The 57156-nt window shown below is 72.1% G+C and carries 45 protein-coding genes and 3 pseudogenes (2 of these 48 cut by a window edge); 22 read left to right on the top strand and 26 right to left on the bottom strand.

The features are described from left to right. From D0Y53_RS04340 to D0Y53_RS04325, 4 genes are all read left to right on the top strand, one after another. Nucleotides 1–845, top strand: partial view of a DNA topoisomerase I gene (locus tag D0Y53_RS04340; RefSeq protein ID WP_117201973.1) — the end only. The gene continues 1744 nt to the left of window position 1, outside the view; the window shows 845 of its 2589 coding nt (coding positions 1745–2589); the start codon falls outside the window, past its left edge; it ends in the stop codon at nt 843–845. A 159-nt stretch (nt 846–1004) separates the two neighbouring features. After that, the gene (gene tsaC, locus D0Y53_RS04335; RefSeq protein ID WP_117201972.1) at nt 1005–1568 is read left to right on the top strand and encodes an L-threonylcarbamoyladenylate synthase type 1 TsaC; all 564 of its coding nucleotides are present in this window, start codon (nt 1005–1007) and stop codon (nt 1566–1568) included. 73 nt (nt 1569–1641) lie between these two features. After that, nucleotides 1642–2337 carry a DUF4124 domain-containing protein gene (locus tag D0Y53_RS04330; protein WP_117201971.1) on the top strand — a complete coding sequence of 232 codons (696 nt, stop codon included), beginning with the start codon at nt 1642–1644 and terminating at the stop codon, nt 2335–2337. Next, entirely contained in the window at nt 2337–2960 is a 624-nt protein-coding gene (locus tag D0Y53_RS04325) for a hypothetical protein (protein WP_117201970.1), read from the top strand. Before D0Y53_RS04330 ends, D0Y53_RS04325 begins: the two co-directional genes overlap by 1 nt. Before the next feature lie 34 nt (nt 2961–2994). Here the strand turns inward: D0Y53_RS04325 and D0Y53_RS04320 are convergent, their stop codons facing one another. Then, nucleotides 2995–3771, bottom strand: coding sequence for an SDR family oxidoreductase (locus D0Y53_RS04320; RefSeq protein WP_117201969.1), 777 nt, complete (start codon nt 3769–3771; stop codon nt 2995–2997). 93 nt (nt 3772–3864) lie between these two features. On the opposite strand from D0Y53_RS04320, the gene D0Y53_RS04315 reads away from it, so the two are divergent. Beyond that, complete coding sequence (locus D0Y53_RS04315) at nt 3865–4104, top strand: hypothetical protein (RefSeq protein WP_117201968.1); 240 nt, start codon at nt 3865–3867, stop codon at nt 4102–4104. Between the two features lie 117 nt (nt 4105–4221). Here the strand turns inward: D0Y53_RS04315 and D0Y53_RS04310 are convergent, their stop codons facing one another. From D0Y53_RS04310 to coaBC, 3 genes and pseudogenes are all read right to left on the bottom strand, one after another. Continuing rightward, a complete protein-coding gene (locus D0Y53_RS04310) occupies nt 4222–6543 on the bottom strand; it encodes a phosphomannomutase/phosphoglucomutase (RefSeq protein WP_117201967.1) in 2322 nt (773 codons plus the stop codon). A gap of 14 nt (nt 6544–6557) precedes the next feature. After that, nucleotides 6558–7055: a dUTP diphosphatase gene (gene dut, locus D0Y53_RS04305; RefSeq protein WP_117201966.1), complete on the bottom strand. Its 498-nt coding sequence runs from the start codon at nt 7053–7055 to the stop codon at nt 6558–6560. Beyond that, nucleotides 7052–8280: pseudogene (gene coaBC, locus D0Y53_RS04300) on the bottom strand (bifunctional phosphopantothenoylcysteine decarboxylase/phosphopantothenate--cysteine ligase CoaBC). Before coaBC ends, dut begins: the two are co-directional and overlap by 4 nt. Nucleotides 8281–8396: 116 nt before the next feature. On the opposite strand from coaBC, the gene radC reads away from it, so the two are divergent. The 7 genes from radC (at nt 8397) to D0Y53_RS04265 (ending at nt 14721) form a co-directional block, all read left to right on the top strand. Then, nucleotides 8397–9071, top strand: a complete 675-nt coding sequence (gene radC, locus D0Y53_RS04295; protein ID WP_117201965.1) for a RadC family protein — start codon at nt 8397–8399, stop codon at nt 9069–9071. 659 nt (nt 9072–9730) lie between these two features. Continuing rightward, nucleotides 9731–11431 (top strand): arginine--tRNA ligase, encoded by a 1701-nt coding sequence (argS, locus tag D0Y53_RS04290; protein WP_386724508.1) that lies wholly within the window; start codon nt 9731–9733, stop codon nt 11429–11431. Further along, nucleotides 11432–12160 carry an SPOR domain-containing protein gene (locus D0Y53_RS04285; protein WP_117201963.1) on the top strand — a complete coding sequence of 243 codons (729 nt, stop codon included), beginning with the start codon at nt 11432–11434 and terminating at the stop codon, nt 12158–12160. Nucleotides 12161–12198: 38 nt separating this feature from the next. After that, nucleotides 12199–12990, top strand: a complete 792-nt coding sequence (locus tag D0Y53_RS04280; protein ID WP_117201962.1) for an SGNH/GDSL hydrolase family protein — start codon at nt 12199–12201, stop codon at nt 12988–12990. Nucleotides 12991–13046: 56 nt separating this feature from the next. Beyond that, nucleotides 13047–13427 carry a hypothetical protein gene (locus D0Y53_RS04275; RefSeq protein WP_117201961.1) on the top strand — a complete coding sequence of 127 codons (381 nt, stop codon included), beginning with the start codon at nt 13047–13049 and terminating at the stop codon, nt 13425–13427. A gap of 108 nt (nt 13428–13535) precedes the next feature. Beyond that, the gene (locus tag D0Y53_RS04270) at nt 13536–13919 is read left to right on the top strand and encodes a hypothetical protein (RefSeq protein ID WP_117201960.1); all 384 of its coding nucleotides are present in this window, start codon (nt 13536–13538) and stop codon (nt 13917–13919) included. Between the two features lie 49 nt (nt 13920–13968). Further along, nucleotides 13969–14721 (top strand): SDR family NAD(P)-dependent oxidoreductase, encoded by a 753-nt coding sequence (locus D0Y53_RS04265; protein WP_117201959.1) that lies wholly within the window; start codon nt 13969–13971, stop codon nt 14719–14721. A 29-nt stretch (nt 14722–14750) separates the two neighbouring features. Here the strand turns inward: D0Y53_RS04265 and speA are convergent, their stop codons facing one another. Then, a complete protein-coding gene (speA, locus tag D0Y53_RS04260; protein ID WP_117201958.1) occupies nt 14751–16640 on the bottom strand; it encodes an arginine decarboxylase in 1890 nt (629 codons plus the stop codon). Between the two features lie 151 nt (nt 16641–16791). Here speA and speE point away from each other — a divergent pair, with 151 nt between their 5' ends. Further along, nucleotides 16792–17637 carry a polyamine aminopropyltransferase gene (gene speE, locus D0Y53_RS04255; RefSeq protein ID WP_117201957.1) on the top strand — a complete coding sequence of 282 codons (846 nt, stop codon included), beginning with the start codon at nt 16792–16794 and terminating at the stop codon, nt 17635–17637. A 192-nt stretch (nt 17638–17829) separates the two neighbouring features. Beyond that, a complete protein-coding gene (locus D0Y53_RS04250; protein ID WP_147319000.1) occupies nt 17830–19731 on the top strand; it encodes a GGDEF domain-containing protein in 1902 nt (633 codons plus the stop codon). Between the two features lie 84 nt (nt 19732–19815). Here the strand turns inward: D0Y53_RS04250 and D0Y53_RS04245 are convergent, their stop codons facing one another. Next, nucleotides 19816–20154, bottom strand: a complete 339-nt coding sequence (locus D0Y53_RS04245; RefSeq protein WP_117201955.1) for a P-II family nitrogen regulator — start codon at nt 20152–20154, stop codon at nt 19816–19818. 254 nt (nt 20155–20408) lie between these two features. On the opposite strand from D0Y53_RS04245, the gene ubiK reads away from it, so the two are divergent. From ubiK to D0Y53_RS04230, 3 genes are all read left to right on the top strand, one after another. Beyond that, nucleotides 20409–20690 (top strand): ubiquinone biosynthesis accessory factor UbiK, encoded by a 282-nt coding sequence (gene ubiK / locus D0Y53_RS04240; RefSeq protein WP_117202069.1) that lies wholly within the window; start codon nt 20409–20411, stop codon nt 20688–20690. Between the two features lie 10 nt (nt 20691–20700). Beyond that, nucleotides 20701–22233, top strand: a complete 1533-nt coding sequence (locus D0Y53_RS04235) for a YifB family Mg chelatase-like AAA ATPase (protein WP_117201954.1) — start codon at nt 20701–20703, stop codon at nt 22231–22233. Nucleotides 22234–22373: 140 nt separating this feature from the next. Next, the gene (locus D0Y53_RS04230) at nt 22374–24131 is read left to right on the top strand and encodes a potassium/proton antiporter (protein ID WP_117201953.1); all 1758 of its coding nucleotides are present in this window, start codon (nt 22374–22376) and stop codon (nt 24129–24131) included. 34 nt (nt 24132–24165) lie between these two features. Here the strand turns inward: D0Y53_RS04230 and D0Y53_RS04225 are convergent, their stop codons facing one another. Then, nucleotides 24166–25404 carry a putative peptide maturation dehydrogenase gene (locus D0Y53_RS04225; protein ID WP_117201952.1) on the bottom strand — a complete coding sequence of 413 codons (1239 nt, stop codon included), beginning with the start codon at nt 25402–25404 and terminating at the stop codon, nt 24166–24168. A 64-nt stretch (nt 25405–25468) separates the two neighbouring features. Between D0Y53_RS04225 and D0Y53_RS04220 the strand changes: the two genes are divergently transcribed. Further along, a complete protein-coding gene (locus tag D0Y53_RS04220; RefSeq protein WP_158550569.1) occupies nt 25469–25756 on the top strand; it encodes an NHLP-related RiPP peptide in 288 nt (95 codons plus the stop codon). Nucleotides 25757–25842: 86 nt separating this feature from the next. Here the strand turns inward: D0Y53_RS04220 and D0Y53_RS04215 are convergent, their stop codons facing one another. The 4 genes from D0Y53_RS04215 to aceB all read right to left on the bottom strand — a co-directional run bounded on the left by D0Y53_RS04215 (nt 25843) and on the right by aceB (nt 33169). Beyond that, a complete protein-coding gene (locus tag D0Y53_RS04215) occupies nt 25843–28347 on the bottom strand; it encodes a putative peptide modification system cyclase (protein WP_425477029.1) in 2505 nt (834 codons plus the stop codon). An 84-nt stretch (nt 28348–28431) separates the two neighbouring features. Further along, on the bottom strand, nt 28432–29412 hold the full coding sequence (locus tag D0Y53_RS04210) for a GGDEF domain-containing protein (RefSeq protein ID WP_233511640.1): 981 nt from the start codon (nt 29410–29412) through the stop codon (nt 28432–28434). A gap of 686 nt (nt 29413–30098) precedes the next feature. After that, a complete protein-coding gene (gene aceA, locus D0Y53_RS04205; RefSeq protein WP_117201948.1) occupies nt 30099–31406 on the bottom strand; it encodes an isocitrate lyase in 1308 nt (435 codons plus the stop codon). Between the two features lie 122 nt (nt 31407–31528). After that, the gene (gene aceB, locus D0Y53_RS04200) at nt 31529–33169 is read right to left on the bottom strand and encodes a malate synthase A (RefSeq protein ID WP_117202068.1); all 1641 of its coding nucleotides are present in this window, start codon (nt 33167–33169) and stop codon (nt 31529–31531) included. 111 nt (nt 33170–33280) lie between these two features. On the opposite strand from aceB, the gene D0Y53_RS04195 reads away from it, so the two are divergent. Continuing rightward, entirely contained in the window at nt 33281–34249 is a 969-nt protein-coding gene (locus D0Y53_RS04195) for a LysR family transcriptional regulator (RefSeq protein WP_117201947.1), read from the top strand. Between the two features lie 198 nt (nt 34250–34447). Here the strand turns inward: D0Y53_RS04195 and D0Y53_RS13030 are convergent, their stop codons facing one another. Together D0Y53_RS13030 and D0Y53_RS13025 are read right to left on the bottom strand one after the other, a co-directional pair. After that, complete coding sequence (locus D0Y53_RS13030) at nt 34448–35392, bottom strand: isoaspartyl peptidase/L-asparaginase family protein (RefSeq protein ID WP_233511652.1); 945 nt, start codon at nt 35390–35392, stop codon at nt 34448–34450. A 480-nt stretch (nt 35393–35872) separates the two neighbouring features. Beyond that, nucleotides 35873–36193 (bottom strand): annotated as a pseudogene (locus D0Y53_RS13025) (Type 1 glutamine amidotransferase-like domain-containing protein); the annotation flags it as partial. Nucleotides 36194–36557: 364 nt separating this feature from the next. Between D0Y53_RS13025 and D0Y53_RS04185 the strand changes: the two are divergent. From D0Y53_RS04185 to D0Y53_RS04175, 3 genes are all read left to right on the top strand, one after another. Continuing rightward, on the top strand, nt 36558–37142 hold the full coding sequence (locus tag D0Y53_RS04185; protein WP_117202067.1) for an RNA polymerase sigma factor: 585 nt from the start codon (nt 36558–36560) through the stop codon (nt 37140–37142). Continuing rightward, nucleotides 37120–38205: a FecR family protein gene (locus D0Y53_RS04180; RefSeq protein WP_117201945.1), complete on the top strand. Its 1086-nt coding sequence runs from the start codon at nt 37120–37122 to the stop codon at nt 38203–38205. Before D0Y53_RS04185 ends, D0Y53_RS04180 begins: the two co-directional genes overlap by 23 nt. A gap of 92 nt (nt 38206–38297) precedes the next feature. Then, entirely contained in the window at nt 38298–41348 is a 3051-nt protein-coding gene (locus D0Y53_RS04175) for a TonB-dependent receptor (RefSeq protein ID WP_117201944.1), read from the top strand. A gap of 61 nt (nt 41349–41409) precedes the next feature. Here the strand turns inward: D0Y53_RS04175 and D0Y53_RS04170 are convergent, their stop codons facing one another. The 13 genes and pseudogenes from D0Y53_RS04170 to D0Y53_RS04105 all read right to left on the bottom strand — a co-directional run. Continuing rightward, on the bottom strand, nt 41410–43359 hold the full coding sequence (locus D0Y53_RS04170; RefSeq protein WP_158550568.1) for an acyltransferase family protein: 1950 nt from the start codon (nt 43357–43359) through the stop codon (nt 41410–41412). 34 nt (nt 43360–43393) lie between these two features. Then, a complete protein-coding gene (locus D0Y53_RS04165) occupies nt 43394–44800 on the bottom strand; it encodes a tetratricopeptide repeat protein (RefSeq protein WP_117201942.1) in 1407 nt (468 codons plus the stop codon). Beyond that, nucleotides 44797–46176 (bottom strand): glycosyltransferase family 2 protein, encoded by a 1380-nt coding sequence (locus tag D0Y53_RS04160; protein WP_117201941.1) that lies wholly within the window; start codon nt 46174–46176, stop codon nt 44797–44799. The genes D0Y53_RS04165 and D0Y53_RS04160 overlap by 4 nt, the downstream gene beginning before the upstream one ends. Continuing rightward, on the bottom strand, nt 46130–47158 hold the full coding sequence (locus tag D0Y53_RS04155; RefSeq protein WP_117201940.1) for an NAD-dependent epimerase/dehydratase family protein: 1029 nt from the start codon (nt 47156–47158) through the stop codon (nt 46130–46132). Before D0Y53_RS04155 ends, D0Y53_RS04160 begins: the two co-directional genes overlap by 47 nt. Before the next feature lie 118 nt (nt 47159–47276). Further along, nucleotides 47277–47882 (bottom strand): lysophospholipid acyltransferase family protein, encoded by a 606-nt coding sequence (locus D0Y53_RS04150; RefSeq protein WP_117201939.1) that lies wholly within the window; start codon nt 47880–47882, stop codon nt 47277–47279. Nucleotides 47883–47893: 11 nt separating this feature from the next. Further along, on the bottom strand, nt 47894–48307 hold the full coding sequence (arfB, locus tag D0Y53_RS04145; protein ID WP_117201938.1) for an alternative ribosome rescue aminoacyl-tRNA hydrolase ArfB: 414 nt from the start codon (nt 48305–48307) through the stop codon (nt 47894–47896). Nucleotides 48308–48433: 126 nt separating this feature from the next. Further along, a complete protein-coding gene (gene ubiB, locus D0Y53_RS04140) occupies nt 48434–50110 on the bottom strand; it encodes a ubiquinone biosynthesis regulatory protein kinase UbiB (RefSeq protein ID WP_117201937.1) in 1677 nt (558 codons plus the stop codon). Next, nucleotides 50107–50769 (bottom strand): ubiquinone biosynthesis accessory factor UbiJ, encoded by a 663-nt coding sequence (locus tag D0Y53_RS04135; RefSeq protein WP_117201936.1) that lies wholly within the window; start codon nt 50767–50769, stop codon nt 50107–50109. Before D0Y53_RS04135 ends, ubiB begins: the two co-directional genes overlap by 4 nt. A 318-nt stretch (nt 50770–51087) precedes the next feature. Next, nucleotides 51088–52077 carry a 2-alkyl-3-oxoalkanoate reductase gene (gene oleD / locus D0Y53_RS04130; protein ID WP_117201935.1) on the bottom strand — a complete coding sequence of 330 codons (990 nt, stop codon included), beginning with the start codon at nt 52075–52077 and terminating at the stop codon, nt 51088–51090. Next, the gene (locus D0Y53_RS04125; protein WP_117201934.1) at nt 52074–52460 is read right to left on the bottom strand and encodes an endonuclease domain-containing protein; all 387 of its coding nucleotides are present in this window, start codon (nt 52458–52460) and stop codon (nt 52074–52076) included. Before D0Y53_RS04125 ends, oleD begins: the two co-directional genes overlap by 4 nt. A gap of 271 nt (nt 52461–52731) precedes the next feature. Beyond that, nucleotides 52732–54408: pseudogene (locus tag D0Y53_RS13020) on the bottom strand (fatty acid CoA ligase family protein); the annotation flags it as partial. A 103-nt stretch (nt 54409–54511) separates the two neighbouring features. Further along, nucleotides 54512–55474, bottom strand: coding sequence for an alpha/beta fold hydrolase (locus tag D0Y53_RS04110; protein ID WP_117201933.1), 963 nt, complete (start codon nt 55472–55474; stop codon nt 54512–54514). After that, nucleotides 55471–57156 carry the 3' portion of a DEAD/DEAH box helicase gene (locus tag D0Y53_RS04105; protein ID WP_117201932.1) on the bottom strand. The gene runs 816 nt beyond the window's last position, so the window shows 1686 of its 2502 coding nt (coding positions 817–2502); its start codon lies off the right edge, out of view; the stop codon is at nt 55471–55473. Before D0Y53_RS04105 ends, D0Y53_RS04110 begins: the two co-directional genes overlap by 4 nt.

Raw genomic sequence — 57156 nt, 5'->3', positions numbered from 1 at the left:
GCTCCGAGGCCACCGGCGCGCGCGAGCTGGGCACCGACCCCAAGAGCGGCAAGCCGGTCAGCGTGCGCCTGGGCCGCTACGGGCCGTACGCGCAGATCGGCACCGCCGAGGACGCGGACAAGCCGACCTTCGCCTCGCTGCGCCCGGGCCAGAGCATGCACACGATCGCGCTGGCCGATGCGCTGGAGCTGTTCCGCCTGCCGCGCAAGCTGGGCGAATCCGGCGGCGAACAGGTCAGCGTCGGCATCGGCCGCTTCGGCCCGTTCGCCAAACGCGGCAGCGTCTACGCCTCGCTGAAGAAGGAGGACGATCCCTACACCATCGACCTGGCGCGCGCGGTGGCGCTGATCGAGGAAAAGGAAGAGATCGCGCGCAACCGCATCATCAAGGAATTCCCGGGCAGCGACATCCAGGTGCTCAACGGCCGCTACGGGCCGTACATCAGCGACGGCAAGCTCAACGGCCGCATCCCCAAGGACCGCGAACCGGCGTCGCTGACGCTGGAGGAAGTGACGCAGTTGCTGGAGGAAACCGGCAAGCCGATGCGCGGCCGTTTCGGCAAGAAGGCGGTGGCGAAAAAGGCGCCGGCGAAGGCGGTGAAGAAAACCGCGGCGAAGAAGGCACCCGCCACAAAGGTCGCGAAGAAGACGGCGAAGAAGGCCGCGAAAAAGACCACCCGCAAAGCGGCCGGCAAGGCCGCGACGAAAGCGCGGCGAGCCGCCGTCCGCAAACCGGTCGCGGCGCCGGCCGAGGCCGCCGGTTCGCTGTCGACGCCGGCCAAGGGCGTGCGCGGCAGAAAGCGCGTGGTGAAGAAAGCGCCCACCGGCGACGACGCGCCGTTCTGAGGCGGCGCGCCGGTGGCGGGCATGCCCGCACCCACGCCGCCGTTGCACGTGGCGCGACCCGATGACTGCGCATCCGGCCACCGCGGCGTGCGGACATCCGCACCACGCCCACCACCGGACCACGCCTGCAACCGGTGCGACGGCGTTAAGCTGGCGGCCATGTCGACTGAACTCACGCCCCTCGCCGCCGCCGCCCTGCTGCGCCGCGGCGGGGTTCTCGCCTATCCGACCGAGGCCGTCTGGGGCCTGGGCTGCGACCCGTTCGACGAGGCTGCGGTGCGGCGCCTGCTGGCACTCAAGCAGCGCGCGGTCGACAAGGGCCTGATCCTGATCGCGGCCGCGGCCGGGCAGTTCGACGGCCTGCTCGACTGGGACGCATTGCCGCCCGAGCGCCGCGCCGCGGTGCACGCCAGCTGGCCCGGCCCGCACACATGGATCGTGCCGGCGACGGCGCGGGTGCCGCGCTGGATCACCGGCGCCCACGCCGGCGTCGCGGTGCGGGTCAGCGCGCACCCGGACGTGGTCGCGCTGTGCACCGCCTTCGGCGCGCCGCTGGTGTCCACCAGCGCCAATCCGGCCGGCGCGCCGCCGCCCCGGCGCCTGGCCGAGCTGGATCCGGCGCTGCGCGCCGCACTCGACGGCGTCGTTGCCGGCGAAACCGGCGAGCGCACCCGCCCCAGCACCATCCGCGACGCGCGCAGCGGCGCCACCCTGCGCGGTTGAGGGCTGAATCCGCGCAAACCTCGCTCCCGGGTGCCGGCTTGGCGCGGCTGCGGGGGCAGCGCAAGATGCGCGCATGCGTGGCATCCCGCTCCGGTTCGTGTTCGCCCTGCCGTGGCTGCTGGCGCTGCCGTCGCTGACGGCGGGCGAGGTCACGATCTACCGCTGCACCGATGCCCGTGGCCACCTGACCCTGCGCGACACGCCGTGCGCGCCGGGCGAGCGCCAGGAAACCCGGGCGATGGTCCGCCCCCGCGACGCCGTGCCGGCCGCCGCACCGATCGCCACCACGCCGCCCCCGCCGCCCGCCGCCGCCGCACCGGCGCCGATCCTGGTGCTGCGCGCGCCACAGCCGCTGTACGAATGCATCACCCCCGACGGCGAGCGCTACACCAACGACAGCGCCGAGGGCCGCCCGCGCTGGGTACCGCTGTGGACGCTGGGCTACCCGGTGGCGCGCGCGCCGCACCACCACGCGCACGCCGGTGCCGACCTCGCCATCACCGGCGGCAACGTCAGCCTGCACGCCGGCGGCAGCGTGCTGACGCGGCCGGCGCATTCCGGCCACCCGTGGTATCCGGCCCTCGCCGGCACCTGGATCCGCGACGCCTGCCATGCGCTTCCGCAGCCGGAAGTCTGCGCCCGCCTGCGCGACCGCCGCGACGAGATTCGGCGCCGGTTCTTCAATGCGCAGCCGTCCGAGCGCGACCTGCTGCGGGTCGAGGAGCGCGGCATCAACGCCCGCCTCGACAGCGACTGCGGAGCCCGCTGATGCGGCGCGCCTGGCTGGCCGCGGCGCTGTGTTGCGCGCTGCCCTCCGCCGCGGTGACGGCGCAGCAACGGCAGGTGGTGATCTACCGTTGCACCGACGCCAGCGGCCAGGTCACCGTGCAGAACGACGTCGCCTGTCCCCCGGGCACGCGGCAACGCAAGCAGGTCATCGACGTGCCGCCGCCGCTGCCGAGCTACCAGCCGCGCGACGTGCGCATGCCTGCGGTCGTGGCCGAGGAGCGGGCGCAGGCCGACGCGGCGATCGCCGCCGCGCTGCCGCCGCCGGTGCCGGCCGCCGCACGCCAACCGCCGCCGCCGCTGTTCCAGTGCAGCACCTGGGACCAGCAGCAGTACCTCACCGAGGAGGCAACGCCGCAGGAACGCTGCGCCCCGCTGCAGGTCGTGGGACTGGACGGCGTCTCCCCCCAAGGCGCCGCGCGCGCCTGCCAGACCGTGGTCGACGCATGCCAGCCGGTGGCCGCCGAGGCCTTGTGCCAGGCCTGGCAGCGGCGCGTGGACGAAGCCGAATTCCGCTGGAAGTTCGCCGGCGCCGGCGCCGGCGACGCGCGCCGGCTCGAATACGAACAACTGGCCGCGACGCTGGCCAACAGCGCCTGCCCCTGACGCGTGCCCCGCGGTGCCCTGGACGCCGGTGACGCTAGAACCCGTAGCGCAGGAAGCCGCCGTCCACCGCGATGCATTCCCCGGTGACGTAGCTGGCCGCCGGCAGGCACAGGAACGCGACCGCCGCGGCGACCTCTTCCGGCTCGCCGACGCGGCCCATCGGCGTGCGCAGCAGGACCTCGTCCAGGTAGTCCGGATCGGCCAGCTTGGCCGAGGTGCGGCGGGTGCGGATGTACCACGGCGCGACCGCGTTGACGCGGACGCCGTCCTCGGCCCATTCCACCGCCAGGTTGCGGGTCATCTGGTGCAGCGCGGCCTTGGCCATGCCGTAGGGCGCGCCGCTGCGCACGTGGGTCAGCCCGGACACGCTGCCGACGTTGACGATGCTGGAGGTCGCGTGCCGGGTGAGCAGCGGGTAGGCGTAGCGCGCCAGTTCGAAGGCACTGAACAGGTTGAGTTCGAAAATCTGCCGCCACTCGTCCTCGGTGTAGTCGCTGGTGGCGCGGGTGAGGTTGCCGCCGGCGTTGTTGACCAGGATGTCCAGGCCCTCGCCGCGGTCCTCGACCCAGTCCAGGATCTCGCGCCGCTGCTCCTCGTCGGCGACATCGGCGGCCAGCGCGTGCACCTGGTCGTGGCCGAACTCGTCGGCCAGGTCCGCGCGCGCGTGCTCCAGCGCGGCCGGGTCGCGGGCGACGATCAGCACCTGCGCGCCGAAGCCGAGCAGCTCGCGCGCGATCGCATGGCCGATGCCGGCGCTGCCGCCGGTGACCAGGGCCAGTTGTCCGTCCAGACGCCAGCGGTTGCTGTCCATCGGCCTCGTCCCGTCGTCGGCGGCGGCCGCCGCGTCGGCGTAGCATAGCCTGCGTGGCTTGGGTCCTCACCCGGCTATCCGGAGCGCGCCGCCATGACCGTCATCGCCCGTGCGTTCGCGTTATCCACGCTGCTGCTGGGCGCCGCCGCCTGCAGCCGGCCCGAGCCGCCGCCGACCGACCGGCCGCCGGAACCGCAGGCCACCCCGCCACGGGCGACGCAACTGCGCGATGCGATCCAGCGGCCGCTCGACCGCGCCAAGGCGGTCGAGCCGCAGGTGCTGGACGCGGCCAGGCAGCAGCGGGCGCAGATCGACGCGCAAACCGGCGGCTGAGCGCCGCGCGCGTCCTTGCCCGCATCGGCCCCGGAAAAAGCCGGATAGTCGTCGGGATTCGTCGGCGCCGCCGCTCGCCCCGGCTTGCGCTGGGGGAGAGCGGCGACTCGGTCTCGCCTAGAACGGCAGCGCCAGGTCCGGCTTGAGCGCGAGCAGTTGCTCGCGGAACGTCGCCTGGATCCGCTCCAGCGCGGCCTGCGTATCGGCGTCGAAGCGCAGCACCAGCACCGGCGTGGTGTTGGACGCGCGCACCAGGCCCCAGCCGTCGGGCCAGTCCACGCGCAGGCCGTCGATGGTGGAACTGCGCGCACCCTCGAACCGGGCCGCGTGGCGGAACCGCTCGACGAAAGCGTGCGGATCGCCGTCGGGCGCGTCGACCTTGAGTTCGGGCGTGGACACGCCGTTGGGCAACGCATTGAGCTGCTCGCTCGGCGCCTGCGGATGCGCGGCGAGGATCTCCAGCAGCCGCGCGGCGGCGTAGATGCCGTCGTCGAAACCGTACCAGCGCTCGGCGAAGAAGAAGTGGCCGCTCATCTCGCCGGCCAGCTCGGCCTCGACCTCGCGCATCTTCGCCTTCATCAGCGAGTGTCCGGTCTTCCACATCAGCGGGCTGCCGCCGTGGCGCAGGATGTGCCCGGGCAGGCGCCCGGTGCACTTGACGTCGTACACGATCACCGCGCCGGGATTGCGCTCCAGCACGTCGGCCGCGAACAGCATCAGCACGCGGTCGGGGTAGATGATCGCGCCGTCGCGGGTGACCACACCGAGGCGGTCGCCGTCGCCGTCGAAGGCGATGCCCAGGTCCGCATCCAGGCGCTCGACCATCCGGATCAGGTCGGCGAGGTTGTGCGGCTCGCTCGGGTCGGGATGGTGGTTGGGGAAGTTGCCGTCGATCTCGCAGTACAGCGGTGTGACCTCGGCGCCGATCGCCTCCAGCACGCGCGGGCCGAGCCCGCCGGCGACGCCGTTGCCGGCATCGACCACGACCTTGAGCCGGCGGTCGATCTGCACGTCGGCGGCGATCCGCGCGACGTAGTCGTCGCCGATCTCGCGCTGGGCGAGGGTGCCGGGGGCGTCGGCGGTATGCAGGCGGTCCTCGGCGATGCGCGCGTACAGGTCGACGATGGCGTCGCCCGACAGCGTGGTGCCGCCGACCACGATCTTGAAGCCGTTGTAGTCGGGCGGGTTGTGGCTGCCGGTGACGGCGATGCCGCAGCCGGTGCGCAACTGGAAGCCGGCGAAGTACACCACCGGGGTCGGCACCATGCCGATGTCGATGACGTTGCGGCCGGCCTTGCGCAGGCCTTCGACGAGGCCGGCGACCAGGTCCGGGCCGGACAGGCGGCCGTCGCGGCCGACCACGATGTCGTTCAGGCCCTGCTCGAACATCAGCGTGCCCACGGCATGGCCGATCAGTTCGGCCACGCCGATGTCCAGCGTTTTGCCGACGATGCCGCGGATGTCGTAGGCGCGGAAGATGTCGCGCTCGATCCGTACCGGTCCCGGCTTGGCGGCGTCGGCGGCCGCGACGGCCACCGGCGCCGCTGGTGCGGGCGCCGGCGCCTGCTGCAGCGCCTGTGCCAGCGTCGGCTCGGCGGACGCGGAATCCGCGGCAACGACGGGACCCGCGCCCACGCCGCGGCGCAGCGCCAGCCACGCCGCCAGCGCCAGTCCCAGCAGCACCAGGGCGACGACCAGCGACGCGATCGCGCCGAGGCCGAACGCCCCGACGGTTTCGTCCGGCAGGGCCGCGGCCACGCGCAGGGCGGTGCCCGGGACCTTGGCCGCCAGCGCCTCGGCACTGGTGGCCAGCGCCGGGTCGCCGCGCTCGAGCACGGTGTAGTTGCCCTGGCGCAGCGCCAGGTAGCTGTCGTCGGCAACCGCGGCGCCCTGCAGCGGCTGCGTCGCCAGCGCCAATGGCAGTCGCACGTAGGCGACGCCCGCGACGCGGTCGCCGGCGCGCGCCGGCGCGGCCAGCACCAGCCGCACTCCGTCGTCCTTGACGATGCGCGCCACCGGCGCATTGGCTTCCAGCGCCGCCTCGGCGGCCGCCAGCCGACCGAAGCCGGTCTGCGGCAGGCCGGTGTAGGCGGCGTCCAGGTCCGGCGGCAGGATCTCGACCTGCTCCACGCGCGGCCAGCCGGCTTTCAGCTGCGCCGCGGCGCCGGCGACGTCGCCGGTCGCCAGGGTCGCCTGCAACGCCGAGGCGCCGAGGCGGTCGCCGAGACGGTCGAGCTGCTGCTGCAACGCATGCGCGGTGCCCTGCACCGCGAGGTCGCGCGCCTGCTGCAGCGCCTGGCTGCGGTGGGCATCGCGCAGCTGCTGCCAGCCGCTCCAGGCCAGCCACAGCGCCAGCAGCACGCAGAGCGCGGCCAGCAGCGGCAGCAGGCGACGCAGTTGTGCGGCGGGCAGCCGCAGGCGCAGTTTGGACTCGGTCATCGTCTTGCTCCCCGTCAGCGCACGCCGGTATGGCCGAAACCGCCATCGCCGCGCGCACTGTGCTGGAAAGTATCCACCACCTGCAGCGCCGCACGCACGATCGGCAGCAGCAGCAGCTGCGCGATGCGGTCCCCGGGCTGGATGGTGAAGGTTTCGACGCCGCGGTTCCAGACGCTGATCAGCAACGGGCCCTGATAGTCGGCATCGATCAGGCCGGTGCCGTTGCCGAGCACGATCCCGTGCTTGTGGCCCAGCCCCGAGCGCGGCAGTACCAGCGCGCACAGGCCCGGGTCGGCGAGGTGGATCGCCAGGCCCGAGGGCACCAGCGCGGCATCGCCGGGGGCCAGCGCCAGCGGCGCGTCCAGCGCCGCGCGCAGGTCCAGCGCGGCGCTGGCGGCGGTGGCGTAGTCGGGCAGCGGCCAGTCGCGGCCGTAGCGCGGGTCCAGCAGCTTGACTTGCAGCGGCTGCACGGCGGGCGGCGGGGTGTCGGACGGGGCGCAAGGATCGGTCATGGGCGGGCCAGGCGGGTGGCGAGGAGGTCGAGCAGGGCGTCGGCCAGCTGCGTCTTCGGCGCCGGCCCGAGGGCCCGGGCGAAGCCGTCGCGGCCGTACACGGTAAGCGCGTTGTCGTCGCTCTCGAAGCCGCTGCCGGCGACGCCGACGCGGTTGGCGGCGATCAGGTCCAGGCGCTTGGCGAGGAGCTTGGCGCGGGCGTTGGCCTCCAGCTCGTCGGTCTCGGCGGCGAAACCCAGCACCAGCGGCGGCCGCTGCGGATGCGCGGCGACGGCAGCCAGCACGTCGGCGGTGCGCACCAGCTCCAGGGTCAGGGTGTCGACCCCGGCGCGCTTCTTCAGCTTGTGCGCGGCGACCGTGCGCGGGGTCCAGTCGGCAACCGCGGCGGCGCCGAGATAGGCATCGGCCGGCAGCGCGGCCAGCACCGCCGCGTGCAGTTGCGCGGCCGAGCGCACGTCGATCCGATGCACGCCGGCAGGCGTTTGCAGGTGCACCGGCCCGGCGACGAGCACCACCTCGGCGCCGCGGCGCGCGGCGGCGGCGGCCAACGCGAAGCCCATCTTGCCGCTGCTGCGGTTGCCGATGAAGCGGACCGGGTCGATGTCCTCGTAGGTCGGGCCGGCGCTGATCAGCAGGCGTTGGCCCGCCAGGGTGGCGGCACTCACGCAGCCGCGCCCGCGGCGAGGTCGGCGACGATCGCCGCCGGCTCGCGCAGCCGCCCGGGGCCGGATTCGCCTTCGGCCAGCGGGCCGTCGTCGGGGCCGATCACCTGCACGCCGCGCGCGCGCAAGGTGGCGAGGTTGGCTTGCGTGGCCGGATGCAGCCACATGCGATGGTTCATCGCCGGCGCCACTGCCAGCGGCGCGGTGGTCGCCAGGCACAGGGTGCTGACCAGGTCGTCGGCGAAGCCGTGCGCGAGCTTGGCCAGCAGGTTGGCGCTGGCCGGCGCGATCAGCACCTGCTGCGCCCAGCGCGCCAGTTCCAGATGCCCCATCGCCGCCTCGGCGGCGGGGTCCCACAGCGAGGTGCGCACCGGCTGGTGCGAGACCGCCTGGAAACTCTGCGCGCCGACGAAGCGCTGCGCGTTGTCGGTCATCGCCACCCGCACCGTGGCGCCGGCCTCGCGCAGCCGCCGCACCAGTTCGACCGCCTTGTAGGCGGCGATGCCGCCGCTGACGCACAGCAGCACCCGCCGCTCCGCCAGGGCCTGCGATGCGCCGGCCAGGGTCGATACCTCGGTCATCGGTAGGAAATTTCCTACGTGCAAGCGAGCCGTTAGCTTACCCGAAGCCCCGCCGGGGGCCGATGCCGCGCGGCTGCGCCGGGCGGGATGCTGCGGCCATGCAGATCCGCGACTGGCCCGCCGCCGAACGTCCCCGCGAAAAGCTCGTCGCCCGCGGCGCCGCGGCGCTGTCGGACGCCGAGTTGCTGGCGCTGTTCCTGGGCTCCGGCCTGCGCGGGCAGGACGCGGTGACGACCGCGCGCGGGCTGCTCGCCGCCCACGGTCCGCTGCGCACGCTGCTGGAGCGCAGCCCGGCCGAACTGGCCGGCCTGCCCGGGCTCGGCCTGGCTCGTGCCTGCCAGCTGAATGCCGCACTGGAGTTGTGCAATCGCTACCTCGCCGCCGGGCTGGAGCGCGGCGAGGCGCTGACCGACCCCGGCGCCGCCGGCCGCTACTTCGCCCAGCGCCTGCGCGGGCATCCGCACGAGGTGTTCGCGGTGCTGTTCCTGGACACCCGCCATCGCGCACTGGCGTTCGAGGAGCTGTTCCGCGGCACCGTCGACGGCGCTGAGGTGCACCCGCGCGAAGTGGTGCGGCGCGCGCTCGCGCACAACGCCGCGGCGGCGATCGTCGGCCACAACCATCCCAGCGGCAGCAGCGAGCCCAGCGCCGCCGACCGCGCCGTCACCGCACGACTGAAGCAGGCGCTGGCATTGGTCGACATCCGCCTGCTCGACCATTTCGTGGTCGGCGACGGCGCGCCCGCCTCCCTCGCCGCCCGCGGCTGGGTCTGACGCGGAAGATCGGCTTCGGAAGGAGTCGCCGCCCGGCGGGCTGGGGGTGCTGCGCCCTCCTGACGACCTCCTGTCTTTAAGTCGGGTCGTGGACCCTCCATGGTCCACTCTCCGCACCCCCAGCCCGCCGGCCGGCGACTTCGTGAGCTTGGAGTCCATCGCTTCGGGCGGCTTTTTTCTGCAGGCGCCGACTCACTGTGCAGAAGCCGGTGGCCCGGCCTGTGCGGGACCGTCGGCGGCATGGATGCCGCCGAGGAGCCTACAGGGACGTATTCACGGCGTGTCCCGCACAGGCCGGGCCGCCGGCTTCCCTCGCAGATGTTTCCGCACTTGCGGGATGGATTCAAGGTGTGTCCGCACAGGCCGGGCCACTGGCCTCAGCCGAAGAGGTTCCCGCATGGCGAGGCTGGGCAACGCAAACGTCAGGATCGAAGGCGCGGTCTCGCCCCCACGTCCGCGCCGGTCCAAGAAAGCCGTTGCCCGTCGCAAGGGCACCCGTCACCGCCGCCAGGCATGTGCGGTTACGGTCTGCGGCCGACAGGAGCGGGGGCGATGATGTCGGCATCGGTGGCTGTCGCGGCGAGCGCACGGGCATGTCGCCCGCGAAAGCGGGGGCGCTCGCGTACAATGCGGGGCCGTTGAGAACGTCGCCGATCCCCGTGAAAACCCCGCTTCGCGCCCTGGTCCGCACCCTCGTCGAGCAGACCATCGCCACGCTGCGCGCGCAAGGCGCCCTGCCCGCCGACCTCGCCGTCCCGGCGTTCGTGATCGAACGCCCCAAGGACCGCAGCCACGGCGACTTCTCCAGCAACGCGGCGCTGCTGCTGGCCAAGCCGGCGAAGTCGAATCCGCGCGCCATCGCCCAGGCGCTGGTCGCGGCGCTGCCGCCCAGCGACGCGATCGCCGCGGTCGAGATCGCCGGCCCGGGTTTCCTCAATTTCCGCCTCGCCGCACACGCCTGGCAGGGCGAGCTGCGCGCGATCCTCGACGCGGGCGCCGGCTACGGCCGCAACGACTCCGGACAGGGCCGCTGCGCCGGGGTCGAGTACGTCAGCGCCAACCCGACCGGCCCGCTGCACGTCGGCCACGGCCGCGCGGCGGTGATCGGCGACTGCATCGCCCGCGTGCTCGCCGCCAACGGCTGGAACGTCAAGCGCGAGTTCTACTACAACGACGCCGGCGCGCAGATCGACAACCTGGCCCGCTCGGTGCAGGCGCGTGCGCTGGGCAAGACGCCCGACGATCCGTCCTGGCCCGAGGACGGCTATCGCGGCGACTACATCGTCGAGGTCGCCCAGGCCTACCTGCGCGGCGACAGCGTCGAGGCCGAAGGCCACGCGGTGGCCGGCGCCAAGGATCCGCAGGACCTGGACGCGATCCGCCGCTTCGCCGTCGCCTACCTGCGCCGCGAGCAGAACGCGGACCTGGCCGCCTATGGCGTGGCCTTCGACGTGTACTTCCTGGAGTCCTCGCTGTACGCCGACGGCAAGGTGGAGGAGACCGTGGACGCGCTGGTCGCCCACGGCCACACCTACGAGGAAGGCGGCGCGCTGTGGCTGCGCACCACCGAGTTCGGCGACGACAAGGACCGGGTGATGCGCAAGTCCGACGGCAGCTACACCTACTTCCTGCCGGACGTCGCCTATCACCTGTCGAAGTGGCAGCGCGGCTACGTGCGCGCGATCACCGAGCTCGGCGCCGACCACCACGGTTCGCTGGCGCGGGTGCGCGCGGGACTGCAGGCGCTGGACTGCGGCATCCCGCAAGGCTGGCCGGAGTACGTGCTGCACCAGATGGTGACGGTGATGCGCGGCGGCGAGGAGGTGAAGCTCTCCAAGCGCGCCGGCAGCTACCTGACCCTGCGCGACCTGATCGACGAGGCCGGCCGCGACGCCACCCGCTGGTTCCTGCTGGCGCGCAAGCCCGATTCGCAACTGACCTTCGACATCGACTTGGCGCGCAGCCAGTCGCTGGACAACCCGGTGTACTACGTGCAGCTCTCGCACGCGCGCATCTGCGGGCTGTTCCGGCAGGCGCGCGAACGCGGCCTGGCCTGGGACGCGGACCGCGGCCTGGCGCAGGCGCCGGACCCGGGCGACGCCGCCACGCACGCGCTGCTGACCGAGCTGGCGCGCTACCCCGACGTGGTCGCCGCCGCCGGCGAACACCTGGAGCCGCACCTGCTCACCGCCTACCTGCACGAGCTGGCGCAGGCGTTCCAGTCGTACTACAACGACCATCAGTTCCTGGTCGAGGACGCCGCGCTGCGCGACGCGCGCCTGGCCCTGGCGCAGGCCACCCGGCAGGTGCTGGCCAACGGCCTCGACCTGATCGGCGTGAACGCACCGGAGAGCATGTAAGTGGCAGCACGACGCGGCAAGTCGCAGGCGCGACGCAACAACGGCAACGGCGCGGGCCTGCCCGGCTGGGCGTGGATGGTGCTGGGCATCGTGCTCACGGTGGTGGCGGTGCTGGCAGCGCCGAAGCTGCTGAAGTCCGACCAGGGCGACGGCTTCTTCCGCCCCCGCCCCAACCCCGACGCGCAACCGGCGGTGGCCAGCGCCGAGGCCGAGGACGCGATCGTGCCCGAAGGCAGCGCCGGCAGCGGCGATCCGCCGGCCGCGACCGCCGACAAGCCCAAGGGCACCCAGTACGACTTCTACACCCTGCTGCCGGCCGACGAGGTCGCGATGAGCGACGCCGAACTCGCCGCCACCGCACGCGCGGAAGCCGCGCGCCAGGCGCAGCAGGCCGCAGCCGTCGCGGCCGACCCCGCCGCCGCGCCGGCCGCCGCCGACGCCGACGCGGCCGCTCCCGCCGACGCCGCGCCGACAGCGACCGCCGCGAGCGGCAACGACACTCCCTACCTGCTGCAGGCCGGCGCATTCGGCGCCTCCGGCGACGCCGAGGCGGTCAAGGCGCGGATCGCCCTGCTCGGGCTGGGCGCGCGCGTGGAGTCGGCGAGCATCGGCGGCAAGACCGTCTATCGCGTGCGCATGGGCCCCTACGGCAGCGCCTCCGAACTGGCCGAAGCCAAGCGCAAGCTCGCCAGCGGCGGCCTGCCGGCGCTGGCGATCAAGGCGAAGTGACCGGCCTGCGCTCCGGCAGCGCCGTCAGGCGATGCCTGATGACGCTGTCGCTGTGCGCACTGGCGCTGATGGCCGGCAGCTGCCAGCCCACCCGGTCCAGCCCGCCCTTGCGGGTGCTGTTCGTCGGCAACAGCCTGGTCTATTACAACGATCTGCCGGCCAGGTTTGCGACGCTGCATGCCGTTGCGCATCCGGGCCAGTCGGCCGATGTCGACATGCTCGTCGTCGGCGGTGGCCGCCTGCGCCAGCGTCTCGATGACGGGGTCCTTGCATCGATCCTCTCCGCGCAGCGGTTCGACGTGGTCGTCCTGCAGGACGTGGGGGGCTGGCCGTTGTGCCCGCCGCACCATGCCGAATGCGAAGACGCGCCGCGCGCGTTGAGGGACGCTTCGATGCTGGTGCGGGCCCATCGGGCGCGACCGGTGTGGTATGCGACCTGGCAGACGGTTCCGGCGGCGCAGGCCGCCCTGAGCGCGGCAGTCCACGAAGTCGCTTCGGCCCAGGGCATCGACACCGCCGACGTCGGCGCCGCCCTGCAGGCGCTGGACGTCACGACGACCGGCGCCGCCCTGCGCGCGGACGGTCATCCGACGCAGATCGGGACCTGGCTCGCGGCAGCCAGCGTGCTGGCGACGCTGGACCACGCGTCGCTGCCGGCCTCTGCACCGCCACGCAGCTGCGGATTCGCTTGGGAAGGCAGCGGCATCCATGCCGATCGTCTGGCCTCGCAGTACCCCAGGCCACCGGCCGATTGCCAGACACTGGGCGCCACGCAGTGGGCGGCGATCCGCGCCGCGGTGCTGGAAGCCCCGCCGCGCGCGGGCGGTTAGGTCGCGGCGCCTGAGACCCCGGTCCGGCAGCATGGGCCGCTGCAGGAGGACCGCCCATGCCGATCGAAGCCGCCCTGGTCAAACCCGTGGTCGACGCCCTGCTGGGGCTGTTCCGCCAGGGCCGCGACCTGCAACTCAAGCACGACGCCGAAGCCGCGCTGCGCGAGGCGATCCGCGAGCTGCTGCTGGCCAATCCCGACGAAAACAAGGCCGCCGCGCGCATCGCCATCGCCCGCGCCGCCGGCATCCTCTCCGAGGACGTGGTGCTGGCCGAGGACATGCTGCGCAAGCACCGGGCGACCAGGGCGCGCACCCGCGGCAAGGGCGGCGGCGGCAAGCCGCGCAAGTCCGCCGCCACCGCGCCGCCCGCCGCCGCGAAACCGCCGCGCCCGGTCAAAACGCCGGCACGCACCGGAGCCGGCAAGCGGCGCAAGTGAAGACTGTCGTCACCCGGCGTGACCCGACCTGAGCACCGGTGCCGCCACGGGTTGGCGAATGCGCGCGCGTTCTGCACAATCGCCCATTCCCAACGTCGCGGGCAGGGCATGTCCTTCACGGTTACCGTCGAACCGCAGCATCGACTCGTCCGCGTCGTCTACCGCGGCACCATCACCATCGCCGAGCGTCACGCCGCCGTGCAGGAAGCCATGCGCGTGCTGGCGCCGGTGCAGTACCGGCGCCTGCTGATCGACCTCAGCGCCGCCAGCCCCGTGGCCGAGGCGCTGGGCCTGAGCAATTCCTTCGCCACCGTGCTCGCGACCACGCCGCAGATCCGGGACAGCCGCCTGGCCTACGTGGTGAACCCGCACGACCACGGCAACCGCCTGATCGAGAACCTGGCCTCTGCCCGCCACGTCGCCGTGCAGCGTTTCCACGACAGCCAGTCGGCGCTGGACTGGCTGCTCGCCGACGAGGACGCGGCCGACTGACCGACTGACCCGGCGCCCGGGCGCGCGCCGGCGCCGGTAGAATCGGCGCATGACCAAGACCGCCTTCATCACCGGCGCGACCTCGGGCTTCGGCCGCGCCGCCGTGGACCGCTTCGCCGCCGCCGGCTGGCGCGTGGTCGCCTGCGGCCGCCGCGCGCAACGCCTGCAGGCGCTGGTCGACGCGCACGGCGCCGAGCGGGTGCACGCGGCCGCGTTCGACCTGCGCGACGCCGCGGCGCTGGAGGCCGCGCTGCAGGCGCTGCCGGCGCCGTTCCGCGGCGTCGACCTGCTGCTCAACAACGCCGGCCTGGCGCTGGGCACGCGGCCGGCGCAGCACGCCAGCCTCGAGGACTGGCGCACGATGATCGACACCAATGTCGTCGCGCTGGTGACCCTGACCCGCGCCCTGCTGCCGACCCTGGTCGAGCGCCGCGGCGCGATCGTCAACGTCAGCTCCACCGCCGCCAAGTACCCGTACACCGGCGGCAACGTCTACGGCGGCACCAAGGCCTTCGTGTCGCAGTTCTCGCTCAACCTGCGCGCCGACCTGCACGGCACCGGGGTGCGGGTGACCACGCTGGAGCCGGGCATGGCCGAAACCGAGTTCACCGTGGTGCGCACCCACGGCGACCAGGCCGCCTCGGACGCGCTGTACGCGGGCGCACAGCCGATGACCGCGCAGGACATCGCCGAGACGATCTACTGGATCGCGACCCTGCCGCCGCACCTGAACATCAACCGCCTGGAACTGATGCCGACCAGCCAGTCGTTCGCCGGCTTCCAGGTCGCGCGCGACGCCTAGCGCCGCGCGCGGGAGCCCTGCGCCGGGCGTCAGCCCTGCGGTTCGTCGCTGAGGTAGGTGTAGGCGGTCAGGCCGGCCTCGAGCGCGGCGTTCATGCGTGCGGCCTCGGCGGCGGGCAGGCCGGCGGCGGCGACCTTCGCGCGGTACTCGGCGCGCAGCGCGTCGAGCGTGTAGCCGACGTAGTCCAGCATCACGTCGGTGGTGTCGCCGCGGCGCTGCTGGGTCACGGCATAGCCGTCGCCGGTCAGCCGCACCTGGACCGCATCGGTGTCGCCGAACAGGTTGTGGATGTCGCCCAGGATCTCCTGGTAGGCGCCGATCAGGAAGAAGCCCAACCGGTAGCTCTCGCCCGGTCGCAGCGGGTGCAGCGGCAGCGAGGAGTCCAGGTCCTCGTTCTCGACGTAGGTGTCGATCTTGCCGTCGGAATCGCAGGTCAGGTCGGCGACCACGCCGCGCCGGGTCGGCGCCTCGTCCAGGCGCTCGATCGGCACGATCGGGAACACCTGGTCGATCGCCCACACGTCGGGCATCGACTCGAACACGCTGAAGTTGACGAAATATTTGTCCACCAGGCGCTCGTTGAGCTCGTCGAGCAGCTCGCGATGGCTCTTTTCGGCGAAAGTCAGGCGCGCCCGCACCGCGTGCGCGATGGCGTAGAACAGGTCGTCGATGCGCGCGCGGTGGACCAGGTCGAGCTGGCCCAGCGCGTACAGCGACAAGCCTTCGCTGTGGTGGTGCTGGGCTTCGTGGAACAGTTCCACCGGCGGCCGCACGTCGAGTTCGCCATGGACCTCGCGCAGGCGCCGGATCACCGCCGGCTCGTCGTCGTGCGCCGGCGGCACCCGGCCTTCCGGCGCCTCCTCGACCTCGGCGACGTTGGCCACCAGCAGCGCGTGGTGCGCGGTCATCGCCCGCCCGCACTCGGTGACGATTCGCGGCGGCGCCAGGCCGGCGGCTGCGCAGGCCTCCGCCAGCGGCTGCACGATGCTGGAGGCGTACTGCGCCAGGCCGTAGTTGATCGAGCACTCGCTGCGCGAGCGCGTGCCTTCGTAATCGATGCCCAGGCCGCCGCCGACGTCCATGTAGCGCACTGCGGCGCCGAGTTTCGACAGTTCGACCAGGTAGCGCGTGGCCTCGCGCATGCCGCGGGCGATGTCGCGCACGTTGGAGATCTGCGAGCCCATGTGGAAGTGCAGCAGCTGCAGACAGTCGCCCATGCCGCTGTCGCGCAGCGCCTTCCACAGGTCCAGCAGCTGGCGCGGGCTGAGTCCGAACTTGGCCTTGTCGCCGCCGCTGTTCTGCCACTTGCCCGCGCCCAGCGACGCCAGCCGCATGCGCACGCCCAGGCCCGGGCGCACGCCCAGCGCGGCGGCTTCCTCCAGCGCCAGCCGCAGCTCGGAGGGCTTCTCGATGACGATGTAGGTCTGCAGCCCGAGCTTGCGCCCGATCAGCGCCAGGCGGATGTATTCGCGATCCTTGTAGCCGTTGCAGACGATCAGCCCGCCGGGGCGCGACAGCGCCAGCACCGCCATCAGCTCGGGCTTGCTGCCCGCCTCCAGGCCGAAGCCCTCGCCGGCGTGCGCGGCCAGGGTGCCGGCCACGGCCTGGTGCTGGTTGACCTTGATCGGATACACCGCGGTGTAGCCGCCGCGGTAGTCGCAGTCGGCCTGTGCCTGTGCGAACGCCGCCTGCAGCTTGCCCAGGCGGTCGCCGAGGATGTCGGGGAAGCGCAGCAGCAGCGGCAGCTTGGCGCCGCCGGCGCGCGCGGCATCGACCACCTCCGGCAGCGCGATTGCCGGGCCGTCGGCGCCGCGCGGGCGCACGACCATGCGGCCCGCGGCGTCGACGTCGAAATAGCCGTCCGCCCAGTGCGGGATCGAATAGGTCTTGCGGGCTTGCTCGAGCGACCAGACGCGCATCGGCGGATCCTTGCGAACAGGCACGCAGTTTAGCGGTTCGCTCCGGCGGCGGCGGCAATCCGGGCCGACGCCGCGCGGCGACGCAGCGTGCCGGCGGCGGCTCCGGCGCGGTCGGCTACAATCGGCGGCCCGCGCGCGCCGAGACCACGCCATGCCCGAAACCGCCTGGAAACACGAGAACTGCGAGTTCACCGGCTCGGCCATCGGCTTCCGCATCGCCGCCAAGCTCGACGAGGTGCTGTCGCCGTTCCAGAAGATCGAGATCTTCGAAACCACCGACTGGGGCAACCTGATGCTGATCGACGGCGCGGTGATGCTCACCGGCCGCGACAACTTCCTGTACCACGAGATGATGGCGCACCCGGCGCTGTTCACCCATCCCGATCCCAGGCGCGTGGTGATCATCGGCGGCGGCGACTGCGGCACCCTGCGCGAGGTGCTGCGACACCCGGGCGTGCAGCAGGTCGTGCAATGCGACATCGACGAGCAAGTCACGCGCATGGCCGAGAAGTGGTTCCCGGAGCTGTGCGAATCCAACGCCGATCCGCGCGCGCAGCTGCTGTTCGACGACGGCATCGCCTACATGGCCGGCTGCGCACCCGGCAGCGTCGACATCGTGATCGTCGACTCCACCGATCCGGTCGGCCCGGCCGAAGGCCTGTTCAACCAGGCCTTCTACGCCAGCTGCTTCCGCGCGCTGCGCGCGGACGGCATCCTGGTGCAGCAGTCCGAGTCGCCGCTGGCGCTGCTCGACCTGATCCGCAAGATGCGCGCGGAAATGGGCAAGGCCGGGTTCGCCGCATTCGCGACGCTGCCGTTCCCGCAGCCGTGCTATCCGACCGGCTGGTGGAGCTGCACCCTGGCGCGCAAGGCCGGCGGCTTCGACTTCCGCGAGGACGACGCCCGCGGCAAGCGTTTCGCCACCCGCTACTACAGCGCCGAGATCCATCGCGGCGCGCTGACGCTGCCGCCGTTCGTGGCCGCCGCGCTGGGCTGACGCGGCCGCCGCGGGCCGCGGCACGCTCGGCCGGCAGCCCACACCCCCGCCGCCGCGCCCGGGCGCGGCAACCGCCGGGCGGCGATTGTGTGCCTTGCGTCACAATTCGTCGCCCCATGGCAGACAACCGCCGCCGCATGCAGAACAATCGCCCGACCGGCGCCGGGGGGGTCCGCCGGTCAAGGGGATCGCTTGCGTCGTCTGCTGTTGGGAACATGGCTGGTCGCATTCGCGCTGTGCGCAGGGCAGGGCGCCGCCGTGGCATCGCCGACCCCCGCTTCCGCGAGCACCGCGTTCGACGCCCTGCTGCAGCGGCTGGAAGACGGCGAGATCGCCACCCTGTCGCCGGCGCAGGTACAACAACGACTGGACCGCCTGGCGCAGCTGCTGCCGCGCGGCGACGCCGCCCGCGAACTGCACTATCTTGCGCTGCGTTGCGGCTGGGGCTACGACGGCAATCTGCACGCGCAGCTGGCCGCGGCCGAGGACGGCCTGGCGCGCGCCGCCGCCGCGGACGACGCCGCGGCGCTGGCGCGATTCCACTACTGCCGCGCCGCAGTGCGCGAGCAGCGCGGCAGCCCCGCGCAGGTGATGGCCGACTACGAAGCCGGCATGGCCGCGGCGCGGCGCGCGGAGGACCGGCGCCTGCTCGCCGACGGCCTGGCCTCGCGCGGCGGCATGCACTCGCTGCTGGGCGAACAGGCGCGCGCGGTGCTCGACCTGCTGGCGGCGCAGCGCCTGTACGCCAGCGCCGGCTTCCGCACCGACGCGGAGTCGATGCTGCTGGACCTGGCCATCACCTACCGGCGCATGGGCGAACAGGACCAGGCGCTGGACTACCTGCGCCAGAGCGAAGCCTTCGCCAGCCAGCGCGGCGACTGGAACCTGCTGATCGGCAGCCTGCTGCAGCAAGGCTACCTGGCCGAGGACCAGAACCGCACCGACGATGCGCTGAACCTCTACGGCCGGGTGCTGGCGCTGGGGCGCAAGCACGCCAGCCGCTATGACATCGCCAGCGCCCATCTGGCGATGGCGTGGCCGCGGATCCTGCGCGGCGAGCATCGGCGCGCACTGCAGTTGCTGGACGCCGCGCAAGCCGGATTCGACACGCTCGGCGACCGCTCCAACCAGGGCATGATCGCCCTGCGCCGCGGCCAGGCGCACGCCGGCCTGGGCGAGCACGCGCAGGCGCTGGCCGACTATCAGCGCGCGGCGGCCGCGTTGCAGCACGGCGACAACCCGCGCTACCTGGCGATGCTGTACCGCGCGCGTGCGCGCAGCCTGCAGGCGCTGGGCCGCGCCGACGCCGCGCTCGCCGACCTGGAACGCTACATCGACACCCACGAGCGCCTGGCCGCCGCCGAGCGCAGCCAGCAGGGGCAACTGCTGCGCTACCAGTTCGACAGCGACCGGCGCGACCTGGAGAACAAACGCCTGGCCAGCGAGACGGCGCTGCGCGAGCGCCAGCTGCAGGCGCTGCTGCAGGCGCGCCGCTGGCAGTGGGCCGCGATGGGCCTGGGCGGTGCGCTGCTGCTGCTGCTGGGCGCGCTGATCATGCGCCAGCTGGTGCGCATGCAGCGCCTGCACGAGATGGCCTCGACCGACCCGCTGACCGGGGTCGCCAACCGGCGCAGCATCGAACAGCTCGGCGCGGCCGCGCTCGCGCGCGCGCGCGCGCTGCAGCAGCCGCTGTGCGTGCTGGTGCTGGACGTGGACCACTTCAAGCAGGTCAACGATCGCCACGGCCACCTCAGCGGCGACCAGGTGCTGGCGCGGATCACCCGCGCCTGCCGCGACGCGCTGCGCCACTTCGACCTGCTCGGCCGCACCGGTGGCGAGGAGTTCCTGGTGCTGCTGCCCAACACCCGGCGGGCGCAGGCGCAGCCGATCGCCGAGCGCCTGCGCGCGGCGATCGCCGCGATCGACCTGACCGACATCGCTGCCGGGCTGACGGTCACCGCCAGCATCGGCCTGGCCGAGCTGCAGCCCGCCGACGCCGACCTGCGCGACCTGGTCGCGCGCGCCGACGCCGCGCTGTACCGCGCCAAGGGCCAGGGCCGCGACCGGGTGGAAGCCGACGCCGTGCCGGCCTGAGCCGGCCGCAGGCGTTGTCGCTCGCGTCGACGGGCCACAACCGCAGGCAGCGGCGCACCGCGTTTCGCGGCGACGGCGCGTGCGCTACAGCGCGTCGCCGTCGAGCTCGCCGGTGCGGATCCGCACCACCTTGTCCAGGTCCCAGACGAAGATCTTGCCGTCGCCGATCTTGCCGGTGCCGGCCGCGCGCATGATCGCCTCGACCACGACCTCGGCCTGCTCGTCGACCACCGCGACCTCGAGCTTGATCTTGGGCAGGAAGTCGACCACGTACTCGGCGCCGCGATAGAGCTCGGTGTGGCCTTTCTGCCGGCCGAAGCCCTTGACCTCGGTGGCGGTGATGCCGGCGACGCCGGCATCGGCCAGCGCCTCGCGCACGTCGTCGAGCTTGAACGGCTTGATGATCGCCATGACCATCTTCATCACGCGGTCTCCCGGTCGGCAGGCGTCAGGATAACGCCGGTTGCGCCGGTTGCGCCGGTTGCGCCGATCGCGGCGCGCGTGCTGTAGTGCCGGCCGGCGCCCGCGTCGCGGCTGCGGAGTTTTCCGACACGCCGCCGCGGTCGCCGCCGACGGTGCCGCTCCGCGGGTCCGGCCATGCTGGCCGCGCCAACGGAGAACCCGCCGCCATGAACGCCCGCACCGCCCGCACCACGCCCCTGTTCGCCCATACCCGCATGATCGATCTCGCCCACATCGACGAACTCGCCCGCCGCCTCAGCAGCCTGGTGCCGCCGGCCATGCGCGAGGGCCGCGAGGAACTGCAGCAGAACTTCAAGGCGGTGCTGCAGGCCGGGCTGGGCAAGCTCGACCTGGTCACGCGCGAGGAGTTCGAGGTGCAGCGCGCGGTTCTGCTGCGCACCCGCGAGCAGCTGGACGCGCTGCAGCACACGGTCGCGCAGCTGGAAGCCGACGCCCGCGCCGCGGCGACGCCGGCGTCGACCCCGGACCCGCGCTGAGTCCGCCGCCATGGGCCTTGCGCTGGTGCACAGCCGTGCACGCGCCGGCGTGCGCGCGCCCGCGGTCCGGGTCGAGGTGCACCTGGCCGGCGGGCTGCCGTCGATGTCGATCGTCGGCCTGCCGGAAGCGGCGGTGCGCGAAGCCAAGGACCGGGTACGCGCGGCGATCCAGTGCGCGCAGTTCGAGTTCCCGCCGCGACGCATCACCGTCAACCTGGCGCCGGCGGACCTGCCCAAGGGCGGCGGCCGCTTCGACCTGCCGATCGCGCTGGGCATCCTCGCCGCCAGCGACCAGGTGCCGCTGGAAGCGTTGCGCGACATCGAATTCCTCGGCGAGCTCGGCCTCACCGGCGAGCTGCGCGCGATCGACGGCGTGCTGCCGGCGGCGCTGGCCGCGGCCGCGGCCGGGCACCGGCTGATCGTGCCCGCCGGCAACGGCGCCGAAGCCGCGCTGGTGCGCGACATCGATGCCAGCACCGCGCGCACGCTGCTGGAAGTCTGCGCCGCGCTCGAAGGCCGCAAGACCCTGCCGCCGGCGGTCGCGCCGCCGAGCGTGCGCAGCCGCGGCGCCGACCTGGCCGACGTGCGCGGCCAGGCGCAGGCGCGGCGCGCGCTGGAAGTCGCCGCGGCCGGCAACCACCACCTGCTGCTGATCGGGCCGCCGGGCTGCGGCAAGACCCTGCTGGCCTCGCGCCTGCCCGGATTGCTGCCGGACGCCAGCGAGGCCGAAGCGCTGGAAAGCGCCGCGATCGCCTCGGTGAGCGGCGCCGCGGGCGGCGGTCGCGGCCTGGACCCGGCGCGCTGGCGCGAGCGCCCGTATCGCAGCCCGCACCACACCGCCAGCGCGGTGGCGCTGGCCGGCGGCGGCGCCGAGCCGCGGCCGGGCGAGATCTCGCTGGCGCACAACGGCGTGCTGTTCCTGGACGAGCTGCCCGAATGGGACCGGCGCGCGCTGGAAGTGCTGCGCGAGCCGCTGGAGTCGGGCGTGGTCACCATTTCGCGCGCCGCGCGGCACAGCGAGTTCCCGGCGCGCTTCCAGCTGGTGGCGGCGATGAACCCCTGCCCTTGCGGCTGGGCCGGCGATCCGTCGGCGCGCTGCCGTTGCAGCCCCGATGTCATCGCCCGCTACCGCGCGCGGATTTCCGGGCCGCTGCTGGACCGCATCGACCTGCATATCGAGGTGCCGCGGCTGCCGCCGGCGCAACTGCGCCCCGACGCCCCCGACGGCGAAGCCAGCGCCGCGGTGCGTGCGCGCGTGGAAGCCGCGCGTGCGCTGCAGCAGGCGCGCGCCGGCAAGCCCAACGCGCAGCTCACCCAGGCCGAGACCATGGCCGTCTGCCGCCTGGCCGCGGCCGACCAGGCGCTGCTGGAACGCGCCATCGACCGCCTGCAGCTGTCGGCGCGCTCCATGCACCGGATCCTGCGCGTGGCCCGCACCATCGCCGACCTCGCCGGCAGCGCCGAGATCGCCAGCGCGCATCTGGCCGAGGCGCTGGGGTATCGCCGCATCGACCGCCAACCGGGGCCCGCAGCAGCGACGTAAGTCGCCAGACGAACACTGGACGCATGCTCGCGCTTCACGGCGTCCTGCAGCGTTCCTCGCAGTGTTCTCGCAGGCCGTCGTGCTGCGGTTTGCGCAACACCGTCATCGGACCGCCGCCGGGCGCGCGCTAGACTGGCGCGATCCCCCGCCGGAGCCCGCGCCTGGAGAGCCTGCACGCCATCGACCTGCGCCTGCTGGGGTTCGCGCTGCTGATCCTGGCGGGGATCGCGTCGTCGCTGCTGGCGCGGCGCTTCGGCACGCCGTTGCTGCTGGTGTTCCTGCTGCTGGGCGTGGCGCTGGGGGTCGACGGCCCCGGCGGCATCCGCTATTCCGACACCCGCTTCACCTACCTGATCGGCTCGCTGTCGCTGGCGGTGATCCTGTTCGACGGCGGCCTGCGCACGCGCGCGGCGCAGGTGCGCGGCAGCGTGGCGCCGGCGCTGGTGCTGGCCAGCGCCGGGGTGGTGCTGACCGCCGCCCTGACCGCGCTCGCCGCCCACTGGCTGCTCGCCCTGTCGCCGCTGCAGGCGCTGCTGCTGGGCGCGATCGTCTCCTCCACCGACGCGGCCGCGGTGTTCTTCCTGCTGCGCGCCGGCGGCTTGCACCTGGAGCGCCGCACCGGCGCGACCCTGGAGGTCGAGTCCGGCAGCAACGACCCGGTCGCGGTGTTCCTGACCATCGCCCTGACCACCTGGCTGAGCGGCGACATGCAGGGCGGCATCGGCGGCATCGCGCTGCACATCCTCTGGGGCGCGGTGGCCGGCGTGGCGATGGGCTACGGCGGCGGCCGCGCGATCGTCGCCGTCCTCAACCGCCTCGACCTGCCCGCGGGCCTGCACCCGTGGCTGACCCTGGCCGGCGCGCTCGCGCTGTTCGCCAGCACCGGGCTGATCGGCGGCAGCGGCTACCTGGCGGTGTACCTGGCCGGGATCGTGGTCGCCAACCGTCCGCTGCGCGCGCGCAACCAGGTGCTGTCGCTGCAGGACGCGATGACCTGGTTCGCGCAACTGACCATGTTCCTGCTGCTGGGCCTGCTGTCGGCGCCGCACGCGCTGCTGCCGATCCTGTGGCCGGCGCTGGGCGTGGCCGCGTTCCTGATGCTGGTGGCGCGGCCGCTCGCGGTAGTGCTGTGCCTGCTGCCGTTCCGTTACCGACCGGCCGAGGTCGCCTTCATTTCCTGGACCGGGCTGCGCGGGGCGGTCGGCATCTTTCTGGCCTCGATCCCGCTGCTGGCCGGACTGCCCAACGCCTGGCTGTATTTCAACGTCGCCTTCGTGGTGGTGCTGACCTCGCTGCTGGTGCAGGGCTGGTCGCTGGCGCGGGTCGCGCACTGGCTGGGCGTCGCGGTGCCGCGCGCGGACCCCAACACCCGCCGCATCCAGCTCGACCTGCCGGGTCAGCTGGAATACGACATGATCGGCTACCGCATCGCCCCCGGCAGCGCGGTGCTGCGCGGCGCGCAACTGCCCGGGCGGGTGCGGCTGGCGATGGTGGTGCGCGGCGGCCAGGTGCTGCTGCCGGACGAATGCGGCGCCTTCGCCGCGCACGACTACGCCTACTTCGTCGCCCCCGGCGGCCAGGTGCCGCGGCTGGACTGGCTGTTCGCCGACGGCCGCGACGCGCGCGAGGCCGAGCAGGACACCTTCGGCAGCTTCATCCTGCCCGGCGACGTGCCGCTGGGCGAACTGGCGGACTTCTACGGCCTGCCGCTGCCCGCGCGCATCGCCCGCGCCACCGCGGCGCAGCTGTTCGACGAGCGTTTCGACGCGCAGCCGCAGGTCGGCGACCGGCTGGCGATCGGTCGCGCGGTGCTGGTGGTGCGCGAAGTCCGCGACGACCGCGTCGCCAGGATCGGGCTGAAGTTCACCGGCGTCGGCGAGCGCTGGATCAGCGGTTGAGCGCGGCGAGACGGGTGTCGGCCGCGCAAACCCGTCAATCGCGCGGCCAGACCCTGCGGTCGGGGTCGAACTCCGAGGTCACCAGCGCCTGCGCGCGCTGGCCGAAACCGCACACCACCAGCGGGCTTTCCGCGTAGCCGGTGAAGCCGAACGCGCGCTCGATGTCGATCTCGTTGATCGCGCCGGTGACAAACGGTCCCAGACCGGCCTGCGTCGCGCACAGCTGCAGCGTCTGCGACAGATGGCCGACGTCGAGCACGCAGACGCGATAAGCCTTGGCGTGGTTGCGGTACTTCCAGAAATTGCGGTGGAAGCGCGGCACCAGCACGCACAGCACCGGCGCGTCGGCAAAGAAGTCCTGCCCGGCGACCATGATCCGGGCGAAGGCGCGCAGTTCGTCTGCATTCCACGGCCGCGGCGCGGCATCACCCAGCGCCCGGGTGCCGCGGTCGCCGGGTTGCGGCGGCATGATCCGCGGCACCACCGGCTCCAGCGCGTGGCGGTCGACGCGATAGCGGTACAGGCCGGGGGCGATGCCCTCCACGCGCTGCAGCAGCAGCCAGCATTCGGTGGGATGCAGCGCGCCGCCGGACGGGCTGGTGCGCTTGAACACGTCGAAGCCCGGCGCGGGATGGCCGATGCCGCGCGCGCCGAACACCCGCGCCAGCAGCTGCGAAAGCGTCGCCAGCGGCACGCTGGCGGCGGTGTCGTAATTGCGGCAGGTGGCGCGGGTGTCGAGCAGCGCGTCGAAGTCGTCGCGCTCGATTCGCGGCAAGGCCACGTCGGCCGTCGGGTCCGCCGGCGGCCGCGCAGGCGGCGGCGGCGCGCCGTGCTGGCGCAGCAGGCCGGCGTTGGTGTCGAGGTCCTGTTCGGCCATGCCCTTCGGCCCGTCGATGCCTTCCCAGCGCGCGGCCATGTGCGCGACCGCTGCCGGTGCGTGCCAGCCCTGGGCGCGGAAATCGGCGTCGGCCGGCGCGCCCGCGTCGTCCTGCGGACGAGCCAGCAGCAGGCCGGCCGCGAGCAGCGCATCCACCGCCTCCGCGCCGAAGCGCGCGTCGAAGCCCTCGCGTTCGATCCAGTCCACCGCGCCGAGCGCGCCGAGCAACGGCACGTGTGCCGCATCAACCTCCACCGGCGCCGGCAGGTGCGGGGCGTGCGCGAACCAGCACAGCCGGCCGACCACGCCGGTGCCGCCCGACAACAGGTCGTCCAGCTGGAAGTTCGCCACCTCGCGCGGCTCTAGCCACGCCACCGCGCAGCGCCTGATCTGCATGCCGCTCCCCGTGTCCCGATGCGGTGCTATTGTCCGGCTTCCATCCACCAAGGGGGGACACCAGATGGCACAGGAAGACAAGATCCCGCCGGCCGGCCTGCATCCTCGGCTGGTCAGAAAGCTGTTGGACAACCTTGAAGGCAACGAGGAGTTCCGCGCGTTGTTCCAGGAGTCGCCGGAGAAAGCCCTGCGTTCCCTGGGCTACACCGATCCGTGGGCCTGCATGACGCTCGCCTCGGGTGCGAAGTTGGCGTCGCCGGAGCAGATCAAGGCACAACGCAACAAGCTGGAAGACGCCATGGTGGGTATCCAGGGTTATCTGTGCCCCCTGGAGTCCCAAGAAGGATTCTGAGATGAAGCATCCGGGGTAGCCCGGCTTGGCGGTAGAGCCGCCGAGCCGGGCTTCTAACGGAATCGCTGTGGGAAGGCGCTTACGCCTTATCGGCTTCCGTTTGTTCCCAGCGCGACTTGCACTTTTGCGCTTTGCTGCATGGCTTCGGCGGATACCGCGGCGTTGAAGAAGCGCAGCACCTCGGCGGTGGTCATTTCGACGAAGACACGACCACGATGCGTCGCCAGCCACTTTGCCTGAACCTGCGCACCCGCGGCATTGCCGGCCGCCTGTTCGGCGCGCATCAGTGCCCAGTGCGTCGCCACCAGGGCCGTGGCCTGCGCCACCAGCGGCCGCAGCCTCGCCACCGCCGCCTGTGGCTTGCCGGCCAATTGCTCCTGTTCAGCCAGCAGCACCTGTTGCAGTTGTGCCACGGTCGGATAATCGCGAATCGCCAGGCTGTCCTGAGTGCGGCGCAGGGCGTCGGCTACACCCGTCGCATCGCCCATGTGCGCCGCCAACAGGCCAGCGTATAGCCGTACCTCCGTCGCAATCGGCGGGTAGAGCGCATCCACAGCCACTGCTTTCGCATCCACGGCCGCCAGCAACTCCTGCACGCGGCGCTTGGCACTGGTCTCCCCCGCCAACACCGCCAGGCTGGCAATTGCGGCGCGCGCGCGCAGGCTTTCGAGTACATCGCCGGCGCCGGCGGCCTGCTGCAACCAGGCTTGTGCAGCTTGGGCTGCGCGCGTCCATTGGCCGCGGTCGATCCCGGTGACCACCGCCGCCTCGCCCTGCCAGCCGTCGCGCCCGCTCGTACTGGCCAGATAGACCTTGTCCGCCTGTGCATGCTGGCCGCGCGCGTCATAGGCTCGGGCATACATTTCGCCGGGGCCGGTGTTGCCTGTCTCACGCGCACGTCTGAACTGTGCAAGCGCTTCGTCATAGCGCTCCTGGCCCAGCAGCATCATGCCCAGGCTGTAGCGCACCGCTTCAATGCCTTCATACTGCGGTTTCATCGCTCGTCGGAACGTCGCTTCCGCCAAACGGAAATCGTTGAGCTGGTGCCACTGGTTGGTGCCCAGCCGGCCGATAACCCGGTAGTCGTCCGGATACAGCGTCAGATATTCCTGCGCCTTGCGGAAATAAGGTCCAGGCCCACTGTTCTGCTGTTGCAACAACTCGATGCGCGCGCGCTCCTGCGGCGACAGCCGCTGCGGAAGCGCCAAGGCCTTGCTACGTTCCTCCGCGGCCAACGCGACCTCGTCCAAACCAGCATACAAATCAGCCAGGTCCGCGTGCGCCAGCGCGAACTGCGGATCCAGTTGCAGGGCGCGCTGGTACAGGCCCACTGCCGTTGCCCGGTCGCGCGTGGTGTTCACCACGTTGCGCGCCACCGCGAACGCCTTCAGCGCATCCAGGCTGGGCGTGGCGACATTGGGTAGCGCCACCGAGGTCTTCTGCACGTTCTCCAGTGCCTCGCCGAGTTTGGCGCGCAGCTGGTCGGTGACCTCGTCGATCGAGGCCAGCGCCGATCCGATACCGCGGCCGTCGGCGGAAACCGCGTACACCGTGGTTTGGGTGCGCGGGTCGATGACTTCCGCGCTGACCCGCAGGCGGCCGCCGACTTCGGCCACGGTCGGCAGCAGCAGCGCGCGGGCGCCGTCGCGCAGGGCGATTTCCGAGCCGATGGCGCGGTCCACCGGCGCGTCCGGCTTGCGCTGCATGTTGCCCAGGGTCTCGCGCACCTTGAGGTCGCTGAGCACGTTGACGTAGCGCGACTGCTCCAGGCTGAGGCGGAACGCCTGCTCCAGCGAATCGTCCAGCAGCTTGTCGCCGGTGAGATTGCGCAGGTCGGCGACCACCACCCAGTCGCGTTCGCCGAAGGCGAGCGCCGGCTGCGGCCGGGTCAGGAACCAGCCGCCGCCGACCAGGCCCGCCACCAGCAGCAGTTCCGCCGCCAGCGCCGCCGGCCGCCGCCACAGCGGGATGTCGCGCCAGGCCTTGGCGCGGTTCTGCCGCGGCGCGCGCAGCGGGGCGAGGCCGGGCTCGCCGACTTCGTAGATCTCCTGCGCCTGCGGCACGCCCTTGAAGCGCCAGCGGCCCCAGTGCTTCCACACCAGGTGCTCGCCGCGGGCTTCGAGTTCGCCGGTGGCGCGGCGCGCCATCGGTTCGGCGGTGGCCGAGAGCAGGATCTGTCCGGGCCGCGCCAGCGTCATCAACCGCCCGGCCATCGGCTTGGCCAGGCCTTCGACCTCCAGCGGCTTGGCGCCGACGCTGACCGCGGCCTCGCTGTTGCGCCAGGTCAGCACCTCGCCCACGTGCAGGCCGGCGCGCGCCTGCAGCGTCATGCCGTGCCGGCGCAGCTGGTTGCGCTCGCCCAGCTCGCGCAGGCCGCGGGCGTAGTCCAGGGCGAAGCCGAGACCATCGATGGGGCGCTCGAACAGCAGCAGCAGGCCGTCGGAGCGGTCGATCAGGCGCCCGTGCCAGCGCTGCTGCAGCGCCAGCACCAGGCGGTCGTGGGCGCGGAACAATTCCGCAGCGGCGGTGTCGCCGAGGCGCTCGACCAGGGTGGTGGAATCGCACAGGTCGGTCAGCAGCAGGGTGCGCACCTGCGGCGTGGCCAGCGGCGCGGACCCGGTGCCGGGTGCGGGATCGGCGGGGTTGGGGCTGGCGTCGACGGCGGACATCGCGGGCTAGACCGGCGCGAGCGCGTCGTCCTGCCACTCGACGCGGTTGCCGCCCAGGCGCTTGGCGCGGTACAGCGCGGCGTCGGCACCGGCGTACCACTCCTCCCACGGCCGCCCCGGCACCACCGGGCAGGCGCCGATGCTGAGCGTGGTGATCTGCGGCGGCGCGGACTGCAGCTTGAACAACGCCTGCGCGGTATCGACCACGAACTGGGCGATACGCAGCACGTCGCTCTGGCGCTCGGCACCGACCAGCAGGCAGAACTCGTCGCCGCCCAGGCGGCAGGCGATGTCGTCGACGCCCGCGGCCGAACGCAGGATGTTGGCCACGCCCTGCAGCACGCGGTCGCCGACCTGGTGGCCGTGCTCGTCGTTGATGTCCTTGAAGCGGTCGCAGTCGATCAGCAGCAGGCCGCGCCCGCCGAGGGCATCGTTGCGGCGGCGCTGCTCCAGCTGCAGCTGGAAGCCGCGGCGGTTGTTGAGCCCGGTGAGCTCGTCGGTGCGGGTCAACGCCTCGGTCTGGGTGAGGCGGTGGGTGGTGGCGCGCAGGGTGTCGAGCGCCGATTGCAGGTCGGCATTGCGGCGGCGCAGGCGGCCGATCAGGCTCTGCTCGTTGAGCACCACGCGCTGGATCGCGCGGCGCAGGAAGCGCGCCAGCAGCAGCGGGTCGCGCTCGGCCAGCGGCTCGAACTCGCGCTGGCGCAGCTCCAGCAGCACCGCGCCGCTGGCGGCGACCGCGTCGGCGCTGCGGGCGTGGTCGCCGATCAGCAGGCCGAGCTCGCCGAAGAACTCGTGCCGGCCCAGGCGCCGGGGCACCAGGTCGTCGCCGAAGTCCAGGTCGATCTCGCCCTGCACGATCACGTACATGGTGGTGCCCAGGTCGCCGCGGCGGAACAGCGCCTCGCCCGGCGCCACCAGCCGCGGGCGGCCGATCTTCTCGAACAGCGCGTACTCTTCCGCGGTCAGCGTGGCGGCGGACGGTTCCATCCCGGTCTCCGGCGGGCGGGGCGAGGCCGGGTCCGCGGCGTCTGCGTTCATCCCGCGACCCCTGTCGTGTGGTGAATACGAGAATAACACCGGCGCGGCCGCCTACCGCCACGCTCCGGCACGCACCCCTCCCCCTGCCGCGCGGCGCGCGGCTGTCCCTTCTCCCCGCCCGCGGGGCGAGGGTGGGCCTGGCCGGTGCCGCGCGCGACTGTCCCTTCTCCCCGCTTGCGGGGAGAAGGTGCCGAAGGCGGATGAGGGGCGCCCCTCACGGATGCCGTGCATGAGACGCACTCACCCTCACCCTGACGCACTGCGCGCGATTGTCCCTTCTCCCCGCTTGCGGGGAGAAGGTGCCGAAGGCGGATGAGGGGTGCCGCTTGCGGATGCCGTGCGCGAGACGCACGCCCCCTCACCCGTGCTGCGCGCGTCCCCGCCTTGCGGAGCGAGGGGGGACTCGGCCCGTGCCGCGCGGTTGTCCCTTCTCCCCGCCTGCGGGGAGAAGGTGCCGAAGGCGGATGAGGGGTGCCGCTTGCGGATGCCGTGCGCGAGACGCACGCACCCTCACCCTGCCGCACTGCGCGCGATTGTCCCTTCTCCCCGCTTGCGGGGAGAAGGTGCCGAAGGCGGATGAGGGGCGCCACTTGCGGATGCCGTGCGCGAGACGCACGCACCGGGAGCGGCGCGGCTCAGGCGGCGGCGCGCTGGCCGTGGAACTGCTCTTCCTCGGTCGAGCCCTTCAGCGCCACGGTCGAGGACTGCGCCCCCTGGATGGTCTGGGTGACCGCGTCGAAGTAGCCGGTGCCGACCTCGCGCTGGTGCTTGACCGCGGTGAAGCCCTGCTCGGCGGCGGCGAACTCGGCCTCCTGCAGCTCGACGAAGGCGCTCATCTGCCGGCGCGCGTAGCCGTGGGCGAGGTGGAACATGCCGTAGTTGAGCGCGTGGAAGCCGGCCAGGGTGATGAACTGGAACTTGTAGCCCATCGCGCCGAGCTGCTGCTGGAAGCCCGCGATCGTGGCGTCGTCCAGGTTCTGCTTCCAGTTGAAGCTGGGCGAGCAGTTGTAGGCCAGCAGCTTGCCCGGATACTTGGCGTGGATCGCCTCGGCGAACTTGCGCGCGAATACCAGGTCCGGCTTGCCGGTCTCGCACCACACCAGGTCGGCGTAGGGCGCGTAGGCCAGGCCGCGGCTGATCGCCTGCTCCAGGCCCTTGCGGGTCTTGTAGAAGCCCTCGACGGTGCGCTCGCCGGTGCAGAACGGGCGGTCGTTGGGATCGATGTCGGCAGTGAGCAGGTCCGCGGCCTCGGCGTCGGTGCGGGCGACGATCAGCGTCGGCACCCCCATCACGTCCGCGGCCAGGCGCGCGGCGACCAGTTTCTCCACCGCCTCGCGGGTGGGCACCAGCACCTTGCCACCCATGTGCCCGCACTTCTTGACGCTGGCCAGCTGGTCCTCGAAATGCACGCCGGCGGCGCCGGCCTCGATCATCGCCTTCATCAGCTCGAAAGCGTTGAGCACGCCGCCGAAGCCGGCTTCGGCGTCGGCCACGATCGGCTGCAGATAGTCGATGCCGGCGTCGTCGCGGCCGTTTTCCGCGTGCTGCAGCTGGTCGGCGCGCAGCAGGGTGTTGTTGATGCGCTTGACCACCTGCGGCACCGAGTTGGCCGGGTACAGCGACTGGTCCGGGTACATCTCGCCGGCGAGGTTGGCGTCGGCGGCCACCTGCCAGCCCGACAGGTAGATCGCCTTGAGCCCGGCCTTGACCTGCTGCATCGCCTGGTTGCCGGTGAGCGCGCCGAGGGCGTTGACGAAGTCCTCCGCGTGCAGCGATTTCCACAGCTTCTCGGCGCCGAGCCGGGCCAGCGAATGCTCGATGGCGACGGTGCCTCGCAGGCGCACCACGTCGGCCGGCGAATACGGGCGGGTGATGCCGGCCCAGCGCGGATTGTTGCTCCAGTCCAGGGCGAGTTGGTCGGCGGTGGGGAGGGTGGTCTTCATGGCGGCGGTCCTGTGCTGGGCGGCGGTGGGGTGGCGGTCGGCGATGGGGCTTGGGGTGGGAGCGACGTCGGTCGCAAGGGCCGCCGGGTCGGTCCGCGGCGCGCGACCCGGCGTTGCGGCGGTCAATCGAGCAGGTCGTAGGCGGGCAGGGTCAGGAATTCTTCGAGCGTGGCGCTGCGGGTGAGTCGCTCCAGCAGCGCGATCGCAGCGTCGAGCTTGTCGGCGCCGGGCACGCGCACGCGCCCGCCGAGCTTGCCGGGCAGGCCGATCAGCGCGCGCTCGAACAGCACGAAGTCGATCGGGGTGCCGTCGTCCAGCTGCAGCGGCGCGGCGCCGCGGTCGCCGAAGTGCAGCCACTGCCACAGCTGCGCGCGCGCGATCTCGGCGGTGGCGGCGTCCTCCATCAGCCAGTGGATCGGCACGCAGCCGTTGCCGTCGAGCCAGGCGGCCAGGTAGCGCACGCAGACCTCGACGTTGTTGTCGAAGCCGGCGCGGGTGATGCTGCCGTGCGGGGTGCGCAGCAGGTCCGCGCGCGCGACCTGGACGTCGCTGCGGGCGACGTGCTGCTGGTGCGGGCCGGGCATGTCCGCGTCGAACACCGCGCGCGCCAGCGGGATCAGCGCCGGATGCGCGACCCAGGTGCCGTCGAAGCCGACGCGGACCTCGCGCAGCTTGTCCTCGCGCACCCGCTGCAGCGCGGCGTCGTTGGCGGCGGCGTCGCCGGCGATCGGGATCTGCGCCGCCATCCCGCCCATCGCGTGCGCGCGGCGGCGGTGGCAGGTGCGGATCAGCAGCTCCGCATAGGCCTTGAGGAACGGCTGGGTCATGGTCACCTGGCCGCGCTCGGGCAGCACCTTGTCCGGGTGCGCGCGCAGGGTCTTGATGCAGGAGAAGATGTAGTCCCAGCGCCCGCAGTTGAGGCCGACGATGCGGTCCTTCAGCGCGTGCAGGATCTCGTCCATCTCGAACGCCGCCGGCAGCGTCTCGATCAGCACGGTGACCTTGAGCTGGCCGTGCGCCAGGCCGAGCACGGCTTCGATCTGCGCCAGCACCGCGTCCCACAGCGCCGCCTCTTCCATCGTCTGCAGCTTGGGCAGGTAGAAGTAGGGGCCGCGGTCCTTGGCCGCCAGCGCGCGGGCGTTGTGGAAGGCGAACAGGCCCAGGTCGAACAGGCCGGCGGCCAGCGGCCGGCCGTCGACCAGGACGTGCTTCTCGACCAGATGCCAGCCGCGCGGGCGCACCAGCAGCACCGCCTGCTGCGCGAAGGGCTTAAGCACGTAGTGTTTGGAACCGTCGGGCGCCATCCAGTCCAGGGTCCCGGCGACGGCCTGGGCCAGCGCGCGCTGGCCGGCGACCAGGTTGTCCCAGGTCGGCGACGTGGAGTCCTCGAAGTCGGCCATGTAGCAGCTGGCGCCGGAATTGAGCGCGTTGATCACCATCTTCGGGTCGGTCGGCCCGGTGATTTCCACGCGGCGGTCCAGCAGCGCCGCAGGCAGCGGCGCCACCTGCCAGTCGGCGGCGCGGATGTCCGCGGTGTCGGTGCGGAAGTCGGGCAGGGCGCCGGCGTCGAAGGCGGCCTGGCGCCGGCGGCGGTCCGCCAGCCGCTGCTGGCGGGCGGGCTCGAAGCGGCGCTGCAGGTCGGCGAGGAAGGCCAGCGCGGCCGGGGTCAGCAGCACCTCCTGACCGGGGCTGCGGCCGCGGACCTCGACCCCGTCCATGCCGTCGGCCGCCGCCGTGTCCACCGCTACCGCCACTGCCGCCATGACCTGCTCCATCGAAAATCGGGAAGCAGCACCATCCGTCCGGGTGTGGTATTTGACAAACAATAGTTGTCAATACATATCATTGCCAAAATTTATATATTGGCCGAACCCATGGCCGAACGCAGCCCCGCAGCGCCCCGCTTCGCCTACAAGGCCTCGCGCCTGAAGCCGCTGCGGGCGTTCTGCCAGGTGGCGCGGCTGGGGTCGGTGTCGCGCGCGGCCGAGGCGCTGTACCTGAGCCAGCCGGCGGTGACCCTGCAGCTGCAGGCGCTGGAGCGCGAACTCGGGGTGCGGCTGCTGGAACGCACCGGCCGTCGCCTGCTGCCGACCCGCGAGGGCGAGGTGCTGTATGCGCTGGCGCGGCCGCTGGTGGAGGGTATCGACGGCCTCGGCGCCAGCTTCCATGAGCAGCTGCGCGGACTCGACGCCGGCGAGCTCGACATCGCCGCCGGCAGCTCGACCATCCTGTATCTGCTGCCGGGCCTGGTCGAAGCCTTCCGCGAACGCCACCCGGACGTGCGCCTGCGCCTGCACAACGTCACCGGCGCCGGCGGCCTGGACCTGCTGCGCTCGGACGCGGTGGACTTCGCGGTCGGCTCGATGCTGGAAGTGCCGGCGGACCTGGACTACGCCCCGGTCTACAACTTCGAGCCGATGCTGATCGCCCCGCCCGGGCACCCGCTGGCCGACAAGCCCGAGCTGCGGCTGCAGGACCTCTCGCCCTACGGCCTGATCCTGCCGCCGCAGCGGCTGACCACCTACCGCCTGGTGGACCTGGTGTTCCAGCGCAACCAGGTGCCGTACACGGTGGCGCTGGAGGTCGGCGGCTGGGAAGTGATCAAGCAGTACGTGGCGATGGGGATGGGGATCAGCATCGTCACCGCGATCTGCCTGACCGAGGCCGACCGCGCGCGGCTGGCGGTGCGCTCGCTGTCGGCGTATTTCCCCTCGCGCAGCTACGGCGTGGTGATGCGCAAGGGCAAGTACCTGTCGCCGCAGGCGCGCGCGTTCGTGGCGCTGATCCGCCCCGATTTGTTCGCGCCGCGCGACCACGACCAGAGCGGGCATTCGGCGCGCTGAGCGCGGGAAACGCACGGGACGATCTGCAGATTGGAGTCGGACGCGGGCTGCGCGCGCGCAGGGACAATCCGGGCGCTGCCGTCACCCCGCGAAGGGCAGGCTTCGACAGACGCGCGTCTGTCCATCCAGCTTCAAGCCGCCGGAACGAAGGCACGGCACCCCACGCATTCGCGGGGATGCCGGCAATCACGACGCTGCCTAAGGCAACGGCAGTGGATCCTCGCGGTAGATCGCCACGTGCGGCACGCCGTCGGCACCGATCCAGCCGCGGTACATGCCGCCGGTATTGAACGGGAACGCCACGCTGCCGTCCGCGCCCAGCGCGATCGCGCCGCCGTCGCCACCGGCCTTGGGGATGTCGCGGTTGATCACGCCGTCGGCCGCCCGCGCCAGCGGCTGGCCGTCCAGGCGCACGCGCGCGCAGATCTCGTGGGCGGCGGCGGTGCGGATGTAGAACTCGCCCCAGCCGGTGCCGGACACCGCGCAGCGCGCGTCGGCCCAGGTGCCGGCGCCGATGATCGGCGAATCGCCCACGCGCCCGTAGCGCTTGTTGGTCATGCCGCCGGTGGAGGTGCCCGCGGCGAGGTGGCCGCGCGCATCCAGCGCCAGCGCGCCGACGGTGCCGAAGTAGGCCTTGCCCGGCAGCACCAGCGGGGTATTCGACGCCTGCGCGTCCTGTTCTTCCTGCAGCGCCTTCTGCAGCGCCTGCCAGCGCTTCTCGGTGCGGAAGTACGACGGATCGACCAGCGCGATGCCCTGCTCCTTCGCGAAGAGTTCCGCACCGTCGCCGACCATCATCACGTGGTTGGACTTGTCCATGATCGCGCGCGCCAGCGTGATCGGGTTGCGCACCCGGTGCAGGCCGGCCGCGGCGCCGGCCTTGCCGCTGGCGCCGTCCATGATCGAGGTGTCCAGTTCGTTGCGGCCGTCGTGGGTGAACACCGCGCCGCGGCCGGCGTTGAACTGCGGCGCATCCTCCAGCACGGTGATCGCCGCGGTGACCGCGTCCAGCGACGAGGCGCCCGCCTGCAGCTTGGCGTGGCCGGCGCGCAGCGCCGCTTCCAGCGCGCGCTTGACCTCGGCCTCCTCGTCGGCGGTCAGGTCGCCCGGCTCCACCCCGGCGCCGCCATGGATCACCAGCATCGGCGTGTCCAGCGCCACCAGCACGCCATCGCGTACCGCGTAACTGCGCTGCGCCAGCGGCCGTTCCACCCGGCCTTCGGGCAGGCGCAGCAGCGAGTCCGCGCCGGCCACCACGGTGTCGACGCGGTCCAGGTTCATCGCCGCGTCTTCCGTCTGCTTCTGCGCAAAGCCGCCGCGCACCACGGTGGCGCCGGCGCCGGGGGCTGTGGCGTAGATGCGCGCGCTGCCGTCGCCCGCCACCGCCACCGCCGCGTCCTCGTCCACGCCCAGGCCCAGCAGCGGCTTGCCGGCCATGTGCTCGGCCTTGGCGAGGAAGGCGACCAGGCGGCCCAGCCGGGCGCGTTCGCTGAAGTGGGTGTCGGTGACGATGCCCTTGAGCTGCGCGATGTGCAGGAAGTCCGTCTCGATGGTGTTGCCGTCGCCCAGCGGGTCGGCCAGCGCGCGCGGGCTGGTCTGGCTGCCGCCGTCCATCGCCCCGTACAGGTATTCGCCGAGCATGGCCAGGCCGGCGCTGGTGCCGCCCAGCGGCTTGCCCGCCTTCACGTGCGCATCCAGCGCGGCGCCCACCGGGGTGCCACGCCAGTAGCGGACGTAGCGGGACTGGTCGCCGCCCGCCAGGAAGATGCCGTCGGCGCGCTTGAGCGCGGCCAGGATCTTCGGGTCGGTGGCGGCCTCGCGGTCCTTGAACACGAAGGTTTCGACCGACTTGATCCCGCCGACCTCGTTGAAGAATTCCTCGCCGATCTCGCCGCCCTGCGACGCGCGCAGCACCACGATGTGGCCGTTGCCGGCCTTCTCCATGAACCAGTGCATGGCGTCGAAATTGCGGTCGCCGCCGCCCATCAGCAGCAGGCCCGGCCGCACCTGGCCCGGCGTCGGCGCATCCGCGTCGCCGAGCAGGTAGTGGCGATAGCCGCTCGCGCCGGAGGCCGCCGCCACCGGCAGCGCCAACAGCAACGACAGGCACGCGCCCAGCAGCGCCCGCAACCAGCGCGCCCGGAACTGGCGCTTGCCGACGACATGTTTCATGCGATTCCCCCGCAGCCATGCGCGCCGCGGACAGCGCGGCCTCGTACAGGCTAGACGAACGACCGCCGGCTTTCCCCCGCGCGGTCGCGCCGTGGCGGCGCGCTCGCGGCCGGCGCCGATCGGCTATGGTGCGGCCATGGCGACCGCCCTGGACGACTGGTTCGTACGCGAGATCCTGGTCCACGAGCAGGCCCTGGCCGGCTATCTGCGCCGCTGCTGGCCGCACCGCGACGAGCTCCACGACCTGCGCCAGGAGGTCTATTGCCGCGTCTACGAGGCCGCCGCCCGGGCCGTGCCGGCGCAGCCGAAGGCGTTCCTGTTCGCCACCGCGCGCCACCTGCTGACCGACCGCCTGCGTCGCAGCCGGGTGGTGTCGATCGAGGCGGTGGGTGATTTGGAAGCGATGAACGTCTTGATAGACGAGGTCTCGCCCGAACGCTGGTGCGGGGGGCGGCAGATCCTCAAGCGCCTGGCCGAGGCCTTCGACCGGCTGCCGGACCGCTGCCGGGAAGTCGTCTGGCTGCGGCGGGTCGGGGAGCTCCCGCAAAAGGACGTGGCGCGGCACCTGGGAATCAGCGAGAAGACGGTGGAGAAACATCTGGCCAAGGGCATGCGTCTGCTCGCCGCGTACTTCTACGGCGGCGACGGCATTGCACCGCGGGCCGCGCCGGCGGACGCCACGCAGGCGACGGACGGACATGGCCAGCAGCGCGCGGATTGAACAGGCCGCCGCGGCCTGGCTGGCCCGCCGTGACAGCGGCGACTGGCCGGTGGCGGCGCAAGCCGAGTTCGACGCCTGGCTGCGGGCGGCGACCGCGCACCGGGTGGCGTTTCTGCGCCTGCAGGCGGCCTGGCAGGAAAGCGGACGGCTGGCGGCGCTGGGCGCGGGGCTGGCCGCGACGACCCCGCCGCCGCGCGGGCAGTGGCCCGCGGCCGTCGCCGAACCCGCGACTGCGGTCCGCGGTCCGACCCCCGCCGAACCTGCCGCCGCGCCGCCCGACCTGGCGCGGCTGGTGTTCGCCCCGCGCCCGCGCGACCGCTCGCGGCGCGCACCGCTGCTGGCCGGCGCCGCCGCCGTGCTGCTGCTGGCGGTCGCGCTGCTAGGCCTGGGCTGGCGCTACGGTGCGCTCGAGCAGGCCGACTACCGGACCGCGATGGGCGAGCTGCGCGAGCTGCGGCTCGGCGACGGCTCCCAGGTCACGCTCAGCAGCGACAGCCGCATCCAGGTGCGGTTGTCGCGCCGCGAACGGCACATCGAACTGCTGCGCGGAGAAGCCTTTTTCGCGGTCCGCAAGGATCGCCAGCGGCCGTTCGTGATCGCCGCCGGCAGGCGCCACGTGGTCGCCGTCGGCACCGCCTTCGCGGTGCGGCGCAGCCCCGCCGAACTGCGCGTGGTGGTGACCCATGGCCTGGTGCGGCTGGACTCGGGGCCCGATCGCGCCGGACACCCACAACCCAGCACCCTGCTGCCGGCCGGCAGCGTGGCCGTGGCCAGCGGCGCCGGCATCGTGGTGCGCACCGGCCCGGTGGCCGAGGCCGAGCGCCAACTGGACTGGCGCAGCGGCTTCCTCGACTTCCGCGACACCTCGCTGGCCGACGCCGCCGCCGAGTTCAACCGCTACAACACCCGCAAGCTGGTGCTCGGCGACGACGCCGTGGCGGCGCTGCGGGTCGGCGGCCATTTCCGCTGGTCCAACCTCGACACCTTCGTGCGCCTGCTCGAACTCGGCTTCCCGGTGCGGGTGGAGGCCGGGCGCGAGCGGATCGTGCTGCACAGCCGCTGAGGCGGGGCAGACCCGCGGGCGCGGCGGGATTTGCCGGCCTCGTTCGTCCTGATAGCCGAGGGCGCCATTCCGAGCGCCGGGGGGAGCACACCATGCGGTCGACCTTGCGTGTCCTGCTGTTGAGCCTGGCCTGTTCGGCCGCCCTGGCGGCCCAGGCGCAGACCCCCGCGCCGGCGCGGGTCGCGATTCCCGCCGGCGACCTGGCCTCGGCGCTGGGCGAGCTGGCGCGGCAATCCGGGATTCAGCTGGTCTACCGCGCCGACCAGCTCAAGGGGCTGCACACGCAGGGCGTCGAGGGCACCCTGAGCACCGACGAGGCGCTGCAGCGGCTGCTGCGCGGCAGCGGCTTCACCACGCGCCGCGACGTCTCCGGGGCGATCCTGGTCGTCCGCCAGACGCCCGCCGCGGCGCCCGCACCGCCGCCGCGCGCGCCTGCGGCCAGCGCCGGCCCCACCCCCTCCGCGGCAACCGCGGACGCCCAGCCGGTGACCGATCTGGCAAGCGTGCAGGTGCTCGGCTCGCGCATCCGCCGCGCCCAGGTCGAGGGCCCGGCCCCGGTGGAGGTCATCACCGCCGAGCAGATCCAGGCCAACGGCTTCACCAGCGTGCCCGACGTGCTGCGCGCGATGACCCAGAACAGCGGCGAGACCCAGAGCCAGCAGTCCGGCAGCGGCGCCGACTTCTCCCCGGGCGCACAGCAGGTCGACCTTCGCGGCCTCGGCCCCAACCACACCCTGGTACTGGTCAACGGCCGCCGCATCGCCGACTTTCCGCTGCCTTTCAAGGGCCGCAGCAACTTCACCGACATCTCCAACATCCCGCTGGGGATGATCGACCGGATCGAGGTGCTCACCGGCAGCGCCTCGGCGGTGTACGGCTCCGACGCGATTTCCGGCGTGGTCAACTTCGTGCTCAAGAAGCAGGCCGACGGCACCACGGTGGATCTGCGCCTGGGCGACACCAGCCGCGGCGGCGGCGAGTCCGTCGACCTGAGCATCTCCGGCGGCGTCTCCCGCGGCGCCTTCAACGCCGTGTTCGGCGCCGAGCTGATCGAGCAGAAGCCGCTGTGGGCCTACGACCGCGCGATCCAGGATTCCACCATGGACGCGCCGACCGAGCGCGCGCGCGTCTCCCGCCGCGCCTACCTGCGCACCGACTGGTGGGACGACTACATCGATCCGGGCCAGGCCACCTGCGACGGCCTGGCCGGGCAGAACGACGGCACCACCTATTACGCCTTCCGCCCGCGCTACGGCTATTTCTGCGGCAGCGATGAGGCCATCGGCTACGGCACCATCCTCAGCCAGCGCCGCGGCGTCAACGCCTACGCCTCGCTCAGTCACATGCTCGGCAACGGCAGCGAGTGGTTCGCCGACCTGCAACTGGGCTACCACAAGCTGGAGCTGTTCAAGGACGTGCGCGCGTGGTCGTACATGGCGCCCGACGGCAACGAGGCCGGCTACTTCTTCAACCAGGCCACCGACCAGGTGGAGTACTGGCAGCGCCAGTTCTCGCCGGAGGAAATGGGCGGCCTGGACAACGGCATGGTCCGCACCGCCCAGCGCACCTTCGGCCTGACCACCGGCCTGAAGGGCCAGCTCGGCGAGCACTGGGACTACGAGGCGGCCTTCAGCCATTCGCAGTACCAGGCGCGGATCGCCTGGCCGCAGATCGTCGCCGCCAGCGCCAATGCGCTGTTCCTGGGCCCGCAGCTGGGCGAGTACACCGACGACGACGGCAACGTGTTCCCGATCTTCGACGCCGACCCGCAGCGGCTGTACACGCCGCTGACCCGCGGCGAGTACGACGCGATCGCCGCGTACACCGTGTACCACCCGCAGTCGAGCACGCAGACGGCGTCGTTCACCGTGACCAACGCCGCGCTGTTCGCGCTGCCCGGCGGCGATGCCGGCTTCGCCGCCGTGGTCGAGGCCGGGCACCAGGCCTACGACCTGAACCCGGATCCGCTGGCCACGCAGTACTACTACTACAGCTGGAAGGACTCCGACGGCCACGGCAGCCGCAACCGCTGGGCGGTCGCCAGCGAGTTGCGGATGCCGGTGCTGGACACGCTCAACCTGAGCCTGGCCGCGCGCTACGACCAGTACCGCTATTCGGGGACCAGCACCGGCAAGCCCACCTACAGCGCCGGCGTGGAATGGCGCCCGCTGGCCAGTCTGCTGCTGCGCGGCTCCTGGGGCACCGCCTTCCGCGCCCCGGACCTGCACTACCTGTACTCCGGCCCGGGCAACGACGAGACTTCAGGCATCGACTACTTCGGCTGCCTCAGCGATGCCGCCGACGACTGCTCGGACTACGAGGAAGGCCTGATCCGCAGCCGCGAAGGCAACCCGCGGCTGCAGCCGGAAACCAGCACCTCCTGGACCGCCGGCCTGGTCTGGTCGCCCGGCGAGCGCTTCGACGTGTCGCTGGACTACTTCGACATCGACATGCGCGAGCAGGTGCAGGACATGAGCGTGGACGCGATCCTGCGCGACGAGGCCAGCTGCCGGCTCGGCGCGCTCGACCCGGCTTCACCGACCTGCGTGGATGCGCTGGCGCGGGTGACGCGGACCAGCGACGGCCGCCTGTACGGGATCCACGTCAATCCGGTCAACGTCGCGCGCGAGCGTACCAGCGGCGTGGACCTGGGCCTGCACTACAGCCTGGTCACCGCGATCGGCGAGTTCCGCTTCAGCGGCAACCACTCCTGGGTGCGGATGCACGAGTTCCAGCAGTTCGCCGGCGACCCGGTGGAGGACGAGTTCGCGGTCAACAGCGGCTTCGACATCCCGCGCAGCAAGTCCAGCGCCAGCGTGACCTGGTCGCGCAACCGCTGGTCGGCGACCCTGCACGGGCAACGGCTCGGCAAGCTGCCCAACGGCTGGTCCTACGACCAGGTGTGGGAGGACGGCGACCCGGGTCCGATGATCGAGGCCACCTACCGCTACAACGCCTCGCTGCGGTTCCGCCTCACCGAGCGCGCGCAGCTCGCGCTGTCGGCCACCAACCTGTTCGACAAGATGCCGCCGAAGGATCCGACCTACACCGCCTATCCCTACTACGACATCAGCTGGTTCGATGCGGTCGGGCGCACGGTGTACCTGCAGTACACGCACAAGTTCGGCGGCGCACCGCTGTAAGCCGGGGCCGGCGCGCGGCGGGCGGTTCCGCCGCGCATCCGGCGCATCGGGCGGCGGCGCCTTACTTCGCCGCCTGCGCGATCAGCGCATCCAGGTGCATGGCCTTGGCCAGGGCGACGGACCCGTCGTTCGAAAGATGCCCCTCGTCGCGGTACAGGAAGGTGCCCCCGAGTTCGGTCCGGCATTCCTTTTCGTCGCACAGGAATGGGTCGAAGGACACGACCTCGACGTCGGCACGCGTGCGCACCTGCTGCAGGAAGGCGAAAACCTCGTGCTTGCTCGCATGGTATTGCGCCACGGGGATATTGCAGTCGATGAACCTGCCGAACAGCGTGCGGTTGCGCGCTTTGCGTTCCAGGCAGTGGCTGTAGTCGAAGCCGGTGCTCGGCGGTGGAGCGACGATGGCCACGCGCCTGCCCAGCGTGCGGATCCGGGCGATCGTGGCGACCAGGGCATCCAGCGCCATCGCCGCGTCCGGCTCGACGATCCGGGCGTGGCCGTCGACCACGTGCAGCATCCGTCGCGCCGGATCGAAATACTCGTAAAACGGGCTGGACAGCACGACAGTGCGGATTTCCGGGTGCGCGGCGAGGTGCGCGATCACCGAGTCGTTGAAGGTGAGACAGCGCTCGGCGAACTCGCGGGTGTATTCCTGATGGATCTGGGCGAGCCCCAGCAGCGGGCCGCATGCGCTCTTGGTCGCCTGCAGGATGCCGCCGCGCATCGTCGCCGCCAACCCGGGCACCAGGTGCATGGCGAACGAATCGCCCCAGACCAGCGTCGTCGGCTGCCGCGCATTGCTGCAGCGCTGGGTGTATTCCAGCCGCCGGTAACCATCGCAAACGTCATCGAAGCCGACGTTGTCGCGGCGCAGCCACGCGTAATCGACCGCCGGCCCGCTGGCCTGTCGGGTGCTGGTGCGGGCGGCGATGGTAAACGGCACCAGCGCCAGGCACAGCGAAGCGCCGACCGCCGCCGCCATCCAGCGCCGCGGGTAACGAAACTCGAGCTGGCGCACCGGCCGCTCGACATAGCGGTACAGGGCAAAGCCCAGCAACAGCGCCGTCACGGTCGCAGCCGCAAGTACTTCCGGCCCCGGCTCGCCGAACGACGGATCGCCTGCGTACACGTTGTTGAGCAGGGCGAAGACCGGCCAGTGCACCAGATACAGCGAATACGAGGCATCGCCAACCTTGGCCAGCGCATCGGGAATCGGACGATCCTGCAGTGCGTCGTGCCGGCGCACGATCACCAGCAGCGTCGCCACGCAGACGATGGCGATGTTGACGAAGTCCGGCCCCGGCACGGGCCAGACCGGAATCGCGACCAGCGCTGCCAGCGCCGGCAGGAACAGGCGCGCGATCCATGCGCGCAACACGTCGCTGCGTACCGTCCCCAAGGCCGCCAGCGACCCGATCGCCAGTTCCCAGATGCGCGTGGGCAGCAGGTAGAACGCCGCCTCCGGGCGCGCGAAGGCCCAGGCCGCGCACAGCGCGAAGCTGGCGCCGAGCAGCAGCAGGTTGCCGACGAACCAGAACCGCCGCGGCACCAATGCCATCGCCGCGGGCAGCAGCAGGTAGTACTGCTCCTCGATCGCTAGCGACCACACATGCAGCAGCGGCTTGAGTGCGGCGGCACCCTCGAAGTAACCAGTCTGGTGCAGCAGCACGAAGTTGCCGGTGAAGCTCACCGCACCGGCGAGCTGCCGGGTAAAGTCCCGCCACTCGCTGGCGTCGAGCACGAAGAACGCCGCCAGCGCGGTCGCTGCGAAAGTGACATAAGCAGCCGGTAGCAGCCGCTTGGCGCGCCGGAAGTAGAAGGAGGCGAAGCGGAAGCTGCCGCGCCCGATGTCCTTGGCCAGCATCCCCGTGATCAGGTAACCGGAGATCACGAAGAAGATGTCGACGCCGAGGTAGCCCGCGCCGATGAAATCGGCGCGGGCGTGCTGCAGGATGACCAGCAGCACGGCCAGTCCGCGCAGCGCCTGGATGTCGGTCCGGAACGTCTTCACGTCTGCACCCGCACGCCCCGATCCGGCAGCCCGCTCAGAAACGATGGGTCAGGGTGACGCCCCAGGTATGGCCTTCGTACGCACCGGTGTTCTGTACCCGCTCGCTGTATCCGGCATTCAGGCTCAGCTGCCACGGCGAGAGGATGCCGAAGAACAGCTGGGCGCTGATGTCGTTGGCCCGTCGCCACGCGGTGAATGTCTCGTCCCGCTGGCGCCCGAGTCCCGCCTGCAGCGACAGCCCGACGTTGTCGCTGATGCCGATGTAGCTGAAGCCGGTCAGCGCGTAACGGCGGTAGTTGTCCGGCGCGTAGTAGCCGTTGCCCGGGTTGTCGTCGAACGACAGGTGCTGCACGGTCGCGCCCAGGTCGAGCATGAAGTGCGGCTTGCGCACTACCGCGCGTCGGAGCGCGGCGTTCCATTCCACGGCATCGTTGCCGTCGCTGTAGTGGTCGCGGCGCAGCCACAGGTCGCCGGTCCAGTTGAAGTCCGGCGTCCAGTGCGCGTGACCGGCGAGGCCGGTACGGTCCAGGCCCAGCGAGACCGAACGCGGCGACGCGGCGACGCGGTCCTGGTCGGCCTGCAGGTCCAGCCGGAAGCTGTCGCTGAAGCGATGGTCCAGCCCCAGCCGCCACAGCATGAGTCCGTCGCCGTCGATGGCGGAATGTCCGACGGCAGCGCTGAACTCGGTGTAGAGCGACGGCGCGTAGCGCACGCCGAACAGACCGCGGCTCTCGTCGATCGAACGGCCCCCGGCGGTGCTGGCGAACGGGCTCGACAGCGGCGAGCGATGATCCCATCGCCCCAGTTCCATGGTCCAGCGCAACGCCTCGCCCTGGCCGATTTCCGCGCGCAGGCTCGGCTGCGAACGGACCAGGTCGTCGGAATCGGTGGCGTACTGGTAATCGAGGGCGACGAACGAATCGGTGTGGATCCGCACCGCGCGTTCGAGATCGAGCGCGTCCTTGCTGTCGGGCTTGGCGCGCTTCACCGCCTCGACGTAGGGCAGCGCTGCACGTGGCCGCGCGGCCTGGCGCAGGGCGACGGCCTGGGTGTAGTTGGGCAGCAACCCCTCCGGGTCGGCGGCCAGTGGCGCCGCGTTCGCCGCCTGCGCTTCGCGGATGCGTCCGGCCCAGGCCAGCACCGCCGCCAGCACGACCTGGCCGTCGGCGCTCTGCGCGGCGGCCGGGTTCGCGTCGAGCACGCGCTTGGCGCCCGCGTAATCGCCGGCCCAGGTGAGGTAGCGTGCGAGGTCGAGCGTCGCGGCCTGGTCTTCCGGGTGGTTGGCCACGTATTCCCGCATCATGCGGGTCGCGGTGTTCGCGTCGCCGGCCCACATCAGGGCCCGCGCCTGCGCATCGAGCGACTGCTCGGCGGGCGTCTGCGCCGCAGCGACGACCGGCGCCGCCAACAGCGCCCCGATCAGCCAGGCGAGTCGTGTCATTTGCGCCATTTGCGGTTCCCCGTCAGCCACAGGTCGACGGCGAAACGCGCCATCGTGTAAGTGTCCGCCACCATCAGCGTGTAGCGCAGCGGCGTGATCGCGATGCCCTTGAGCAGGGTCGCGATGCGCGCACCGCGCGCGACCACCACCAGCACCGACAGCGACACCAGCAGTTCGGCGATCAGGGTCACCGCCAGCGGTTCCCACATGCGCAGGATCAGCATGACGATCAGCGCGGTCGGGAAACCGACCTTCTCCACCGCCGACAGGAACATCGCCCAGCCGATCGGGCGCCCGTACTCGCGCGTGTACTGCTCGCCGAACGGTTGCCGGTACTGCTCCTTGATCCGGCGCAGCTCCTCGACCCCGCTCTGCTTCTCCTGGCGGCGCTTGCGCCAGCGCTTGAGCGACTTGAACGGGGTGCGCAGCAGCGCGTCGAAGTAGTAGCAGCTCTGCAGGAACGATGACGACCACAGGTACACCTGCCGCGGCAGCCGCTGCACCTCCGGCTCCTCCGAACGCGCCAGCACGTCCTGCAGCTGGATGTTGCGGTAGCCCTCGTTGTTGAGGGCGAAGCCGATGAAGATGTCCTCGGAGTTGGTCAGGTCGTCGCCGAAGATCGGCTCGTATTTGTCGAACAGGTCCTTGACGTACTTGCGCCGGTAGGCGACCGCGCAGCCCACCGGGTTGGTGATGCTGCCGAAGAACACCATCTGCCCCTTGTAGACGAAGCGCTGCAGGAACAGGTACAGGCATTCGCGGTAGGTGTTGGTGACCCACCACCACAGCGAATGCAGCGCGCCGCGATGCTTGTGCGGGTCGTCGTAGGTCGGCGCGCCGTGCCAGCGGTGGAATTCCGGGGTCTGCGCCAGCGCGTGGCGGTCCTTGGGCCGCATCGGCAGGATCGTGCCGCAGGCGCTGGCGATGCCGATGCCCTGGTACAGCTCCTGCACGCAGCGCTCGATGTAGTCGGGCGACTCCAGGAAGGTGTCGCCGTCGAGAATGAACTCCACGTCGGAATCGAACTCGCGCGACTGGCGCTTGATCGTCGGGGTCTTGCCGATCGAGGCCGCGCGCTCGATCACGGTCAGGTGCAGGCCGGCCGCGGCGGCGTACTCGCGCGCGCGCGGCACGGTCAGGTCGCGGGAGCCGTCCTCCACCAGGATGACGTTGCGCGGGGGCAGCGTCTGCCGCGCCAGCGAGGCGAGGCAGTGGATGATGTTGTCCTCCTCCTTGTAGGCGGGAATCACCACGTCCACCACCGCGGTGCGCCAGTCCTCGGCGGGCGTGGGAACGGTCTTGTCGGGTCCGCGCAGCAGCCCGATCGCGCTAAGCAACGCGTTCGGACTGAGGACGAACCAGGGTGCAGTGGCCATCTTTCTCCCCTTGCAGGCGCAGGCGTTCGGCGGCGACCAGGTCGTCGATCGTCTGTTCCAGTGTGTAGTTGTGGCGGAAGCCGGTCAGCTCGCGCAGCCGGGACAGGTCCGGGCGGCGGCGGCGGATGTCCTCGAAGTCCTCGCCGTAGGCCTCCAGCAGCGGCACATGCCGGATCGACGAGTCGCTGCCGGCGCGCGCGATCACCAGCTGCGCCAGTTCCAGGATGCTGATTTCGCGGTCGTTGCCGACGTTGACGGTGACGGTGTCGCGGCCGGCGCGGGTGGCGAGCGCATCGAGCGCGACCACGGTGTCGCGCACGTCGCAGAACGAGCGCGTCTGCGCACCGCCGCCGAACACGGTGATCGGCTCGTTGCGCACCGCCTGGGCGACGAAGCGCGGCACCACCATGCCGTAGCGGCCGACCTGGCGCGGGCCGACGGTGTTGAAGAAGCGCGCGATCACCGCCGGGATGCCGAAGCGCTGCGCGTAGGCCAGCCCCAGCGCCTCGTCGGCGATCTTGCTGACCGAGTAGCCCCAGCGGGTGCCGGCACGGGTGCTGACGGTGAGCTCCTGGTCCTCGCGCAGGATGTGCTCGTCGTTGTGGCCGTAGACCTCGGAGCTGGAGGCCAGCACCACCTGCGGCTTCCAGCCGCCGGCGTTGGCCGCGCGCAGCAGGCGCTCGCAGCCCGCGATGTTGGTCGCCAGCACCTTGGCCGGCTCGGCGATCACCCGGTACACGCCGACCACGGCGGCCAGGTGGTAGATGCGGTCGGCCCAGCCGACCACGCGCTCGAGCCGGTCCCAGGTGAGCACGTCGGCCTGGTCGAAGCGGAAATTGGGATTGTCCTCGTGCGCGGCGAGGTTGGCGCGCACGCCCGTGGACAGGTCGTCGACGACGTGGACGCGGTCGCCGCACGCCAGGTGCAGGTCGACGAGATGCGAGCCGATGAAGCCGGCTCCACCGGTGATGAGGATATGCACGAGCCCCTACCCCTGAAAACGAACGGACGGCGCCACGTCCGGATGTGGCGATGTTCCTGCAGCGTAGACGCAATTCGCGTGCCATTCCGGCCATCGCCGCCGGCCGGAGCGGCGGGGTTCAGGGTGTGCCGTGGTAGCGGCCCTGCCACGGCCGGTACCAGGCGCGGATGCGGGCGATGTCGGCGTCCATGTCCGCGCCCAGCGTGAACGGCGGGCCGATGCCGATCACCTTGTCGGGATAGTGGAAATAGGCCGGCAGCACCGGCACGTCGGCGGCCTTGGCGATTTTCCAGAACCCGGTCTTCCAGCGCGCGACCGGCTTGCGGGTGCCCTCGGGCGCCAAGCCGAACCAGAATTTGTCGGCCTGGCGGATCAGCGCCGCCGCCTGCTCGGCCACGCCGCGGGCGGCGCTGCGATCCACCGCGATCACCCCGAGCCGGCGCAGCAGCGGGCCCAGCGGCCACCAGAACAGCTGGTGCTTGCCGAGGATGCGGATGTCCAGGCCGAGCGCGAGCTTGGCGGCGAAGCCCCAGATCCCGTCCCAGTTGGAGGAATGCGGCGCGCCGATCAGCACCAGCTTGGGGATGTCGGGGAAAGCGCCGACCATGCGCCAGCCGCCCAGCCGCAGCAGGCTGCGGCCGAGCCAGCGGGCGAATGCATTGGGCGGGGTCCGTGGCGCGTTCGGCGGCAGCGGCAGGACGATGTCGTCGGCAGACTCGGTCATGCGTGCGTGGTTCAGTCCCAGTCGCGGCGGCCGCGTCCCTGCTTGATCGTACTGCGTTCGCGCTTGGCGTCCAGCCGGCGCTGCTTGGCCGCGCGGCCGGGGCGGGTGGCGATCCGCGGCTTGGGTGCATGCAAGCCGGCCTCGATGAAGGCTGCCAGCCGCGCGCGCGCGTCCTCGCGGTTGCGCTCCTGGGTGCGGAAGCGCTGCGCGGCGAGCACCAGCACGCCGTCGGCGGTGAGCCGGCGGTCGCGGCGCGCCAGCAGCCGCGCGCGCACCGGCTCGGGCAGCGACGGCGAGCGGGCGACGTCGAAGCGCAGCTCCACCGCGGTGGCGACCTTGTTGACGTTCTGCCCGCCCGGCCCGGCCGCGCGCACGAAGCGTTCGACCAGTTCGTCGTCGTCGATGATGAGGGACCCGACCCGCATGGCGTGGATTGTAGGGGCCCGCGCGAGCGGCGACCGCGCGCAGCGGACGCCGCCGGCGCGTACCGCCGTGCCGCCAGCGGACTCAGCCGCGCGCGCCGCCGCGGCAGGCCGCCGGCGCAGGCAGGTTCACGGCTTGCGCGGCCACGCCGCCAGCAGCGCCCAGAGGCCGCCGAGGCCGGCGATCCAGGCCGCCGCCGGCACCCCGAACACGCGCGGGCCGCCGGCTTCCAGGCCGTACAGCACCGCCGCCGCCACCAGCAATCCGGTGCCCAGGATCGCGGCCACGGTGCGGCGCTGGCCGTCGCGCGCCGCGCGCGCCAGCTCGGCCAGGTCGCGCGAGTGCATGCGCAGCTCGTGCCGGCCCTGCACCTGCTGGCTGAACCAGGCGTGCAGCAGCCGCGGCATCTCCGGCGCCTGCGTCACCAGCTCCGGCAGGCGCTTGCGGAATTCGCCGAGCAGCCGCTGCGGGCTGTAGCGCTCGACCAGGATCTGCTCCAGCACCGGCCGCGCCACCGCCCAGATGTCGATCTTCGGGTCCAGCTGGCGGCCCACGCCCTCGATGCTCAGCAAGGTCTTCTGCAGCAGGATCAGCTGCGGCTGGATCGTCAGCTCGTGGCGCTGCGCGGTGCGGAACAGCTTCAGCAGCACCTCGCCCAGCGAAATCTCGGAGAGCGGCCGGGTGAAGTACGGCTCGCACACCGCGCGCGCCGCGGCCTCGAGCTCGTCGATGCGGATGTGCGCCGGCATCCAGCCCGCCTGCACGTGCAACTCGGCGATGCGGCGGTAGTCCTTGTTGAAGATCGCCATGAAGTTCTCGGCGAGGTAGTACTGGTCCTCGCTGGAGAGCTGGCCCATGATCCCGAAGTCCAGCGCGATGAAGCGCGGATCGAGCTTGCGCGCCGGGTCGGCGTCGACCCAGATGTTGCCGGCGTGGGCGTCGGCGTGGAAGAAGTTGTCGCGGAACACCTGTGTGTAGAACACGCGCACGCCCTTGGCCGCCAGCGCCTTGCGGTCGATGCCGGCGGCGTCCAGCGCGGCGATGTCGTCGGACGGGATGCCGCGCACGCGCTCCAGGGTCAGCACGCGCTCGGCGGTGTGGCTCCAGATCGGCTCGGGCACGTACAGGTCCGGCGAGCCGGACCAGTTGCGGCGCAGCACGCTGGCGTTGGCGCCCTCGCGCTGCAGGTCGAGTTCGGCGGCGAGGGTGGACTGGATTTCGGCCACGATCTCGCGCGGACGGATCTTGTCGGCGGCCGGATGGGTGCGGTCGACCAGCGCGGCGATGCTGCGCAGCAGGGCGATGTCCTGCGCGATCTGCGCCTCCACCCCGGGGCGCAGCACCTTGACCACCACCTCGCGCGGCGGCCGGCCGTCCGCCGCCGGCAAGGTCGCCGCGTGCACCTGCGCGATCGAGGCCGAGGCCAGCGGCACGATGTCGAACTCGGCGAACGCCTCGGCCACCGGCCGCGCCAGCGCCCGTTCCACGATCGCGCGCGCGACGTCGCCGTCGAACGGCGCGACCCGGTCCTGCAGCAAGGTGAGCTCGTCGGCGATGTCCGCCGGCACCAGGTCGCGGCGGGTCGACAGGATCTGTCCGAACTTGACGAAGATCGGCCCCAGCTCCTGCAGCGCCAGCCGCAGGCGCGCGCCGCGCGATTGCGCCGCGATCTCGCGCGCGGCGCGCGGCACGAACGGCCGCATCAGCTGCAGCCAGCGCTGCGCCGGGGTGCCGTCGAGCAGGTCGTCCAGGCGATAGCGCAGCAGCACCCGGCCGATGCGCAGCGCGCGCAGGCCGGATCTCATCGGCCGCTTCCGGCGTCGGCGGCCGCCGCGCGCAGGCTCGCGACCCGTGCCGCCAGTCGCGCGGCATCGTCGCGCAAGGTGTCGACCGCGTCGTGGAAGGCGTCGAGCTCGGCGCGCGGGACCACGTCGCGCGATTCCTCGGTGAGGTATTCGGCCGCGGCCGCGGCCAGCTCGCGGCCGGTGTCGCGCGCCGCGCGCAAGCCGGCGGCGACGGCGTCGGCCACCTGCACGCCGAGGATGTCGCCGAACGCCGCGACGAACGGCTGCTGCCAGTCGGGATCGAAGCGCTCGGCCAGCCGCTGCAGGCGGCGCGCGAGCTCGGCATCGCCGGACACGCGCATGCGCCCGACCGGCGGCGCATCGTCGCGCCGGCCCGCGTCGCCCCGCAGCAGCGGGAGCTGGGCCAGCAGTGCGGACAGCGTGGCACGCACGCCCAGGTCGGGTTCGTTACCGGGATCGACCGGGCCCACCCGCAGGCGCTCGTCCTCGACCGTGAGCCGCAACGCCAGCGGTGGCGCCTCGACCGCCAGCTCGACGCTGCGGCCGGCCAGCGGCGCCAGCGCCGCGCGCGTTTCCGGGTCCAGCGCCAGCGCGCGGTTGAGCGCGGCTTCCAGGGCGCGTCCGGCCAGCGGCTTCCAGTCGAAGGGCGATGCGGTCATCGCGGCATTGTAGGGCGGAACCCGGCACCCTCGCCCCGCGCAGCGGGGAGAGGGCACGGCATGAGGCCCGGCCGTCTTGTCGCCCTCGCCCCGCGGAGCGGGGAGAGGGACAGCTTCGCGCAGCGAAGCAGGGTGAGGGGTGCGTGGCGCGGTCGCGTGGCTCGGTCGCGGATCGAACGACGGGACGCGGAGTTACGTCGCTGCGCCGGCCCCTCATCCGCCTTCGGCACCTTCTCCCCGCACGCGGGGAGAAGGATCTCACCCTTGCCATCGTTTCTCCTGCCGACCTTCTCCCCGTGGGCGGGGAGAAGGAAAAGGCTACGCGCAGGCTGCCGCCAGCCGCGCCAGGCCTTCGGCGATCGTCACCTGCGGCACGTAGCCCAGATCGCGTTGCGCCGGGGCCATGTCGTACCAATGCGTAGTGCTGAGCTGCTCGGCCAGGAACCGCGTCAACGGCGGTTCGCCGCGCAACGGCAGCAGGGTCCACGCCGCCTCGCAGGCCGCGCCGATCGCGTAGGCCACGCCGAACGGCAGGGTCCCGGTCACTGCCGGCGCGCCGGCGGCGGCGAGCAGGCCGTTGACGATCTCGCGCATCGGTTTGGGTTCGCCGTTGCTGATGAAGTAGGCGCGGCCGGCGCAGGCCGCGCCCGGGGCGAGCCGGTCGAAGGCGTCGAAATGCGCCTGCGCGGCGTTGTCGATGTAGGTAGTGTCGACCACGTTGCTGCCGTCGCCGACGAAGCGCAGGCGCCCGGCGCGGGCGCGTGCGACCAGCCGCGGCAGCAGCTGGTTGTCGCCCGGGCCCCAGATCAGGCGCGGGCGCAGCGCGACGGTGGCCAGGGCCGCGTCGTTGGCCGCCAGCACCGCCTGTTCCGCCAGCAGCTTGGTCGTCGCGTACGGCGCTTTCAGGTGCGTGCCGTAGGGCACGCTCTCGGCGGTGCCGCCGGCGACCGGATGGGTGGCGCGGTGGGTGACGCTGGGCGAGGAGGTGTAGACCAGCTTGCCGATGCCGTGCGCGCGGCAGGCGGCGATGACATGCTCGGTGCCGAGCACGTTGGCACGGTGGTAGCTGGCGTAGCTGCCCCAGGCGCCGGCCTTGGCGGCGTTGTGGAACACCGCCTCGCAGCCTTGCGCGGCGGCGAGGACGGCGTCGCGGTCGGCCAGGTCGCCGCGCACCTGGCGCACGCCCAGCGCCTCCAGCGCCGGGTAATGGCCGCGGTTGAAACTCACGACCGCATGCCCGCGCGCGACCAACCCGCGGCACAACGCCTGGCCGAGGAAACCGCCGCCGCCGGTGACGAGGACGTTCACGGGCTATCGCCGCCAGCTCCCTCCCCTGCGCGCAGGGGAGGGTTGGGGTGGGGTGCGAGTTGCCGACAGACTTCATCGAGCACGGCTTTCGTCCTCAGCAACACATCGTCGTTCCAGAAGCGCATGACGCGGTACCCATTCACTGCCAGTTTGCGGGTCCGCTCGGCATCGTAATCGGTCTGCTCCAGGTGCTGTCCGCCGTCCAGTTCGATGACCAGACCAGCTTCGGGACATGCGAAGTCAGCGATATACCCCGCAATTGGATATTGACGGCGAAATTTGAACCCGAAAAGCTGCCGGCCGCGCAGGGACTGCCACAGCTTGCGTTCGGCATCGGTCGCATGCGTTCTCAGCGTTCTCGCGTGCGTGTGGATCTGTCGCAAGGCTTTACCCCCTCCCTGCCTCCCCCTGCACGCAGGGGGAGGAGCCAAGCCGTCGCGCCGCCCATGCCGCCAGTTTTTCGCGGCCGATCTTGGCGTTGTGGCGGATGTCGACCGGGAAGCCGGGGTGGAACAGGATCGTGCGAATCGGCGCCGTGTGCACGAAGCCTTCGCCGAGGTGGCGCAGCTCATCGGCGATGCGCGCGCGGTCGCTGCGCGGCACACCCTTGCGCAGTTCCACGCACAGCACCGGGCGCTGCGCGCCGCGCGCGCCGACGCCGACCAGCGCGGTGCGGCGCACCTGCGGATGGGCGTCGAACACCGGCTCGACCTGCTCGGTGCACAGCGTGGTGTCCGCCGTCACCACGCGCTGCGACTTGCGGCCGCAGAACCACAGCCGGCCTTCGGCATCGAAATAGCCCAGGTCGCCCATGCGGTGGACGATACGGGAAGCGCGCCCCGCATCCGCCTTCGGCACCTCGTCGATATGGGGAGAAGGAACGGCGGCGGCGTCGGTTTCGCCCGGCATCGGGGAGAGAGGGCGGGAAGCGCGCCCCTCATCCGCCCGTTGGGCACCTTCTCCCCGCACGCGGGGAGAAGGAACGGCTACGGCGGCTTCGCCCTGCATCGCGTGGAGAGACGCGGCGGCGGCTTCGCCCTCCCCCCGCATCGCGGGGGGAGGGACCGCTTCGCGCAGCGAAGCAGGGTGAGGGGTGGGTACCTCCTCGACGATCTTGGCCAGCCGGGTCGCCTGCTCCCGGTTGAAGTAGCTGTCGGTCGCGCTCGGCCCGGCGACGGTGATCTCGCCGACCCGCCCCGGCGGCGCCAGCAGGTCGTCGGACCACTGCGCGATCGCGGCGTCGTCGATGCGGATGATGCGGACCTGGTTGGGCGGCACCGGGCGGCCGACGCAAGTGCCGGCACCCTGCGCAGTGCGCGCGTGCAGCGTGACCAGCTCGCGGCCCTCGATCACCGCCACCGGCAGGCATTCGGTGGCGCCGTAGGGCGTCCAGAACTGCGCGTCGTCCGGCAGCAGCGCGCGCATTTGCGCGACCACCGCCGCGGGCACGGGCGCGCCGGCGGAGGTGACCCGGCGCAGCGTCGGCAGCGGTTCGCCGTGCTCGGCCAGCACCCGCATCAGCGCCGGCGAGCCGAACAGCTGGCCGACGCCGAAGCGCCGAATCGCATGCAGCAGCTTGCGCGGGTCGGCGTGCGCCGGGCGCGTGGGGTCCATGTCGGGGATGACCGAGGTCAGCCCGAGCGCGGGATCGAACAGCGCGAACGGCGGAAACGTCGGCAGGTCGACCGCGCCCGGTGCGATCCCGAACGCGGCGCGCAGCATGTCGATCTGGGCGAGGAAATGGCGGTGGCGATAGACCACGCCCTTGGGCACGCCGGTGGAGCCGGACGTGAACAGGATCGCGGCGACGTCCTCGGGCTGCGTGTCCGCAAGCTGCGGGCCGGCGCCGGCGCCTTCGCGCTCGACCTGCGCCAGGGTGGCGTCGGCCAGCCACGGGCGCGCGCCGGTGCCGATGCGCAGCCGCGCCGACCGCGCCCAGCGCAGCAGCGCCCGCGCCAGCAGCGCCAGCGGCACGCCGATGAAGGCGTCCGCCTGCGCCTCGTCCAGGCATTGCCGCAGCGCGCGCTTGTCGATGCCGGGGTCGACCAGCACCGGCACCGCGCCGGCCTTGAACAGCGCGAACATGACCAGGAAAAACTCCGGCGTGGGCCGCAGCATCACCACCGTGCGGCTGCCGCGGCCGATCCCGCGCCGCGCCAGGCCGGCGGCGATGGCGTCGCTGCGCGCGTCCAGCTGCGCGCAGGTCAGGGCGACGTCGTAGCGCGCCAGGCCCCGCCACGAGCGGCGCCCGGGACAGCGCAGCGCCACCTGGTCGGGGCGTTCGCGCGCCAGCCGCGGCAGCGCGGCGGCGATGTTGCAGGGTTCCGGCATGGGGGAATTGTAGGCGCGGGCGCTCATGCAGCGGCCGGTGGCGCGCGGGTTCGCGGCGCCGGCCGTGCGCGCCGGGCCGCAACGCAGTGGGACGCGCCGTCGGCTAGACGGGATGCGCGTCCAGGAACGCGCGGATTTCCGGCACCAGCACCTCGTGCCGCTCCTCCAGCACGTAATGCCCGGCATCGGCGAACGCGTGCACCTGCGCCTGCGGCAGCGCGCGGCGGAAGCCGTCGAGGAAATGCCGATCGAAGACGAAATCGCGCAGGCCCCAGCCGAGGAACGCCGGCCGGTCGGCGAATGCGGGCAGCCGGCGCCCGGCCTCGGCCACCAGCGCCCACGCCGGATCGCCCGCGCGCAGCGGGATGTCCTGCATGAAGCGCAGGGTCGCGATCGCGTTGCCCCAGCCGCGGTACGGCGCGATGTAGGCGCGGCGCACCGCGGCCGGCAGCCGCCGCCGCGTGCCCAGCCAGGCCGCGCCGCGCGCGAACAGGTTGAAGCGCCGGATCGCCCAGCCGCCGAGCCGCGAATCGCGCCCCAGCGACAGCTGCCACGGCATCGGCTTGGCCGCCGGCAGCGGGAACGCCGCGGTGTTGAGGATCACCAACCGCCGCACCTGCGCCGCGTGCGCCAGCGCCCAGCCGAACCCGATCATCCCGCCCCAGTCGTGCAGCGCCAGCGTCACCGGCGTGGCGTCGTCGATGCCGGCATGGCGCAGCAGCGCCTGCAGGTCGTCGACGCGCGATTGCAGCGTGTAGTCGTAGGTCGCTCCCGGCTTGCTGTCCCCCGCGACACCGGCGCGGCCCTGCGCGGCGCGCGGCGGGTGCACGCCGCCGCCGTCGTCGGGCTTGTCCGACAGGCCCATACCGACGTGGTCCGGGACGATGCAGCGGTAGCGGTCGCGCAAGCCCAGCACCAGGTGCCGCCAGTAATAGCTCCACGACGGATTGCCGTGCAGCATGACGACGACCTCGCCGTCGCGCGGGCCCTCGTCGAGGTAGCTCATCGCGATGCCGGGGCGCACTTCGAAGCGCTGCGGGGTGAAGGGGTAGTTGGGGAAGTTCATGCGAAACGCAGGCGGTCGATGCTGAAGGCGCCTTCGCTCTGCAGCTTGCCGGCAAGCCCGCGCAGAAAGACAAAGTCGCGCTCGCCGCGCTTCCGCCCAACCATGAAAACAGCGCCATATTCCGGATGTGTTGCGGCCGCCTTGTCCACTTCGCTGTCCTTGCCCCACAGGTGCTCGCCCTTCAGCTCGAGCAGCGCGATCCCGGGTGCGGCGCGCTCATGAAGGCAAACGACAAAATCCGGATAGAACCCGTCGCCCTCATCCCAGCGATACAGGCCGACTCCGGTCTTCGACGGATTCCGGTGCCACCAGCGTACCTGCGGACTCGCGTCCAGTAGCGCGGCGATGGCTTGTTCATCGACGTTCAGGCCGGATGGGAAGACGCCGTACAGGCCCCGTGCCGCCGGTGCGAGTCGCTGGGTGCTCGTCAGCTCGCTTGGCAGCGGGACGTCGATATCCGTCACCAGCCCAAGGCGCATGCGTCGATACGCGTCGCGCAGCAGATGTTGGCGGCGCACGAGCACGAGATCTAGCTGCTGCATGCGCTCCTCGTCGTCATCGGGCACATCCGCACCGGAGTCGCGGACGGCGCGCAAGAAGCGCTCCATAAGCCGCTCGTAAAGTTCGCGGTCGTTGGCCTCCGGCAAACGCAAGCGGATCTGCTCGGCACGCTCGGCCACGGCGGCGGGAGACAGCGACGCCCATACGTCTTCGATGCCCTCGTCGTCGACCGCCTTTCCGTCGAACAGCCCGGTCTCGCTGCGCTGCACCTGCACCTTGCGACGCAGGCGATCGGCCACTACCTCCGGCGAGAAATCCACGTGCGCCGCCAGCCCCGCCTCGAAGTCCACCGGCAACTCCGGCATTTTTTCGCCGCGCAGCGATGCGGGCCCGTCCGCGCGGCGGGGATAGCGGTACAGCGTGTCCTGCGCGAGCGCGAAGGCCGACACCAGCCCGGCTTCGGCCCGTGCCGGCGCTTCCCCCTCACCGCCCTGAATGGCGAGCAGTGCCTGGGCCGCGGTTGCGAGCGCCGAAAAGGGCGTGCCCTGCAGGGCGGCGTCCATGTTCCCTTCCCGCCGCAAGGGGGCCGCGTCCGCCGCCGTGGTATCCACCAGGCTGACACCGCCGCGATCCACCAGCAGGCTCAGCGGTTCGCCGCTACGCACCACCTGCACCTCGGCCGCATCCCCGATCACGGTCACCACGGTCTGCGTGCCCAGTTCGGGCGCCTGCGTGGTCAGCGTGTTGATCTGCGCGCCTGCCTGCAGCAGCCCCTCCTGGGATTCCGAATTGGCGAGAAAGACATACCCATAGTCGAGCAGCGCGGGCAGATCGGTACGCGCCTGCAGCAGTGCGTGCCGGCGCACGATGCGACCGATCACCTGCACGCCGAAGTCCACGTCGCGGGCGCCACGCAATGCAGCAAGGGTGAAGGCACGCGGCGCGTCGAAGCCCAGGGCGACCGCCATCTTGAAGATCAGCACTTCCACCGTCGGATCCTGGGCCAGCGCAAGCAGGTCCGGGTCGGGCTCGTCGGAGGTGTGCACACGCACCGCGCCGGCATCGAAGTCCAATTCCTCGACCAGATAGCGACGCGCGGCTTCCTGTGCGGCCTTTCCATCCGGAACCTGCACCAGCATCAGCGGGGTCAGCGCGATGTTCATGGCCCGCAGTTCGGCATG

Origin of the sequence: Cognatiluteimonas weifangensis (assembly GCF_003416885.1) — a bacterium.
Classification (GTDB): Bacteria; Pseudomonadota; Gammaproteobacteria; order Xanthomonadales; family Xanthomonadaceae; genus Cognatiluteimonas; species Cognatiluteimonas weifangensis.
Note: the sequence above shows the minus strand (reverse complement) of the source record. Positions and strands in the feature narration are given on the sequence as shown.

What these genes read in the sequence shown, in the direction of transcription:
- tsaC (WP_117201972.1), top strand. Translation starts at nt 1,005, where the DNA reads ATGTCGACTGAACTCACGCCCCTCGCCGCCGCCGCCCTGCTGCGCCGC.
- D0Y53_RS04330 (WP_117201971.1), top strand. Translation starts at nt 1,642, where the DNA reads ATGCGTGGCATCCCGCTCCGGTTCGTGTTCGCCCTGCCGTGGCTGCTG.
- D0Y53_RS04325 (WP_117201970.1), top strand. Translation starts at nt 2,337, where the DNA reads ATGCGGCGCGCCTGGCTGGCCGCGGCGCTGTGTTGCGCGCTGCCCTCC.
- D0Y53_RS04320 (WP_117201969.1), bottom strand. Translation starts at nt 3,771, where the DNA reads ATGGACAGCAACCGCTGGCGTCTGGACGGACAACTGGCCCTGGTCACC.
- D0Y53_RS04315 (WP_117201968.1), top strand. Translation starts at nt 3,865, where the DNA reads ATGACCGTCATCGCCCGTGCGTTCGCGTTATCCACGCTGCTGCTGGGC.
- D0Y53_RS04310 (WP_117201967.1), bottom strand. Translation starts at nt 6,543, where the DNA reads ATGACCGAGTCCAAACTGCGCCTGCGGCTGCCCGCCGCACAACTGCGT.
- dut (WP_117201966.1), bottom strand. Translation starts at nt 7,055, where the DNA reads ATGACCGATCCTTGCGCCCCGTCCGACACCCCGCCGCCCGCCGTGCAG.
- radC (WP_117201965.1), top strand. Translation starts at nt 8,397, where the DNA reads ATGCAGATCCGCGACTGGCCCGCCGCCGAACGTCCCCGCGAAAAGCTC.
- D0Y53_RS04280 (WP_117201962.1), top strand. Translation starts at nt 12,199, where the DNA reads ATGACGCTGTCGCTGTGCGCACTGGCGCTGATGGCCGGCAGCTGCCAG.
- D0Y53_RS04275 (WP_117201961.1), top strand. Translation starts at nt 13,047, where the DNA reads ATGCCGATCGAAGCCGCCCTGGTCAAACCCGTGGTCGACGCCCTGCTG.
- D0Y53_RS04270 (WP_117201960.1), top strand. Translation starts at nt 13,536, where the DNA reads ATGTCCTTCACGGTTACCGTCGAACCGCAGCATCGACTCGTCCGCGTC.
- D0Y53_RS04265 (WP_117201959.1), top strand. Translation starts at nt 13,969, where the DNA reads ATGACCAAGACCGCCTTCATCACCGGCGCGACCTCGGGCTTCGGCCGC.
- speA (WP_117201958.1), bottom strand. Translation starts at nt 16,640, where the DNA reads ATGCGCGTCTGGTCGCTCGAGCAAGCCCGCAAGACCTATTCGATCCCG.
- speE (WP_117201957.1), top strand. Translation starts at nt 16,792, where the DNA reads ATGCCCGAAACCGCCTGGAAACACGAGAACTGCGAGTTCACCGGCTCG.
- D0Y53_RS04245 (WP_117201955.1), bottom strand. Translation starts at nt 20,154, where the DNA reads ATGAAGATGGTCATGGCGATCATCAAGCCGTTCAAGCTCGACGACGTG.
- ubiK (WP_117202069.1), top strand. Translation starts at nt 20,409, where the DNA reads ATGATCGATCTCGCCCACATCGACGAACTCGCCCGCCGCCTCAGCAGC.
- D0Y53_RS04235 (WP_117201954.1), top strand. Translation starts at nt 20,701, where the DNA reads ATGGGCCTTGCGCTGGTGCACAGCCGTGCACGCGCCGGCGTGCGCGCG.
- D0Y53_RS04225 (WP_117201952.1), bottom strand. Translation starts at nt 25,404, where the DNA reads ATGCAGATCAGGCGCTGCGCGGTGGCGTGGCTAGAGCCGCGCGAGGTG.
- D0Y53_RS04220 (WP_158550569.1), top strand. Translation starts at nt 25,469, where the DNA reads ATGGCACAGGAAGACAAGATCCCGCCGGCCGGCCTGCATCCTCGGCTG.
- D0Y53_RS04210 (WP_233511640.1), bottom strand. Translation starts at nt 29,412, where the DNA reads ATGGAACCGTCCGCCGCCACGCTGACCGCGGAAGAGTACGCGCTGTTC.
- aceA (WP_117201948.1), bottom strand. Translation starts at nt 31,406, where the DNA reads ATGAAGACCACCCTCCCCACCGCCGACCAACTCGCCCTGGACTGGAGC.
- aceB (WP_117202068.1), bottom strand. Translation starts at nt 33,169, where the DNA reads ATGGCGGCAGTGGCGGTAGCGGTGGACACGGCGGCGGCCGACGGCATG.
- D0Y53_RS04195 (WP_117201947.1), top strand. Translation starts at nt 33,281, where the DNA reads ATGGCCGAACGCAGCCCCGCAGCGCCCCGCTTCGCCTACAAGGCCTCG.
- D0Y53_RS13030 (WP_233511652.1), bottom strand. Translation starts at nt 35,392, where the DNA reads ATGCTGGTGATCCATGGCGGCGCCGGGGTGGAGCCGGGCGACCTGACC.
- D0Y53_RS04185 (WP_117202067.1), top strand. Translation starts at nt 36,558, where the DNA reads ATGGCGACCGCCCTGGACGACTGGTTCGTACGCGAGATCCTGGTCCAC.
- D0Y53_RS04180 (WP_117201945.1), top strand. Translation starts at nt 37,120, where the DNA reads ATGGCCAGCAGCGCGCGGATTGAACAGGCCGCCGCGGCCTGGCTGGCC.
- D0Y53_RS04175 (WP_117201944.1), top strand. Translation starts at nt 38,298, where the DNA reads ATGCGGTCGACCTTGCGTGTCCTGCTGTTGAGCCTGGCCTGTTCGGCC.
- D0Y53_RS04165 (WP_117201942.1), bottom strand. Translation starts at nt 44,800, where the DNA reads ATGACACGACTCGCCTGGCTGATCGGGGCGCTGTTGGCGGCGCCGGTC.
- D0Y53_RS04160 (WP_117201941.1), bottom strand. Translation starts at nt 46,176, where the DNA reads ATGGCCACTGCACCCTGGTTCGTCCTCAGTCCGAACGCGTTGCTTAGC.
- D0Y53_RS04150 (WP_117201939.1), bottom strand. Translation starts at nt 47,882, where the DNA reads ATGACCGAGTCTGCCGACGACATCGTCCTGCCGCTGCCGCCGAACGCG.
- arfB (WP_117201938.1), bottom strand. Translation starts at nt 48,307, where the DNA reads ATGCGGGTCGGGTCCCTCATCATCGACGACGACGAACTGGTCGAACGC.
- ubiB (WP_117201937.1), bottom strand. Translation starts at nt 50,110, where the DNA reads ATGAGATCCGGCCTGCGCGCGCTGCGCATCGGCCGGGTGCTGCTGCGC.
- D0Y53_RS04135 (WP_117201936.1), bottom strand. Translation starts at nt 50,769, where the DNA reads ATGACCGCATCGCCCTTCGACTGGAAGCCGCTGGCCGGACGCGCCCTG.
- D0Y53_RS04110 (WP_117201933.1), bottom strand. Translation starts at nt 55,474, where the DNA reads ATGAACTTCCCCAACTACCCCTTCACCCCGCAGCGCTTCGAAGTGCGC.